This is a genomic window from Xanthomonas sp. LMG 12461 (assembly GCF_009192935.1).
GTDB lineage: Bacteria > Pseudomonadota > Gammaproteobacteria > Xanthomonadales > Xanthomonadaceae > Xanthomonas_A > Xanthomonas_A sontii.
On the sequence record NZ_NQYT01000039.1, the window covers coordinates 1 to 41,560 of the forward strand.

The window sequence follows — 41,560 nt, forward strand, 5'->3', positions numbered from 1 at the left end:
ACAACCTACTGAGAGATCACAACTAGTGCGCGCGAGCCGTCGACGCGGCGCAGCCAGTGTCGGGCGGAGAGCTGATCGAGCAGGGCGGCGCCCAGGGCGCCGGCGAGGTGGTGGCGGCGTTCGGTCCAGTCCAGGCAGCGCCGGGCCTGGGCGCGGCGGCCTTGGGCAAGCTGTGGCAGATCCACGCCCATGCGCGCGAACCATGCCGCGCCTTCGGAAGAGACGGCGTAGCGTGTGGTGTCGTCGTCGCCGGTCAGCCAGGCGCGCTGTTCCAGTGCCTCGGTGATCGCCACGCCGAGACGCCCGGCGAGGTGGTCGTAGCAGCAGCGTGCCAGGCGCAGCGATTGGGCGTCGCGATGCGGGTTGCGGCGGCGTGATGTCTGTGGTGGCGCGAGAGTGGCCAGCGTCTCGAGCACGGTGGCGACGTGCGCGTTGGCCAGGCGGTAGTAGCGGTGGCGGCCCTGGACCTCGACCGCCAGCAGGCCGCCGTCCAGCAGCTTTGCCAGGTGCGCGCTGGCGGTCTGCGGGGTGACGCCGCCGGCGAAGGCCAGTTCGCCGGCCGGCAGTGCGCGTCCATCGACCAGCGCCATCAGCATGGCGGCGCGGGCCGGGTCGGCGATCAGGAACGCGGTCACTGCCAGCTTAGGGTGTTCCAGATGCATCGTCACGCTCCCGATGGACGTGGTGATCATAGGACTGGCCGCGCCGCGACGTTTCGATGCGCGCCGAAACGATGTGCCTGGCGGATTCCTAGACTGCGCGGATTCCCATCGGAGCCTGCCGATGCAGACGAACGAAACGTCGCCGAACCCCACCGAGCGCGATGCGCACCTCGTGTTCGAACATTGGCATCGGCATGTGGTCGCGCGCGATCTGCCGGAGTTGATGGAGTTGTATGCGCCGGATGCGCGGTTGGAATCGCCCTTGGCCTATGTGGCGTCGGCGACGCGCCAGGACGGGCGGTTGCAGGGCCGCGATGCCATCGCCGCGTTCTTCGCCGCGTCCTTCGCCCAGCCCGAGAACGGCCTGGGCCGCTGGTACCGCAGCGGCCGCCGGCATGTGTCGGGGCGGCAATTGGTCTGGGAGTATCCGCGCGAAACCCCGCAGGGCGACCAGGTCGATCTGGTGGAGGTGATGGATCTGGACGCTGCCGGATTGATCGCCTGCCACCGCGTGTACTGGGGCTGGAAAGGCGTGCAGACGTTGCTAGCGGCGTTGGGCAAGCAGTCCTGAGCTTGCAGGTAGTCCTATCGCGCGGCAGCGAGTGGTTGCGCGTGCGCCGGCGTCGCCTCGATCTGGCACGCAACGCGGTGCCGCGTCAGTGGAAATCCCGGCTGCGGATATCCAGGCCGAGCAGCATGGGCGTCAGGTCTTCCAGGTGGGCGGCGATCAGGTGGCGGACCTTGCCTTCGGTCTCGACGCGACCGCGTACCAGCAGCAGCCGGGATTCGAGCAGGGCCTGGCGCTGGCGTTCGGCCAGGCGTCGCCACACCACCACGTTGACCAGGCCGTGCTCGTCCTCGAGGGTGACGAAGGTGACGCCGCTGGCGGTCTGCGGGCGCTGGCGCATGGTCACCAGGCCGGCGATGGCGACGGCGCTGGCATGCGGCAGTGCGTGCAGTTCGCCGGAGTGGCGGTAGCGGCGCGCGCGCAGTTGCGCGCGCAGCAGGCTCAGCGGATGCTTGCCCAGGGTAGTGCCGAGCGTCGCGTAGTCGGCGCGGATGTCTTCGCCCTGGCTGGGCAGCGGCAGCGCGACCTGTTGCTCGGGCGTCGCTGCGAGCGCTTCGAACAGGGGGCGCTGCGCTTCGACGCCGGCCACGGCCCAGCGAGCACGATGGCGATGGCCGGCCAGCGCTTTCAACGCGCCGGCGTCGGCGAGCGCGGCGCGCGCCTTGTCGTCGAGCGCGGCGCGGTGGCACAGGTCGGCGAGGTCGTGGAACGGGGCCTGCGCGCGCGCCTGCTGCAGACGCAGTGCGGCGTCCTCGGCCAGGCCGCGGACCAGACGCAGGCCCAGGCGGATCGCCGGCTGCACCTGCGGGTCGGGACTATGCGCTTCCAGGCTGCAATCCCAATCGCTGTAGCGTACGTCCACCGGCCGCACCTGCAGGCCGTGGCGGCGTGCGTCCTGCAGCAACTGGTCGGGGCTGTAGAAGCCCATCGGCCAGCTGTTGATCAGCGCGCAGGTGAACGCGGCCGGTTCGTGGCACTTGAGCCAGCAACTGGCGTAGGTGAGCAGGGCGAAACTGGCGGCGTGGCTTTCGGGAAAGCCGTAGCTGCCGAAGCCCTTGATCTGCTCGAAGATGCGTCCGGCGAATTCGGCGGTGTAGTTCCTCTCCAGCATGCCCTGCAACAACTTGTCGCGATGCGGTTCCAGCCCGCCGTGGCGTTTCCAGGCCGCCATCGAACGGCGCAACTGATCGGCCTGGCCCGGCGTGTAGCCGGCGGCGACCACCGCGAGTTGCATCACCTGTTCCTGGAATAGCGGCACGCCAAGCGTGCGTTTGAAGACCTCGCGCAACTCGTCTGGCAGATCGTCGGTGGCCTCCTCGCCGCTGCGCCGGCGCAGATACGGATGCACCATGCCGCCCTGGATCGGGCCGGGGCGCACGATCGCCACCTGGATGACCAGGTCATAGAACTCTTTCGGCTGCAGCCGCGGCAGCATCGCCATCTGCGCGCGCGATTCGATCTGGAACACGCCGATGGTGTCGGCGCGTTGGATCATCGCGTAGGTCTGCGGGTCTTCGGCAGGGATGGTGGCGAGCGTGTAGTCGCAGCCGCGGTGTGCGCGCAGCAGGTCCAGGGTGCGCCGCAGCGCGCTGAGCATGCCCAGCGCGAGCACGTCGACCTTCATCAGCCCGACCAGTTCCAGGTCGTCCTTGTCCCACTGGATCACCGTGCGCTCGGCCATGGTCGCGTTCTCCACCGGCACCAGGGTGTGCAGCGCATGCTCGGAGATGACGAAGCCGCCGGGATGCTGCGAAAGGTGACGCGGGAAGCCGATCAGTTGGCCGGCGAGCACCAGCAGCCGGCGCATCACCGGCGTGTCCGGGTCGAAGCCGCGTTCGCGCAGCAGTTCCTGTGCCGACTCCACCGGATCGCGCTGGCCCAGCGCGGACGACAGCGCGTCGACGGTGTCGCTGGGCAGGCCCAGTGCGCGCGCCACGTCGCGCACCGCGCTGCGCGTGTGGTAGCTGATCGCCACCGCGGCCAGTGCGGCGCGCTCGCGGCCGTAGTGGCGGAAGATGTACTGGATCACTTCCTCGCGGCGCTCGTGCTCGAAATCGATGTCGATGTCCGGCCGCTCCTTGCGTTCCTCGGAGATGAAACGCTCGAACAACATGCCGATGCGGTCCGGATCGATCGCGGTGATGCCCAGCGCGTAGCACACCGCCGAGTTCGCCGCCGAGCCGCGGCCCTGGCACAGGATGTCCTTGGAGCGCGCGAAGCGCACCAGGTCGTAGACGGTGAGGAAGTAGGACTCGTACTTCAGCCGCTCGATCACGCCGAGTTCGTGTTCGATCAGGCGCCGCGCCTTGTCCGGCACGCCGTGCGGCCAGCGCTCGGCCGCGCCGCGTTCGGTGAGGATGCGCAGCCATTGCGTGGGCGTGTGCCCGGGGGGCACCAGTTCGTGCGGGTATTCGTACTGCAGTTGGCCGAGGTCGAACGTGCAGCGCTGGGCAATGCGCACGGTTTCGGCGAGCAGTTCCGGCGGATACAGCGTCGCCAGCGTGGCGCGCGGGCGCAGGTGGCGTTCGCCGTTGGGATACAGGTGGGCGCCGGCTTCGTGCAGCGGCAGGCGCTGGCGGATCGCGGTCAAGGTGTCCTGCAACGCGCGGCGGCCGCGCGCATGCATGTGCACGTCGCCACTGGCCACGGCCGGTAGCTGCAGCGCATGCGCCAACTGCAGGCGCGCCTGCAGCAGCGCGGCGTCGTCGGGACCGCGCAGCAGTTCCACCGCCAGCCAGAGCCGCTGCGGGAAGCGCGCCTGCAGCCAGACACCGTCCGCGGCGTCGTCGCCATCGCCGCGCGGCAGCCACAGGCACAGCAGGCCGGCGCCGTCGTCCGCGCTGGCCAGATCCTCGCGCAGCGCGCGGTAGCTGCCTTTGTCGGCGCGGCGCCGGGCCAGGGTGATCAGCCGGCACAGCCGCTGGTAGCCGTGCAGGGTCTCGGCCAGCAGCACCAGCTTGGGGCCGTGCTCGAATTGGATCTCGCTGCCGACGATGAGGTGCAGGCCCATGTCCCGGGCCGCCTGCCACGCGCGCACGATGCCGGCCAGGCTGCATTCGTCGGTGATCGCCAGGGCGCGGTAGCCATGGTGCAGCGCGCGTTCGCACAGTTCCCAGGGGTGCGAGGCGCCGCGCTGGAAGCTGAAGTTGGACAGGCAATGCAGTTCGGCGTAGTCGGGCAGGGTGGAGTCCGCTGGCGTGCGCGGCACGTTGGCGGCGGGTGCACTGGTTGGCGCAGGGGCAGGCGTCGGCAGCAGCCGCAGGCGCGGCGGCATGCGTGGATGCGGCGGGGTGTGGCTCATGCGAACCAGCCGTGCAGCATCAGTGCGTCCGGCGCGTCGGCCGGGGCGAAGGCCCAGGCGCGTTGGCCCTGGCGGGTGCGCACGACGTAGTAGTCGCGGCGCACGTCGCCGTCATCCCACCAGCCGCTCTCGATGCGTTCCGGCCCGGCCAGTCGCTCGGGCGCGCGTTCGCGCAGCGGCACTGGCCGCGCCAGCAGCCAGCCGGGGCGTGGCGGTGCGGCGGTGGCGGGTGTGGCCGTGCTGCGCGCCGTGCTGGATTCGGCGCGCCAGGCCAGTTCCGGGCGATGGTCGGCATGCGCGCGCAGGCCGTGCACGGCGTCGTCGCCCAGGCGCGCACGCAGGCGTTCGCGCAGTTGCTCCCACGGCAGCGCCTGTTGCGCGCGCTCGTCGAACAGTTCGCGCGCGGCCGGCACGAACGGCGGCAGTTCGTCGGCACACAGGCGGAGTGCCTGCACCGATGCCGGCACGCTGGCCTGCTGCAGGCGCCCGCGCGCCAGTTCGAACAGCATCGCCGCATCGCGCTCGGCGGCGAGCAGGCCCACCGGCACCACGCTGGGCTCCAGGTCCTCGTGTTCCAGCAGCAGGCGGAAGCGCTGCACGCCGCCGTCGCGCCCGGCCAGGAACGCGGCCAGGTCCTGGGTCAGGCGACGCAGCGGGAACAGCAGCGCCTGGTTGGATTCGGTGGCATAGCCCAGTTCCACGCGCGCATCGAAGCGGTCCGGCGGCAGGTAGTACTGCAGCGGCAGCGGCGCCTGCCCGCGCAACGCGTCCAGGTGCTGCAGCAGGGCCGGCGGATAGCGCCGCGCCAGCGCGGTGCGCGGCAGTGCGAACAGCTGCTGCAGGCGGCGCAGGCCCATCCGCGCGAAGCCCTCGGCCAGGGCCGGCGACAACCCGGCGCGGGCGATCGGCAACTGCCCCAGCGCGCGCTGCAGCGCGGCGTTGTCGAGCAGGGCGATGCCGTCGTGGGCATTGACCAGCGCGCGCGCGGCCAGCGGGTGCGGCGCGACCACGATGCGGTGGCGGAAGCCCAGCGCAGTCAGTTCCTCGCGCAGCCGTGCCTCGAAGCGCGGCCAGGGCCCGAACAGGCCGAGGCTGGCCTCGATCTCCAGTAGCAGCGCGCCGGGGTAGTCGGTGCTGACCAGCGAACTGAAGCGGTACGCCCACGCCGCAAGGAACTGCTGGCTGCGGCGGCTTTCTTCGGCATCGTGCAGGGCGGTGGCGAAGCGATCGCACAGGGCCTGCGCGGTGACCAGCGATTGTCCGGGGCGCAGGCCGCGGGCGCGCGCGGCGGCGTTGACCGCCTTCAGCGTGCGCCGCTGCGGCGGACCGTCGAGCAGCGCCAGCGGTTCGTCCGGTGATGGCCAGCGGCGCAGGACGGTGTCCAGCGCCAGTTGCGGCAACAGGATGCAGGCCCAGCGCACGGCAGCGGCCTCACCCGGTCGCCAGGGCGGACAGCGCGATCGGCTGCGCCGGCGGCAGCCCGCCGCGGCACTTGAGCACGCGCAGTTGCGCCGGCGCGGCGTCGATGGCGATGCGCAGCGCGGCCGGCGACGGATTGGCGGCGGCCTTCAGCGGCCGGTAGGCGAAGCCCAGGGTGCGCCCGGTCTCGGCGGCCACCTGCAGCCGGCGCAGGGTCTTGTCGCCGGCCAGCCCCGGCCAGCACAGCACCGCCGCGCAACTGCCGGCGCGCAGGCACTGTTCGGCGGCCCAGGCCGCGTCGGCGCCGGCACGGACGATCTGCACCTGCGCCAGCGCCACGCCGGCCTGGGCCCAGGCAGCGGGGTAGGGCAGGTACGGCGGATCGACCAGCACGATGCGGCCGCCGCCCTGCGACAGCCGCGCCAGCGTCGGCCACAGCAGCTGCAGTTCGCCGATGCCGTCGGCGGCGTGCAGCAGTTCGGTCAGCGCCATCTCCGGCCAGCCGCGCGCGGGCAGCACCGCGTCCAGCGCGGCGTGCCCGGTGGGCTGCGCGCTGGGCGGCAGCGCCGTCGGCTGGCCGCGCCAGACCCGGCGTTCGGCCAGCAGGCGGTCGAGGGGGACGACGGCGGCCATCAGCCGGGCCGGATCAGGCCGCAGTAATGCCCTTCGATGGCGAAGTCCTGCCCGGGAGCGACCACGATCGGCGCATAGGCGGGATTGCGCGGCAGCAGCGCGATGCCGTTGCCATCGGCGCGGTAGCGCTTGATGGTGAGCTCGCCGTCCAGCCTTGCCACCACGATCTGGCCGTTGTGCGCATCGGCGGCGCGGCGCACCCCGACCAGGTCGCCGTCGAGGATGCCGTCGTCGATCATCGAATCGCCCTGCACCCGCAGCAGGTAGTCCGGGCGCAGCGCGAACACCGCGCGGTCCAGGCGCAACTGCTGGTCCAGGCCGATGTCGGCACCGATCGGCGCGCCGGCGGCGACCCGACCCAGCACCGGCAGTTGCAGCAGTTCGCTGCGCGCGCCGGCCTGCGCCGGGCGCAGGCTGCGCGCCTGCTGCGGCACCTGCTCCAGCAGTCCGGCCTCGACCAGCGCCTGCACATGCTTGCGCGCGGCATTGCGCGAGGCGAAGCCGAAGCGTTCGGCGATCTCGGCCAGGCTCGGCGGCCGCCCGTCCTGCTCGGCGCAGGCGTGGACGTAGGCGAGGATGGCGGCGCGCTGCGGGGACAGAGTGGTCATGGTGTACATTTGTACACCGAGGGCGCGGCCTTGGCGAGATGGGGCGCTGAACGCGTTCGGCGTCTCTCGGCGGTGTCAGCCGCGCCCAGCGCCATCCTCCGGCATCGCCCCGGTGTAGCGCGCCCGTGGCCGGATCAGCTTGCCCAGGGCCTGCTGCTCCAGGGCGTGGGCCAGCCAGCCGGCCTGGCGGGCGGCGGCGAACAGCACCAGGGCGTGCGCCGCCGGCAGGTCGTGGACGAAGCAGAGCGCGGCGAGCAGGCAGTCGATGTTCGGGCGCTGGCCGCTGCAGTCCTGGGCGGCGGCGATTACCGAATCCACGTGCTGCATGCGTGCGCTGCCGCCGCTGCGTTCGCGCAGCAGGCGCAGCACTTCGGCTGCGCGCGGGTCGCCGTCGGGGTACAGGGCGTGGTGGAAGCCGGGCAGGTCGTCGCCGCGCTGCCAGCGTTCGGCGATCAGGGCGGCGGCGCTGGGCGCGTCCTGGGCGTCGCGCAGCAGGGCGTGGGCGCGGGCGGTGGCGCCGCCGTGGCGCGGGCCGGACAGCGCGGCCAGGCCGGCGCTGACGGTGGCATGCAGCGGCGCGCCGGTGGAGGCGACCACGCGGGCGGCGAAGGCGGAGACGTTGAGTTCGTGGTCGGCGCACAGCAGCAGCGCGGCGCGCACCAGTTCGGCGAAGTCGGCATCGCCGGGACGCCAGTGGTCGGCGATCAGGCGATGCAGCGGGCGCGCGTCCGGCGCGGTGCCGACCAGCAGCGCGGCGTTCTGCCGCAGCAGGGTGGCGGCGATCTCGCGGCGCACGCCGGGGGCGGCGTTGAGCGACTGGCGCAGGTCCAGGGCCAGCAGCGGGATGCAGGCCATGGCGCGTTCCAGCGGCGGCAGCGCGGCATGGCCGGCCAGCGGCGCCACTACCTCCGGCCAGGGCGCGACCGGGGCGCTGGCGAACGGGTCTTCGCCCTCCGGGCAGTCCCACAGCAGCCGCGCGACGTCCTCCAGGCTGGCGCCGGCGCGCACCATGGCCACCGCCGAACGCCCGCGATAGTAGGGGCCGTCGGGGCGGATCAGCGAGATCCGCGTCTCCAGCACCGGCAGGCCGCGGTCCAGGCTCTGCGCGGCACCGCGCGCGGCGCCGCGGCCGGCGCGCTTGCGCTGCGCCAGCCGCTCCACTTCGGCGCGCAGGTAGGCGCGGCTGCGGTGGTCGGGACCGGCGCGCGAGCTGAGCAGGCCGCGGCTGACGTAGGCGTACAGGGTGGCGCTGCTGATGCCGAGCAGGGCGCAGGCCTGCGCGGCGGAGATCAGGTTGCGGTCGGGGCTGTCGGACATGAAGGGACGATAGGTTGATTCATTGAATCAAGATTGATCCATGCCGGCGAGAGTGCCAGATTGGCGCCCATCGCGGAACGCCCGGCGGGGCGCCACCGCCTCTTCGTCAGGAGCCGTCCATGTCCCTCGTTTCCCCCGGCGCCGGTTTCCGCGCCGCCCTGGCCGCCGAAGCGCCGCTGCAGGTGATCGGCGCGATCAACGCCAATCATGCGCTGCTGGCGCAGCGCGCCGGCTACAAGGCCATCTACCTGTCCGGCGGCGGCGTTGCCGCCGGCTCGCTGGGCCTGCCGGACCTGGGCATCAACACACTTGAAGACGTGCTGATCGACGTGCGTCGCATCACCGACGTGTGCCCGCTGCCGCTGCTGGTGGACATCGACACCGGCTTCGGGCCGAGCGCGTTCAACATCGAGCGCACCATCAAGGCGTTGATCAAGGCCGGCGCGGCGGCCTGCCACATCGAGGACCAGGTCGGCGCCAAGCGCTGCGGCCACCGTCCCGGCAAGGAGATCGTCAGCCAGGGCGAGATGGTGGACCGGGTCAAGGCCGCGGCCGATGCCAAGACCGATCCGGACTTCTTCCTGATCGCGCGCACCGACGCGATCCAGACCGAGGGCGTGGACGCGGCGATCGAACGCGCCATCGCCTGCGTGGAGGCCGGCGCCGACGGCATCTTCGCCGAGGCCGCGTACGACCTGGACACCTACCGCCGTTTCGTCGACGCGGTGAAGGTGCCGGTGCTGGCCAACATCACCGAGTTCGGCAAGACCCCGCTGTTCACCCGCGACGAACTGGCGTCGGCCGGCGTGGCGATCCAGTTGTTCCCGCTGTCGGCGTTCCGCGCCGCCAACAAGGCCGCCGAGGACGTGTACACCGCGATCCGCCGCGACGGCCATCAGCAGGGAGTGCTGGAGCGCATGCAGACCCGCGAGGAGCTGTACGAGCGCATCGGCTACCACGCCTTCGAGCAGCGCCTGGATGCGCTGTTCGCCGGCAAGGGCGCATGATCGGCGGCGATTTTCCTGCCCGGGCCTGCCCATGAATACCCACGCCAGCGCTGCCTCGTTCCTGCGCAGCCGCATCGACCGCCGCCAGACCGCGCGGCAGCTGCTGCAGACCGAACTGGACAAGCTGTCCGAGGCCGAGCGCGAGGTGGTGGAGCGCTTCATCGCCAAGCGCCACGTGGCCCGCGACATCGTCACGCAGGCCGACCGCGACCGCTCGCTGGGCGAGCGCGTCGCCGACCGCGTCGCCGCGATCGGCGGCAGCTGGACGTTCATCATCGGCTTCTGCGTGGTGCTGCTGGGCTGGATCGTGCTCAACAGCCTGGTGCTGGCGCACGCCTTCGATCCGTATCCCTACATCCTGCTCAACCTGTGCCTGTCGTGCCTGGCCGCGATCCAGGCGCCGGTGATCATGATGAGCCAGAACCGCCAGGCGGCGGTGGACCGCCTGCATGCGCAGAACGACTACGAAGTGAACATCAAGGCCGAGCTGGAGATCCTGCAGGTGCACGAGAAGCTCAACCAGCTGCGCGAGCAGGACTGGGCGACGCTGGTGGATCAGCAGAACCGCCAGATCGCCATGCTGCAGCAACTGCTCGAGCGCGCCGGGGCCTGGCCACCGGCGCCGCACGCCCCCTGATCCACTGCGTCCATCCGACCGCAACACCGGGAGATTCGCCATGAACGACACCGCTCCGCAGACCGCCCCTACCTTCAAGCCGAAGAAATCGGTGGCCCTGTCCGGCACCGCCGCCGGCAACACCGCGCTGTGCACGGTGGGCCGCAGCGGCAACGACCTGCACTACCGCGGCTACGACATCCTGGACCTGGCGCGCACCAGCCAGTTCGAGGAGATCGCCTACCTGCTGGTGCACGGCAAGCTGCCCAGCAACAGCGAGCTGCGCGGCTACAAGGCCAAGCTGCGCTCGCTGCGCGGCATCCCGGCCGCGGTCAAGGCCGCGCTGGAGCAGTTGCCGCCGTCGGCGCATCCGATGGACGTGATGCGCACCGGCGTGTCGGTGCTGGGCTGCGTGCAGCCGGAGAAGGACGACCACAACCATCCCGGCGCGCGCGACATCGCCGACAAGCTGATGGCCAGCCTCGGCTCGATGCTGCTGTACTGGTACCACTACAGCCACAACGGCCGGCGCATCGAGGTGGAGACCGACGACGATTCGATCGGCGGGCATTTCCTGCGCCTGCTGCACGGCTTCAAGCCACACGAGGAATGGGTGCAGGCGATGCACACCAGCCTGATCCTGTACGCCGAACACGAGTTCAACGCGTCCACCTTCGCCTGCCGGGTCATCGCCGGCACCGGCAGCGACATGTACAGCGCCATCGCCGGCGGCATCGGCGCGCTGCGCGGGCCCAAGCACGGCGGCGCCAACGAGGTCGCCTTCGAGGTGCAGAAGCGCTACGACACGCCGGACGAGGCCGAGGCCGACATCCGCGCGCGGGTCGAGCGCAAGGAAGTCATCATCGGCTTCGGCCACCCGGTGTACACGGTGTCCGATCCGCGCAACCAGGTCATCAAGGACGTGGCGCGCGAACTGTCCGAGGCGCAGGGCAGCCGCAAGATGTACGACATCGCCGAGCGCCTGGAGACGGTGATGTGGGACATCAAGAAGATGTTCCCGAACCTGGACTGGTTCAGCGCGGTCAGCTACCACATGATGGGCGTGCCGACGGCGATGTTCACCCCGCTGTTCGTGATCGCCCGCACCGCCGGCTGGAGCGCGCACATCATCGAGCAGCGCATCGACGGCAAGATCATCCGCCCCAGCGCGCACTACGTGGGGCCGGAGGATCAGGCGTTCGTGCCGATCGATCAGCGCAAGTGATGCGCCTGTACGCCTCGACCCCGCGTGACACTCCCCTCTCCCATCGGGAGAGGGGTTGGGGGTGAGGGTACGGGCGCAGCCTCGTGGTGTTGGGTTGCATTGAGCTTCGCCCGTACCCTCATCCGCCCGCATGAGGAATCGGGTTGCACCAGGCTTCGCCCCGTACCCTCATCCGCCCCTTCGGGGCATCTTCCCCCAAGAAGGGGGCCAAGGTCCCGAAGGGAGAAGGGGTCCTGTCTTCGTTTTTTCTACTGTAGCCAGCCATGAACAGCCACTACCGTAAATCCATTCCCGGCACCGCGTTGGACTACTTCGATGCGCAGGCCGCAGTCGATGCGATCAGCCCGGGCGCCTATGCCGGCCTGCCCTATGTGTCGCGGGTGTTCGCCGAGAACCTGGTGCGCCGCTGCGATCCGGACCTGCTGCAGGATGCCTTGCTGCAGTTGATCGAGCGCCGCCGCGACCTGGATTTTCCGTGGTTTCCGGCGCGGGTGGTATGCCACGACATCCTCGGCCAGACCGCGCTGGTCGACCTGGCCGGGCTGCGCGATGCCATCGCCGAGCAGGGCGGCGACCCGGCCAAGGTCAATCCGGTGGTGCCGGTGCAGTTGATCGTCGATCACTCGCTGGCGGTGGAGTGCGGCGGCGACGATCCGCAGGCCTTCGCCAAGAACCGCGCGATCGAGGATCGCCGCAACGAGGACCGCTTCCACTTCATCGACTGGAGCAAGCGCGCGTTCCGCAACGTGGACGTGATCCCGCCGGGCAACGGCATCATGCATCAGATCAATCTGGAGAAGATGTCGCCGGTGATCTACGTGCACGACGGCGTCGCCTTCCCCGATACCTGCGTGGGCACCGACAGCCACACCCCGCACGTGGATGCGCTGGGCGTGATCGCGATCGGCGTCGGCGGGCTGGAAGCGGAGAGCGTGATGCTCGGCCGCGCCTCGTGGATGCGCCTGCCGGACATCGTCGGCGTGGAGCTGAGCGGCCGGCCGCAGCCCGGCATCACCGCCACCGACGTGGTGCTGGCGTTGACCGAGTTCCTGCGCCAGGAGCGTGTCGTCGGCGCCTATCTGGAATTCTTCGGCGAAGGCGCCGCCGCGCTGACCATCGGCGACCGCGCCACCATCTCCAACATGTGCCCGGAATACGGCGCCACCGCGGCGATGTTCTACATCGACCAGCAGACGCTCGACTACCTGCGCCTGACCGGGCGCGAGGAAGCGCAGGTGGCGCTGGTGGAACAGTACGCGCGCACCACCGGACTGTGGGCCGATGCGCTGGCCACCGCGCAGTACGAGCGCGTGCTGCGCTTCGACCTGTCGCAGGTCGTGCGCAACATGGCCGGCCCCAGCAACCCGCACAAGCGCGTGGCGACCACCGAACTGGCCGCGCGCGGCATCGCCGACGCCACCAAGCTGGCCGCCGGCCAGGCCGAGCAGGCGCAGGGGCGCATGCCCGACGGCGCGGTGATCATCGCCGCCATCACCAGTTGCACCAACACCTCCAACCCGCGCAACGTCATCGCCGCCGGCCTGCTGGCGCGCAATGCGCGCGTGCGCGGCCTGGCCCGCAAGCCGTGGGTGAAGACCTCGCTGGCGCCGGGTTCCAAGGCGGTGCAGCTGTACCTGGAAGAGGCCGGCCTGCTGCCGGACCTGGAGGCGCTGGGCTTCGGCATCGTCGCCTTCGCCTGCACCACCTGCAACGGCATGAGCGGCGCGCTGGATCCGCGCATCCAGCAGGAGATCGTGGAGCGCGACCTGTACGCCACCGCGGTGCTGTCGGGCAACCGCAACTTCGACGGGCGCATCCATCCCTACGCCAAGCAGGCGTTCCTGGCCTCGCCGCCGCTGGTGATCGCCTACGCCATCGCCGGCACGGTGCGCTTCGACATCGAGAAGGACGTGCTGGGCACCGACGCCGACGGCCGCGCGGTGCGGCTGAAGGACATCTGGCCCAGCGACGCCGAGATCGATGCGGCGGTGCGGGCGGCGGTGAAGCCGGAGCAGTTCCGCCGCGTCTATGCGTCGATGTTCAACGTGCGCGTGGAGCAGGGCGCGCCGGTGGCGCCGCTGTACGCCTGGCGCCCGCGCAGCACCTACATCCGACGCCCGCCGTACTGGGAAGGCGCGCTGGCCGGCGAACGCACGCTGCGCGGCATGCGCGCGCTGGCGGTGCTCGGCGACAACATCACCACCGACCACCTGTCGCCGTCCAACGCGATCCTGGCCGACAGCGCCGCCGGCGAATACCTGGCGCACATGGGCGTGCCGGAGGAGGACTTCAATTCCTACGCCACCCATCGCGGCGACCACCTCACCGCGCAGCGCGCCACCTTCGCCAACCCGAAGCTGATCAACGAAATGGCGGTGGTCGATGGCAAGGTGCAGCAGGGCTCGCTGACCCGGCTGGAGCCGGACGGGCAGGTGCTGCGCATGTGGGAGGCGATCGAGACCTACATGGCGCGCAAGCAGCCGCTGATCGTGATCGCCGGCGCCGACTACGGCCAGGGCTCCTCGCGCGACTGGGCGGCCAAGGGCGTGCGCCTGGCCGGGGTCGAGGCGATCGTCGCCGAGGGCTTCGAGCGCATCCACCGCACCAACCTGATCGGCATGGGCGTGCTGCCGCTGCAGTTCCTGCCGGGCACCACACGCACGACCCTGGGCATCGACGGCAGCGAGACCTTCGACGTGGTCGGCGCGCGCACCCCGGGCGCCACGCTGACGCTGCGTATCGTGCGCAAGGACGGCGCCGTGGTGGAGGTGCCGGTGCTGTGCCGCCTGGACAGCAACGAGGAAGTGTCCATCTACGAGGCTGGCGGCGTGCTGCAGCGCTTCGCCCAGGATTTCCTCGAGGACGCCCGCAGCGCCTGAGCCGGCTGCCGCTGTCATCGGGCGCGTGCCATGCTGGCCGCGCCCGCCACCGCCGAGGAGACCGCCATGACCACGTCCGCCGCCACCACCGGGACCGTCCACCTGCATCGCGTGCTGCGCGCGCCGGCCGAGCGCGTCTACCGCGCCTTCCTGGAGCCGGCGGCGCTGGTCAAATGGCTGCCGCCGCATGGCTTCGTCGCCACCGTGCATGCGCTGGACGCGCGGGTGGGCGGCAGCTACCGGATGAGCTTCACCAACCTCGGCACCGGCACCAGCAGCGCTTTCGGCGGCACCTACCTGGAACTGGTGCCCGGCCAGCTGATCCGTCACACCGACCGCTTCGACAACCCGGACCTGCCCGGCGAGATGATCGTGACCGTGCGGCTGCGACCGGTGGCCTGCGGTACCGCGCTGGAGATCGTGCAGGAGGGCATCCCGCCGCAGATCCCGGTGGAGTTCTGCCACCTCGGCTGGCAGGAGTCGCTGACCCTGCTGACGCAACTGGTCGAGCCCGAGATTCCCGATTCGCCCTGATCCGCCGTCTCTTCTTTTCGTACGCACTCCGGAACCGCCATGGCCCACGCTCCGCAACTCCGCATCCCCGCCACTTACATGCGCGGCGGCACCTCCAAGGGCGTGTTCTTCCGCCTGCAGGATCTGCCCGCGGCGGCGCAGACGCCGGGCCCGGCGCGCGATGCGCTGCTGCAACGGGTGATCGGCAGCCCCGATCCCTATGCCAAGCAGATCGACGGCATGGGCGGGGCCACCTCCAGCACCAGCAAGACCGTGATCGTGGCGCCGAGCACGCGCCCGGACCACGACGTGGATTATCTGTTCGGCCAGGTGGCGATCGAGCGCGCCTTCGTGGACTGGAGCGGCAACTGCGGCAATCTGTCGGCGGCGGTGGGGCCGTTCGCGATCGCCGCTGGGCTGGTGGATCCGGCGCGGATTCCGCGCGATGGCGTGGCCACGGTGCGGATCTGGCAGGCCAACATCGGCAAGACCATCGTCGCGCAGGTGCCGATGACCGATGGCGCGGTGCAGGAAACCGGCGATTTCGAGCTGGACGGGGTGACCTTCCCGGCGGCGGAGATCGCGCTGGAATTCCTCGACCCGGCCGCCGACGAGGACGGCGCCGGCGGCGCCATGTTCCCCACCGGCAACCTGGTCGACACGCTGGAAGTACCCGGCGTCGGCAGCTTCCAGGCGACCCTGATCAACGCGGGTATCCCCACGATCTTTCTCGAGGCGCAGGCGCTGGGTTACCAGGGCACCGAACTGCAGGACGCTATCAACGGCGATGCGCAGGCGCTGCAGCGCTTCGAGACCATCCGCGCGCACGGTGCGCTGCGCATGGGCCTGATCGCCACGCTGGAAGACGCGGCGACGCGCCAGCACACGCCCAAGGTCGCCTTCGTCGCGCCGCCGGCGGACTACACCGCCTCCAGCGGCAAGCCGGTGGCGGCCGCCGACATCGACCTGCTGGTGCGGGCGATGTCGATGGGCAAGCTGCACCACGCGATGATGGGCACCGCGGCGGTGGCGATCGGCACCGCCGCGGCGATCCCCGGCACCCTGGTCAACCGCGCCGCCGGCGGCGGCGAACGCACCGCGGTGCGCTTCGGTCACCCCTCGGGCACCTTGCGGGTCGGCGCCGAGGCGCGCCAGGTGGACGGCCAGTGGGCCGTCACCAAGGCCCTGATGAGCCGCAGCGCGCGCGTGCTGATGGAAGGCTGGGTGCGGGTGCCGGAGACGCCGGCCGGTTGAGCCGGCAGGCCGTGCGGAGGCGCCAGCGCCGCACGGCGCAATTAACGGTGGCGGGACCGCTCAACTGCAGTCCGCGTTGAGCGACGGGTAGGCCGTGTTGAGCAGCCACTTGCCGTTCGTGGTCCTCGAATTGGCGTACCAGAAGCAGACCTTGACCGGCTTGAACTTGCGCCAGTTGGTGCAGATGCCGTCCCCGTCGGCGGAGGTGCAGGCCCATCCCGCGGTGATGCCGACACTGGCCGCATCGACGATGTCCTTCGCGCCGCCACCGGTGCCGCAGTCGACGTGCTTGCCGGTCTTGGCCGCTGCCCAGTTGTTGAAGGCGCCCTGGAACGTCGCCCAGTTGGCGAACGCCGATTTTCCGAGCTGACTCTGCGCGCCGCTGGGTGGTAGCGGCGTCGTGGCGTTCTGCATGTGCAGGCCGACGTGCCCGCCAATGCCACCAGCGGCGCGATTGGCGGTGTCCGACGCGGTGCTGGCCACGATGTTGTCGACCGCGGTGCAGGTCTTGGCCTGAGCGGAACAGGTGAGCAGCGTCGCGCAGAACGCGGCGACGAGGGACAGGGATCGGGGTGTGAACATCGAGTCTCTCCAAAGGCAGCGCGGATGCGCGCTCTTCAGACGTCAGTGGCGGTCGCTATGTGAAGCGGCGCGCGGTATGCGATGCGATTTCGTGCGGCCCGGTTGGGCTTGCGGCAGCGGGATGGCCGTCTGCGCTGTTTGCTTTTCGGCCGAGGGCGACGAACGTGCGGTTTGGCGTGGGCTTTTGGGAAAGTGGCGTGCCATGGATCGAGCATCGTCGCGGCGGGTTGGTGCCACCGGTGCGCCAAAGCGGTCTGGAGCCTGAGGACTTCGCGCGTCGGGACTGAAGTCCCTCCCACAGGGCATCTCGCGGTTCCATGCTCCGCCGCCACCGCCACCGCCACCGCCACCGCCACCGGCGACTGCGACTGCGACTGCGCGCTGTGCATGCCCTTGTGGGAGGGACTTCAGTCCCGACGCGACCCAAAGCGGCTGCGGCCATCCGAGAAGGGAAGCCGGCCCGGGCCGGCAGGCGAGCAGCCCCGCAACGGCCCCGCTTTTGCCAATCCCGACTCCCCAATCCCAAATCCTCGCCTCACCCAGGTGACGCCGGCCGCCGCAGGTTGTATATTTTGTGTTAATTATGCTGCGGCGCGGCAAGGACTCGGCGCGCTCCCGATTACGCCCACCCATCCCGGAGTTCCCATGTCTGCCAGTTGGTCGCTGCGCGCCAGTGCGCTTGCCGTTGCCGTCGTTTCCGCGCTTTCGTTCCCCGCCGTCGCCCAGCAGGCGGACAGCACCGACGGGGTCGCCCGTCTGGACACGATCAAGGTCACCGCCGAGCGCCGCGCCGAGGACTCCAAGGACGTGCCGGTGTCGGCCAGCGTGCTGCGCCCGGAATACCTGGACGCCATCGCCACCAGCGGCTCGGACGTGCGCGTGCTGGCCGGCAAGGCGCCCAGCCTCAACGTCGAGTCGTCCAACGGCCGCGTGTTCCCGCGCTTCTACATCCGCGGCTACGGCAACACCGACTTCAACACCTACGCCTCGCAGCCTGTGTCGCTGATCTATGACGACGTGGTCGCCGAGAACGCGTTCCTGAAGGGCTTCCCGATCTTCGACCTGCAGAGCCTGGAAGTGCTGCGCGGTCCGCAGGGCACGCTGTTCGGCCGCAACACCCCCGCTGGCGTGGTCAAGTTCAACTCGGTCAAGCCGACCATCGGCGCCAACGACGGCTACGCCAGCCTGTCCTACGGCACCTACGGCACCATGACCATGGAAACCGGCCTGAGCGTGGCGATGGGCGACAAGTGGGCCGCGCGCCTGTCGGCGCTGGGCCAGCGCCGCGGCGACTGGGTCGACAACACCATCGACAACCGCTCCTTCGAAGGCTACATGGACTCGGCGGTGCGCCTGCAGGTGCTGTTCCAGCCGGGCGAGGACTTCAGCGCGCTGTTCAACGCGCACGCGCGCCACCTCGACGGCACCGCGCGGCTGTTCCGCGCCAACATCTTCCAGCCGGGCACCAACCAGCTGGTCGCCGGCTTCGATCCGGACAAGGTGTCCATCGACGGCAAGAACACCCAGGAACTGCAGACCTACGGCGGCAGCGCCAACCTGACCTGGGACCTGGGCGACATCGTGCTGCACTCGATCACCGGCTACGAGGGCATCGGCAAGTACTACAGCCGCGGCGACATCGACGGCGGCTACGGCGCGGTGTTCGCGCCGCCGTCCGGCCCCGGGGTGATCCCGTTCCCGGTGGAGACCGCCGGCGGCATCAAGAACCTGGACCAGTACTCGCAGGAGCTGCGCGCCGAGTCGCAGTACACCGGACCGCTGAACTGGCAGGCCGGTCTGTACTACTTCCACGATTCGGTGGAAGGCGAGAACTACACCTACAACACCCTGGCCGGCGGCACCCTGTCCAGCTATCAGCTGACCCGCCAGCGCAACACCTCGTGGGCGGCGTTCGGCTCGCTGAACTACGCGGCCACCGAGCGCCTGAACCTGCGCGCCGGTATCCGCTACACCTACGACAAGAAGACCTTCGACGTGCTCGCGCTGGACCGCGTGACCCTGCAGCAGCCCTCCAGCGGCAGCACCGACAATTCCAAGGTCACCGGCGATCTCAGCGCCACCTACACCATCAACGACGACGTCAACGTCTATGCGCGCGCCGCCCGCGGCTTCCGCGGCGCCAGCTTCGGCGTGCCGTCGGCCACCGCGCCGCTGACCGTGGCCGCACCGGAGACCGTGGACTCCTACGAGATCGGCATCAAGTCCGACCTGTTCGACAAGCGTGCGCGCCTGAGCTTCGACGTCTACGACTTCAAGGTGAAGAACCAGCAGCTGACCGCGGTCGGCGGCGCCTCCAACGACGTGCGCCTGCTCAACGCCAAGGCCTCCAAGGCGCGCGGCGCCGAGTTCGACTTCGAAGCGCTGCTGACCCAGAACCTGCGCATGACCCTGGGCGGCGCCTACAACTGGACCCGCATCGAGGACCCGACCCTGTCTGTGGGCGTGTGCCGCACCTGCACCGTGACCGATCCGATCAACGCCTCCGGCCGCGCGCTGATCGACGGCAACGTGCTGCCGCAGGCGGCCAAGTGGATGGGCAACGCGACCCTGCGCTACGGCATCCCGGTCGGCGACGATGCCGAGTTCTTCTTCTTCACCGACTGGTCCTACCGCAGCGAGATCAACTTCTTCCTGTACGACTCGCGCGAGTTCGTCGGCCAGCCGCTGCTCGAGGGCGGTGCCAAGATCGGCTACAACTGGGGCGCCGGTGCGTATGAAGTCTCGGTGTTCTGCCGCAACTGCACCAACCAGATCCGCGCCACCGGTGCGATCGACTTCAACAACCTCACCGGCTTCATCAACGATCCGCGCATCGTCGGCGCGCAGTTCCGCGCCAACTTCTGATCCGCGGCCTCGCCGTTGCAACACCGACCGCCGGCTATCATGCCGGCGGTTCTTTTTTGGGAGACGCGCATGCGCGTGCTGAAGCAATGGGCGGCGTCGGCGCTGCTGATCGCGGCCGTGTGGGTGAACGATGCGACGGCGGCCACGGCGCCAGCAACGGCCGTGTCGCTGCAGAAGGTGGTGGTGTCCACCGACATCGGCGACGACATCGACGATGCGTTCGCACTGGCGCTGCTGTTGCGCAGCCCGGAGCTGCAGGTGCTGGGCATCGCCTCGGCCTGGGGCGATACCGGCCTGCGCGCGCAACTGCTGCAGCGGCTGCTGCAGCAGGCCGGTCGCAACGACATCCCGCTGGCGATCGGGGAGCGCACCGACAGCACGATTCCCTTCAGCCAGGCACGCTGGGCAGCCAAGGGCACGCTGCCGCGCAAGGCGCCGGATGCGGCGCAGTTCATCCTGGACCAGGCGCGGCGGCATCCCGGCGAGGTCACTCTGCTGGTGCTCGGCCCGCTGACCGACGCGGCGCGCGCGCAGCAGCGCGACCCGGCCGGTTTCGCGCAACTCAAGCAGATGGTGTTGATGGGCGGCTCGGTACGCGTGGGCTACGGCAAGTCGCGCTACCGCCCGCCGAGTCCGCCGGCGGCCGAGTACAACATCGCCGCCGACATTCCCGCCGCGCAGCGCGTGTTCGGCGCCGGCGTGCCGATCGTGATGCTGCCGCTGGACGCCACCCAGGTGACCCTGGAGGAGCCGGAGCGGGTGGCGCTGTTCGCCCATGGCGAGCCGCTGACCGATGCGCTGGCGCAGCTCTACTACCAATGGCGCGACACCGACCAGCCCTGGGCCAGCGCCACCCCGACCCTGTTCGATGTGGTGCCGGTGGCGCAGTTGCTGGATCCCGGCCTGTGCCCCACCGTGCCGCTGCGCATCGTGGTCGACGACAAGGGCTACACCCGCGAGACGCCGACGGCGGACGCGCCGGGCGCCGCGGCCAACGCGCAGGTGTGTCTGGCGCTGGACCGGCCGCGGCTGATCGCGCTGTACATGCAGCGGCTGCTGCGCTGACGTGTGGTCGCGACAAGTGGGGCAGTGGGCCGATCCGTTGCACTGCAGTCGGGACTGAAGTCCCTCCCACAAGAGGTCTCGTGCCGCCGGTGCTGTGGGTGTCGGCATGGCGCATGGGATTGCCCGCTGTGGAAGCAGCTTCATCGCGACAAGCGGAGCCACTGGCCGATCCGTTGTTCCGCAGTCGGGACTGAAGTCCCTCCCACAAGAGGCTCGCGCCGCCGGTGCTGTGGATGTCGGCATGGCGCATGGGATTGCCCGCTGTGGAAGCAGCTTCATCGCGACAAGCGCAGCCACTGGCCGATCCGTTGCTTTGCAGTCGGGACTGAAGTCCCTCCCACATGAGGCGCGCGCCGTGGGTGCTGTCGGCATGGGCGATCGGATTGACTCCCCTGTGGGAGGGACTTCAGTCCCGACGAGTGGAGCCATCGGCGCCTCCACTGCCGCCGCGCCGGCACCGAAGTCCCTCCCACAATGACTTCGAACGAAGGTGCGCGGATACTCAGGGTAAGAGCGGCTTCAGCCACGACGGGCGTTCCCGGGGATATCTGTTGCGGCTGATGGCCCGAGGCCATGTAGAGCCGTGCCGACGAGATCCACGCGGCGGCCGGTGGCGCGGTGGCGGGATGTGCTTCCGCGCCGACGGCGGCCTGCCGCGCACACGCCGACGGATGGCGCACCTTCGCCCCTCCAGCCGTCGCGCCGGCGCTTTATACTCGCGCCACATTCACGGAGCGAACGCATGCACACGGATTCGAAGCGGCGCTGGGCGGGCCTGCGCGCAGGGTTGATGGGGACGTTCTTGCTGCTGGGCCTGGCGTTGGCGCTGGGCGGCTGCAAGCGCAACGAATCCGGGCAGTTGCCCGAGGCCAGCGGCGAGCCGGTGAAGGGGCATAAGGAAGCGATGAAGGGCTTCGGCCTGGTCCGCGCCTATCCCGACCAGAAGAGCGACGGGCTGTCGCTGGCGCTGGAGTTCTCGCGGCCGCTGGTCGGCACCCAGGATTTCGACAAGCTGCTGCGCTTCGAGGAGAAGGTCGGCACCGACGAGAGCGCCTGGTCGCTGTCCGACGACGGCAAGACCCTGCGCTATCCCTACGTGGAGGCGGCCAAGGACTACACGGTGGTGATCTCGGCCGACCTGCTGGCCGCCGACGGCAGCCGCCTGGGCAAGCCGCTCAAGCAGAAGGTTTACACCGGCGAACTGACCCCGGCGGTCGGCTTCGCCTCGCAGGGCAGCGTGCTGCCGGCGCGCGAGAGCCGCGGGCTGCCGGTGGTCTCGCTCAACGTGCCGGAAGTGGACGTGGAGTTCATGCGGGTCAAGGAGGGCGCGCTGCCGACGTTCTTCGCCCAGTACCAGCGCGGCGGCCGCCGCGGCACCTGGGAACTGGACAGCGAATATGGCGAGCACACCCCGATCTCGCAGATGGCCGACTCGGTCTACGTCAACCGCTTCGTGCTCGGCGGCGACAAGAACGAGCGCGCGCTGACCTACCTGCCGATCCAGGAAATCAAGGAACTGCAGGCGCCGGGCCTGTACTTCGCGGTGCTGCGCCGCCCCGGCAAGTTCGACAACGAGTACGACACCGCCTTCTTCACCGTCAGCGACATCGGCCTGCACGCGCGCGCCTACAAGGACAAGCTGTTCGTGCACACCGCCTCGCTGCAGAGCGGCGAGCCGCTGAAGAAGGTGGAGCTGCGCGTGCTCGGCGCCGACGGCGAGCTGTTCCTCAAGGGCCAGACCGACGACAACGGCAACGCGCTGCTGAACTACACGCTCGACGCCGGCCAGGTGCTGGTGGCGCGCAGCGGCACCGACCTGTCGATGCTGCCGTTCAACCAGCCGGCGCTGGACCTGAGCGAGTTCGCGGTGGCCGGGCGCGAGAACGCCTGGTTCGACGTGTTCGCCTGGTCCGGCCGCGACCTGTACCGCCCCGGCGAGACCGTGCGGGTGTCGGCGCTGCTGCGCGACAACGACGGCAAGCCGGTGCCGACCACCGGCAAGGGCGCACAGCCGGTGTTCCTGCGGCTTAAGCAGCCCGACGGCAAGATCTTCCGCGAGACCCGGCTGCAGCCGGGCGAGCAGGGCTACTTCAGTTTTGAGCAGCTGATCCCCGCCGATGCGCCGACCGGGCGCTGGCAGGTGGAGTTCCGCACCGACCCGACCAGCAAGGAAGCGGTGCAGGGCATGACCCTGCGCATCGAGGAGTTCCTGCCCGAGCGCATGAAGCTGGACCTGGACAGCGCGCAGAAGACGCTCAAGCCGGGCGAGCCGTTCAAGCTGCAGGCCACCGCCGCCTACCTGTACGGCGCGCCGGCGGCGGGCAACCGCTTCACCGCCAAGCTGGCGGTGGCGGTCGAGCAGCATCCGGTGGAGGCGCTGCCGGGCTACTTCTTCGGCGACCCGACGCTGCAGTTGCCGCGCGAGGCCAAGGACGTGGTCGATACCGAGTTCGGCGCCGACGGCAAGCTCAGCGAGGACCTGGCGCTGCCCGACGAGGCCAAGCCGACCAGCACCATCGCCGCGCTGGTCTCGGCCAGCGTGTACGAGACCGGCGGCCGCACCGTCACCCGCACGCTCAAGCGCGTGCTGTGGCCGGCGCCGGCGCTGGTCGGCGTGCGCCCGCTGTTCGACGACAAGGACGGTGCCGACGCCAACGCCAATGCGCGCTTCGAACTGATGCGGGTGGATGCGCAGGGCAAGCCGCAGCCGGCCAAGGGCCTGAAGGTGACCCTGGTGCGCGAGCTGCGCGACTACCATTGGGCGTTCGCCGACAACCGTTGGGACTACGACTTCACCCGTCGCTTCGAGAACAAGCAGACGCTCACCGTCGATGCCGGCGCCAGCGCCGCCAAGTTCGATTTCCCGGTGGAGTGGGGCGAGTACCGGGTGGACGTGTTCGACCCGGCCACCGGCCTGACAACGCGCTATCCGTTCCATGCCGGCTGGAGCTGGAACGACGAGAACCGCGGCCTCGATGCGCGTCCGGACAAGGTCAAGCTGGCGCTGGACAAGACCGGCTACAAGGCCGGCGACACGCTCAAGGTCACCCTGACCCCGCCGCATGCCGGCCCCGGCCTGCTGATGGTCGAGAGCGACCGCATGCTGTACGTGCAGGACATCGACGTGAAGCCGGGCAGCACGTTTGAGATCCCGGTGACCAAGGACTGGGAGCGCCACGACGTCTATGTCACCGCGCTGGTGTTCCGCGGCGGCTCGGCGCCGAGCAAGATCACCCCGGCGCGCGCGGTCGGCGTGGCCTACGTGCCGATGGACCGCAAGGCCCGGCGCGTGGCGGTGGGCCTGGTCGCGCCCAAGCAGATGCGCCCGGAGCAGCCGCTGCCGGTGACGGTGAGCGTGCCGGAACTGGCCGGCAAGCAGGCGCACGTGACCATCTCCGCGGTGGACGTGGGCATCCTCAACATCACCCGCTTCCCGGTGCCCGACGCCAATGCGCAGTTCTTCGCGCAGCGGCGCTTGGGCGTGGATGCGTACGACATCTACGGCCGGGTCATCGAGAGCTTCGAGGGCGGCACCGGCAAGCTACGCTTCGGCGGCGACATGGCGCTGGCGGCGTTGCCGCAGGCCAAGCGGCCGACCGCGCGGGTGCAGACCGTGGACCTGTTCTCCGGCCCGGTGCAACTGGACGCCAAGGGCAACGCCCGCGTGCAGCTGCCGGTGCCGGACTTCAACGGCACCCTGCGCGTGTCGGCGCTGGTCTATTCGGACGAGCGCTACGGCAACCGCGACGTGGAGACCCTGGTGCGCGCGCCGATCGTGGCCGAGGCCAGCATGCCGCGGGTGATGGCGCCGGGCGACCGCAGCACCGTGACCCTGGACGTGCAGAACTTCACCGGCCAGCCGGGCGAGTTCAAGGTGCGGGTGGATGGCGAAGGCCCGCTGGCGATCGCCGACAACGCACGCAGCGCCAAGCTGGGCAAGGACGGCAAGGCCACGCTGAGCTTCCCGCTGGTGGCGCAGGAGGGCTACACGGTGGCCAAGGTGCGGGTGCGGGTGGAAGGCAATGGCTATGCCGCCGACCGCCGCTACGACCTGCCGGTACGCGCGGCGTGGCCGTCGGTGCTGCGCGCGCAGACCCGCGTGCTGGACACGCTGGCGCCGGTGACGCTGGGCGCCAGCGATGCCGAAGGCCTGATGGCCGGCTCGGTCAACGCACGCATGCTGGTCAGCGCATTGCCGCCGATCCCGTTCGCCAGCGCCCTGCAGGGCGCGCTGGAATACCCCTACGGCTGCGCCGAGCAGACCACCAGCAAGGGCTACGCCGCGCTGCTGCTCGACGACGCCACCGCGCGCCTGCTCGGGGTCAAGGGCCTGGATGCGGCCACGCGCCGCGCGCGCATGGAAGGCGCGTTCGGGCGGCTGGCCTCGATGCAGGTCTCCAGCGGTCACTTCTCGATGTGGGGCGACGACGGCTACGTCAATCCGGGGCTGACCCCGTACATCGCCGAGTTCCTGCTCGACGCCAAGGACGCCGGTTTCGCGGTGCCCGACAACGTGCTGCAGAAGGCGTTGAACCGGCTCAGCGAGGACCTGCTGTCCGGCGGCAACAACTTCTACGGCCAGGACCGCCGCGAGAACCTGAAGTTCGCCAACCAGGCCTGGTCCGGCTACGTGCTGGCGCGGGTCAACCGCGCGCCGCTGGGCACGCTGCGCGCGCTGTACGACAACGACCGCGGCAAGGCGCTGACCGGCCTGTCGCTGGTGCACCTGGGCGTGGCGCTGTCGCTGCAGGGCGACAAGAGGCGCGGCGAGGCGGCGATCGCCGCCGGTTTCGCCAAGGACAGCGCCGACCGGCCGCGCTACTTCGGCGACTACGGCAGCGTGGTCCGCGACGACGCGCTGATGATCGCGCTGCTGCACGAGCGCGGCCTGGCCAAGCCCGAGTACGACGCGCGGGTGATGGCGCTGGGCCGCGAGCTGGACGCGCGCCGCCGCGGCGGCTGGCTGTGGCTGAGCACGCAGGAGCAAGTGGCGCTGGCGCGCATGGGCAAGGCCTTGCTCAACAGCCAGACCGCGCAGGTGTCCGGGCAGTTGAGCATCGGCGACAGCAGCGAGGCGATCGCCCCGGCCAAGGCCTTCGGCCGCCAGTTCGGCGAGGCCGAGCTGGCGCGCGGCGTGCACTTCGTGCCGCAGGGCCAGCCGCCGCTGTACGCCAGCCTGGAGATCGCCGGCGTGCCGCGCACCCCGCCGGCGGCCGACGACAGCACGCTGAAGGTGGAGCGCAGCTTCTACGGCACCGACGGCAAGCCGTGGACGCCGCAGCCGCTGAAGGAGGGCGAGGCGCTGATCGTGCGCGTCACCATCACCTCCGACACCAGCATGCCCGACGCGTTGCTGACCGACCTGCTGCCGGCTGGCCTGGAGATCGAGAACTTCAACCTGGGCGACGCCAAGCAGTGGGCCGACGTGGTGGTGGACGGCATCGAGATCAGCGACCGCTCCAACGCCGCCGACGTCAAGCACGAGGAGTTCCGCGACGACCGCTACGTGGCCGCGCTGAGCCTGTCGGCGGGCAGCAAGGCGCAGGTGTTCTACCTGGTGCGCGCGGTGACCCCGGGCACCTACACGGTGCCGCCGTCGCTGGTCGAGGACATGTACCGTCCCGACCTGCGCGGGGTGGGGCGCAGCAACCCCGGCACGATCAACGTCGTGCAGCCCTGACGAAAGCCCCCCTCTCCCTGCGGGAGAGGGGCCGGGGGTGAGGGTACGACCGCAAGGGAAGCCGCCTGACTCCCCTCTCCCCCCGGGAGAGGGGCCGGGGGTGAGGGTCCGACCGCCAGAGAACCCCACCAGCAATCCCGCACCAACCCCCCAGGGGCCGGGGATGAAGGGACGCCGGCCAGCAATGTCAGCAGAAGGGACGGCTACCATGACCGCCGCACCCAGCGCGCCGCCGCCGGCGCACGCCTGGTCTGCCGCTGCGTCCACCCTCTCGTTCCTGGAGCCAGTCATGTCCCCCGCATCCTCGCCGTCCGCTGCACCCCACCTGGACACCGTGGTATTCGATCTCGGCGGTGTCCTGATCGACTGGAATCCGCGCCATCTGTACCGCCGTCTGTTCGACGACGAGGCAGCGATGGAAGCCTTCCTGCGCGAGGTGTGCAGTCCGCAGTGGAACGAGCGCCAGGACGCCGGGCGGCCATGGCAGGAGGCGGTGGCCGAACTCAGCGCGCTGCATCCGACGCATGCGCCGATGATCGCCGCCTACCACGCGCGCTGGCCGGAGATGCTCGGCGGGGCGCTGGACGCCACGGTGGCGGTGCTGGACGAACTGCGCGGGCAGGGCGTGCGGCTGTACGCGTTGACCAACTGGTCGCACGAGACCTTCCCGATCGCGCGCGAACGCTATCCGTTCCTGCAGTGGTTCGAAGGCGTGCTGGTGTCGGGCGAGGAGCGCCTGGTCAAACCGGACCCGGCGATCTTCGCGCTGCTGTGCGAACGCTATGCGATCGACCCGGCGCGGGCGGTGTTCATCGACGACGCACCGCGCAACGTGCACGCCGCCGCAGCCACCGGCATGCACGCGCTGCAGTTCCGCGACGCCGTCACCTTGCGCGAGGACCTGGTCGCGCTGGGCCTGCTGCCGCCGCGCGCGCCAGCGCCCTGATCCACGCCGCGCCGTCGCCAGCGCAGCGTCCTGGCGGTCACGGTGCGGCGCCTTGCGCCGACAGCGATGCCATGGGCCGTTCCACGCCCTGAGAGCGGCCGGCCGTTCGCCGATGCCGTACGAAACGTCGTGGCCAGTGCCGCACGGGCGCTGTCGCCAGGCTTTCCGCTGGCCGCCATCGCAGCGTCATATCCCTGGGATTAAATAACGAACTTTAAGTTACTTAATTCGGTCAACCAGGGGACATCGCCATGCAACCACTCACCCATCGGCGCCGCGCGCTGATCGTCTGCGCGCTCGCCGCCAGCTGCCAGGCCGCGCTCGCACAGGACGCCGCGTCCACCACGGCGACGCTCGCTGCCGACGCCAGTGCCGTCGCGGCCGCCACCGCACCGGCCGTCGGCGACGCCACGCCCGACACCACGCCCAACGCCGCCGCCAGCCACGACGGCACCACCACGCTGTCCAGCGTGATGGTCACCGGCGTGCGCAAGGCCAATGCCGCCGCGATCGAGAGCAAGCGCGCGGCCACCAACATCACCGACGTGGTCAGCTCCACCGACGTGCGTGCGCTGCCGGACACCACCATCGTCGAGGCGCTGCGCCGCATCCCCGGCCTGTCGGTGCTGCCGGCCACCGACAACGAACATCCGCGCGACGAAGCCGCCACTCCGGTGCTGCGCGGCCTCGGCCCGTCCTACAACAACGTCACCATCGACGGCCTGACCGTGGCCTCGCCGGGCACGCCCAACGGCACGCTGGGCTCGATCACCCGCGGCGTGCGCCTGGACATCCTGCCGGCCTCGATGGTCAGCGAACTGCAGGTCATCAAGACCTTCACCCCGGACCTGGACCCGAACGCCACCGGCGGTGCGATCAACCTCAAGACCCGCAGCGCGTTCGAGAACGGCGGCAAGCCGTTCTTCACCGCCGAGGCCTCGCTGGGCCACGCCAACGACGTCGGCAAGCCGCGCGACCAGGACGACCCGGGCTACCGCCTGCTCGCCACCGGCAGCCGCACCTTCGGCAGCGAAGGGCAGTACGGCCTGACCCTGTCCGGCAACTACCAGACGCTGAGCAGCTACACCGAAACCCACATGACCACCGACACGGTGCACTACGGGTTCTACGACAACAGCGGCGCACTGCAGAGCGGCACCAACCTGGGCAACGGCTGGGCCGTGCCGCAGCAGGACAAGTACTGGTACGTGATGGACAAGCGCGACCGCTACGGCCTCACCGGCAAGTTCGAGGCGCGGCTGAGCGAATCCCTGCAGGCCTACGCCATGGCCGGCTACTACTATTTCCGCGACAACATGGAGCGCAACGAGGTCATCCTCGATCCGCGCAACCGCAACCGCGTCTACAACCAGACCGCCACCAGCGGCACGTACCCGGTCGGCGACGTGGAAGTGGGCTACTCCAACCAGATCACCACCACCCGCACCAAGCTCGGCCAGACCGGTTTCGAATGGCGCCCGGACGACCGCCAGGTGCTGTCGGCGCGCGCGTCCTGGTCCGATGCCACCTATGCCGAACCGATCAAGATGATCAAGTACGTCACCGGCGCGCAGCGCCCGGCGGCGGTGCCCACCGGGCAGACCGGCCCCGGCGTCACCGTGGTGCCGACCGCGGCCTATGGCTTCAACTACGACACCTCCGCGCTGAACCAGCGTTTCCCGATGGCGGCGCAGGCGTACTACAACTACGACAACTACAGCCTGCTGTACTGGCGCCCGGACTACCAGCGCGACGCGCGCGACAAGGTGCTCACCGGGCGCCTGGACTACGCCTTCAACCGCGGCGAGATGGACCGCGGCTTCGGCTTCGGCAGCGGCCTGAGCTACACCCGCGACGAACCCGGCTTCGACATCTACCGCGTCGAATACCAGCCCAACCGCAGCGCGCCGCCGCTGAAGATCGCCGACGTGCTGGCGCCGTCCAATGCGCCGATGCGCTACCTGGGCCTGAACCTGATCGCGATCGATCCGGACAAGGCCAACCAGGTGCTGAGCGCCACGCCGCTGAGCGCGTTCAACCGCACCGACCAGAGCGCCTTCAGCAACCAGGACAACTTCAGCCATCGCGAGGAGATCTTCGGTGCCTACGGCCTGGTCGGCTATCGCGCCGACGATTTCGATGTGGAAGCCGGCCTGCACTACGACCATACCGACCAGTCCACGGTCGGCCGCCAGCGGCAACTGGATGCGGCCACCGGCAGCTACGTCTACGTCGATGCGCCGACCGAGTCGCGCTACGCCAAGGTGCTGCCGTCGGCGGTGATGACCTACCACGTCAACGACCGCCTCGACCTGCGCGCCGGCGCCAGCCGCACGCTCGGCCGCCCGCCCTACGACGCCTACGCCGCGCGCACCTCGATCGGCTTCGTCAACAGCAGCGACATGGGCAATCCCAACGCGCAGGGCGTGACCGTCACCATCGGCAATCCGGACATCAAGCCGCGCGTGTCCACCAACCTGGACCTGTCGCTGGAATGGCGCCTGCCCGACGATTTCGACGGCATGCTCGCCGCGGCGCTGTTCGACAAGCGCATCCAGGACGAGATCTTCACCCTCTCGCGCACCGACCAGTTCAGCTTCAACGGCACCACCTATTCCAACGTGCTGATCAGCACCCCGGCCAACGCCGCCAAGGCGCACGTGCGCGGCCTGGAGCTGAGCGCAGTGTTCAACACCCTGTTCCCGGGCGTGCCGGCGCTGTCCGGCCTGGGCGCCAGCGCCAACCTGGCGCTGCTCGATGGCGGCATGGACGTGCCGTTCACCAGCGGCAGCGCGCCCAACCTGGTGCAGAGCCAGCGCACCGTCGATCGCCTGGTCGGGCAGCCGGACTACACCGCCAACGCCTCGCTGTTCTACACCGTCGGCGGCGTCGAACTGCGTGCGGCCTACAACCGCCAGGGCAAGGCGCTGCGCGCCATCGTCAGCAACATCGCCTGGCAGGATCTGTATTGGGCGCCGCGTTCGCAGCTGGACCTGTCGGCGACCTGGGCGGTGAGCAAGCAGCTCAGCGTGGTCGGCCAGATCAGCAATGTCACCCACAGCCGCCTCACCAGCTTCACCGGCCCCGGCGAGAACCTGCTGAAGGACAGTTATTCGATGCCGACCACCTACTGGCTCGGCCTGCGCTTCACCCCGTCGCTGTGACCGTTGCCGGAGACCTTCCATGAACCTGCTTTTCTCGCGCGGCGCGATCATTGCCGCACTGCTGACCGCGACGGCCCCGGCCATCGCCGCCATCGCCCCGATCCAGGCGCGCCTGGCCGCACCCGACGGCGGCATCTTCGTCGTCGCCCACCGCGGCTGCCACAATCCCGCGCCCGCGCACGGCTTTCCCGGGCACGCACCGGAGAACTCGCTGCTGGGGCTGGAGCGCTGCGTGACGCTGGGCGTGGACATGCTGGAAACCGACATCCGCCGCGCCGGCGACGGCACCCTGGTGATGTTCCATGACGCCACCGTCGACCGCACCACCGACGGCACCGGCAAGGTCGCCGAACTGACCTGGCCGCAACTGTCGCGGTTGCGCCTGCGCGACGACGAGGGCGGCGCCGACGCGCCGCTCACCGACCAGCATCCAGTGACGCTGGCGCAGATGCTGGCCGCGGCCAAGGGCCGGATCATGCTCAACCTCGACGTCAAGGCGCCGATCTACGCCGAGGTGGTCGATGCGGTGCGCCGCGCCGGCATGGAGCGCCAGGTGGTGGTGAAGACCGAGGTCGGCGTCGCCAGCCAGGACCTGGCGTCGATGCCGCCGTTCGACCGGATCAACTTCACCCCGGTGCTGCTCAACCCGCCGGGAACCGACGACCTGGTGCAGACCGTGCGCACCCAGACCGATGGCAAGGTGCGGCCGGTGGCGATCGAATTGCCGCGGATGCGTCTGGCCCAGTTGCCGGCGGTGACGGCGCTGGCCAGGCAGCGACAGGTGCGGCTGCTGGTCAATACGCTGTGGGAGGGCTTCGTCGCCGACGTCGGCGGCGATGCCGATGCGGTGCGCGATCCGGATGCGGTGTGGGGGCGGCTGTACCGCGCCGGCATCGGCGCCTTCCAGACCGACGAACCGGAAGCGCTGCTGCGCTATCGCGCGTCGCTGGAAAAGCCCTGACCGGCGCATGGCCGTTCAACTGTCCGTAATCGGTCGCTGCGCGACCGCTTGCGGACGCCGCGACCGCGCGCGCCGCGGTCGCGGCGCAACGGATTCAATGGGTTAGCGCGGTTCGCCGATTGGCATGCGGCCTGCTGTACAGCAGGCATGGATATCGCGAAATCCCCGAACCGTTCGTTCTGGCACCACCGCCGCCGCTGGCTGGTGGCGGCCGCCATCGGCGTGGTGCTGTTGGGCATTGCGCTGCTCGGCAGCGGCCGCGCCGCACCAAGGGTGGCGCGCAGCGAAGTGTGGATCGATGCGGCCACGCGCGGCGAGATGCGTCGCGAGGTTCGCGCCAACGGCGTGCTGGTGCCGCGGCAGATCCGCTGGATCACCGCCGGGGCCCCGGCCACTGTGCAACAGCAACGGGTCGAGGCCGGCGCGCGCGTGCTGGCCGATACGCCGATCCTGCAACTGGTCAACCCGGAACTGGAGGCCGGCCTGGACCGCGCCCGCGCTGCGCTGGCCGGCGCCGATGCCGACCTGGCCGCACTGCACGCCGCGTTGGCCTCGCAACTGCTCGACCAGCAGGCGTTGCAGGCGCAGGCCGAGTCCGAGTTGCAGATCGCGCAGATCAAGGCCAAGGCCTACCGGCGCGGCCACGACGGCGGCGCGATCTCGGCGATCGACCTGACCCAGAGCCAGATCGTCGAGGCGCAGCAACGCGGCCGCGCCGACATCGAACGCAAACGCGTCGCCGCGTTTCGGCAGAACATGGCCGCGCAGCTGCGCGCGGCACAGGCACGGCGCGAGCAGGCCGCCAGTGCGCTGGCCATCGCCACGCAACAGGCCGATTCGCTGCAGGTACGTGCCGGCAGCGACGGCATCCTGCAGCAGGTGGACGTGGAGCCCGGCCAGCGCGTCGAGGCCGGCGCGAAGCTGGCGCGGGTGGCGCGCCCGGACGACCTGCTGGCACGCCTGCAGGTGCCCGAAGTCCTGGCCAAGGACGTGATCGAAGGCCTGCCGGTGGCGGTGGACACGCACAACGGCGTGGTCAGCGGGCAGGTGGCGCGGATCGATCCGGCGGTGCGCAGCGGCAGCGTGGCGGTCGACGTGCGGCTGACGCCGCCGTTGCCGCCTGGCGTGCGCCCGGACCTGTCGGTGGACGGTCGCATCGTGCTCGGCACGCTGCGCGACGTGGTCAGCATCCCGCGCCCGGCGCTGGCCGTGCCCAACGCCGCCGGCAGCCTGTTCGTGCTGCGCGACGGCGGCGACACCGCGCAGCGCATCCGCGTGCGCTTCGGCGCCGCCTCCAGCGACCGTATCGAAGTCCGCGCCGGCCTGCGCGCCGGCGACCGCGTCGTGCTGTCCGACACCAGCCAGTGGAATGCCGACGCCACCTTGCGCTTACGCTAGCCTCACCAGGAGAGATCCCGCATGACCGCAGTTCCCGCACCATCCGCCACGCCGCTGATCCACCTGCACGGGCTCAGCAAGGTGTTCCACACCGAGGAAGTGGAAACCCACGCCCTGGCCGAGATCGCACTGGACGTGGCGCCTGGCGATTTCGTCGCCATCACCGGCCCCTCCGGCTGCGGCAAGTCGACGCTGCTGTCGATCCTGGGCCTGCTCGATGCGCCCAGCGGCGGCACCTACCGGCTCAACGGCCGCAGCGTCGCCGAGCTGGATACCGTCGGCCGCGCGCGCATCCGCAACGCCGAGATCGGCTTCATCTTCCAGGCCTTCAACCTGATCGCCGATCTCACCGTGGAAGAGAACGTGGCGCTGCCGCTGACCTACCGCGAGGGCGCCCAGCGCAGCCAGATCCGCCAGCGCGTGCGCGAGGTGCTGGAACTGGTCGGCATGCAGCATCGCCACAAGCACTATCCGGGGCAGTTGTCCGGCGGCCAGCAGCAGCGCGTGGCGGTGGCGCGCGCACTGGCCGGCAACCCGGCGATCCTGCTCGCCGACGAACCCACCGGCAACCTGGACAGCCGCAACGGCGAGGCGGTGATGCAGTTGCTCGAACAACTGCACGACAACGGCACCACCTTGTGCATGGTCACCCACGATCCGGCGTTCGCGCGGCGCGCGCAGCGCATCGTGCACATGCTCGACGGCCGCATCGTCGACGAGGACACCTTCGAGCGGCTGCGCCACGAACAGGACGTGGCGTTGCCGGCGCGTGCCGCGGGGCAGGTACGATGAGCGCCGCCCTGCAGTGGACCGAGATGCGGCAATCCTGGCGCACGCTCGCGCGCAGGCCGGGCTATCTGCTGCTGGCGGTGCTGACCCTGGCCCTGGGCGTGGCCACCACCACCGCGGTTTCGCGCTGCTCGACCAGGCCTTGCTGAAGCCGCTGCCGTTCCCGCAGCCGGAGCGGCTGGTCACCCTCGGCCTGTCCAGCGACCCTGGCCGCAATGTCGCTGCGCCCGGCTACTACCCGGTGTTGCGGCGCATGTCGAGCCTGCAGTCCATCGGCATCGCGCGCGGGTTCCCGGTGCCAGCCAACGTCGCCCGCGGCGATGCCAGCGAGGTGGTCGCGTCGATCAGTGCCGATGCCGGCTTCCTGCGCACGCTCGGCCTGCCGATGGCGGCCGGGCGCAACTTCAACGATGAGGAAAGCCGGCCCGGCGGGCCGCAGGCGGTGATCCTCAGCCATCGTTTCTGGCAGCGCTATTTCGATGGCGACCGGTCCGCGGTGGGACGCACCCTGCAGGTGGAAGGCAAGCCGGTGCAGATCGTCGGCGTGCTGCCGGCGGAGTTCCCCTGGGCCGAGCCGTTCGACCTGATCCGCAACATGCAGCCGGACCTGGCCGCGACCAATCTGTCCACCAACGAGATCGTGGTGGCGCGGTTGCGGCCCGGCGTCAGCGTGGCCGCGGCGTCCGCGCAGACCGCGACGACGCTCCAGGCCCTGTTGCGTAACAGCCCGCACATGGACGCGTCGTGGTGGGCGTCGCTGCAGCGACGGCCGCCCAACGCGCTGCCGCTGCAGGACAGCCTGTACGACGCCAACAGCGGCAACACGCTGTGGCTGTTCTTCGCCGCGGCTGCCTGCGTGCTGCTGATCGCCGCGATCAACCTCACCAGCCTGATGCTGTTGCGCGCGCTCGGGCGCAGCCACGACAGCGCGGTGCGTGCCGCGCTGGGCGCCTCGTGGCTGCGCTTGAGCCTGCCGGCATTGGCTGAAGGCGTGCTGATCGGCGCGCTCGGCAGCCTGGCCGGCCTGGTGCTGGCCTGGCTGGGCCTGCGTCTGCTCGGCGGCTGGGTGCCGCTGATGTGGATGCGCGGCGAGGCGCCGCATCTGAGCGGCGCCAGCGTGCTGTTCGCGCTGCTCGCCGGCGGCGCGACGGCGCTGTTGGCCGCAGCGCTGGGCATCGTGCGCGGCCGCCGCCGCAATCTGGTGACGGAACTGGCTGGTGGTGGGCGCGGCGGCTGGAGCCTGCAGGCCGGCCGCCTCGGCCGTGTCCTGGTGATCGCGCAGGTGGCCATCGCCGTGGTGCTGCTGATCGGCGCGGCCCTGTTCACCCGCACCTTGCAGAAGCTGGCGGAGGTGCCGATGGGCTTCGAGAGCCACTCGGCGGTGGTGTTCACCCTGGCGCCGGTGAAGGAGCGCTACATCACCGCGGCCGATGCGGTGGAGCAGACCCGGCGTATCGTCGCGCGCTTGCAGCAGGTGCCTGGCATCGACCGCGTGGGGGTGTCGACCAATCCGCCGACGGCGACGCGGTTGAGCTGGAGCGTGGAGATCGATGGCGCGTCGTCCGTCGACAGCCAGTACCGGTTGGCCACGCCGCAGTTCCTGGAGGTCTTCCGCATTCCCTTGCTGGCCGGGCGCGGGATCGCCGACAGCGATGTGGCCGGAGGCGAGCGGGTCTGCGTGGTCAGCGCGAGCTTCGCTGCGCGTTACCTGCACGGGCAGGCGCTGGGCAAGATCGTCAGCTTGCCCGACGACGGCGGCGACCAGCGCGTGTCGATGCGCGTGGTCGGCGTGGTCGGCGACGTGCGCCACACCAGCCCGGCCGAGCCGCCGGAGCCGACCGTGTACCAGCCGCTGGCGCAGATGAGCGAGCCGATGTGGCAGATCCTCCGCGGCTTCGGCGCGCTGACCTATGCGGTGCATCTGCGGGCCGGCGCACTGGGTGCCGACGAGCGCGCGCTGCGTGCCGCCATCGAGGAAGTGGCGCCACAGCAGCCGATCGCCGAGCTGCAACCGATGCAGGCGCTGGTCGCCAGCACCACCGGCGAACAGAAGCTCAACCTGCTGCTGGTGGGGCTGTTCGCGGGACTGGCTTTGTTGCTGGCGGCTGTCGGCCTGTACGCGGTGATGGCGGTGGCGGTGGCCGCACGCCAGCACGAGTTCGGCGTGCGCGCCGCGCTCGGCGCACCGCCGGCGCGGCTGCGGCGGCAGGTGCTGGGCGAGGCCGGCGTGCAGATCGGCGTGGGCCTGCTGCTGGGCCTGGGCGTGGCGATGGCGCTGTCGCGGCTGCTGCAACGGTACTTGTTCGAGGTGCGCGTGGCCGACCCGCTGGCGATCGGCGCGGTGCTGCTGGTGCTGGCCGCCGCCGGCCTGCTCGCCGCGCTGGCACCGGCGCGGCGCGCGGCACGGGTGCCGCCGATGCAGGCTTTGCGCGCCGAATGATGCGCTTTGCGTTCCGATGCGGGTACGCCACCACAGGCGCCGTGGCGCCTGTCCGCCACGCCCGGCCGCTAGACTCTGCGCCATGACCGACGCCCGCACATCGCCCTTGCCGCGCATTCTCGTCGTCGACGACCAGGCCGACGTGCGCGAAGCCTTGCGCATGCTGCTCAAGAGCGCCGGCTACGGCATGGTCGGCGCCGAGTCGCCGGAGCTGGCGCTGGCCTGCCTGCGCGGCGACGCGTTCGCCGCGGTGCTGGTGGACATGAACTATGCGCGCGACACCACCTCCGGCGCCGAAGGCCTGGCCTTGATCGCGCAGATCGCCGCGCAATGGCCGGGGCTGCCGGTGATCGCGATGACCGCCTGGGCCAGCATCGAACTGGCGGTGGCGGCGATGCGCGAGGGCGCGGTGGATTTCATCGAAAAGCCCTGGCAGAACGCGCGGGTCCTGGCGGTGCTGGAGAGCCGCATCGCATTGGACCGCAGCCGCCGCGCCGCGCAACGTCTGGGCGAGGCGCAGGCGCTGTTGCTGCAGGACGGTGCCGCCGGCTTCGTCGCCGAATCGGCACCGATGCAGCGCCTGGTCGAGGACCTTCTGCGCATCGCCGGCAGCGGCGCCAACGTGCTGCTGCTGGGCGAGAACGGCACCGGCAAGAGCCTGCTGGCGCAGTTGCTGCACCAGTGGTCGCCGCGTCGCACGCAGGCCTTCGTCAAGGTCAACATCGGCGGCCTGGCGCCCACCCTGTTCGAGGCCGAACTGTTCGGTCACGTGCGCGGCGCCTACACCGACGCGCGCCAGGACCGCGCCGGCCGTTTCGAACTGGCCGATGGCGGCACCCTGTTCCTGGACGAGATCGGCAACCTGCCGCTGCAGCAGCAGCCCAAGCTGCTGCGCGCGATCGAGGACGGCGAGTTCGAGCGGCTCGGCTCCTCGCGCACGCAACGGGTGGACGTGCGCATCGTCGCGGCGACCAATGCCGATCTGGAGGCGGACGTGGCGGCCGGCCGCTTCCGCCAGGATCTGCTGTACCGGCTCAACACCTTCCAGGTACGCGTACCGCCGCTGCGCGAGCGCGGTGCCGACATCCTGCCGCTGGCGCGGCATTACCTGGCCGCCGCCTGCACCCGCTACCGGCGGCCGCTGCCGACGCTGGCGCGCGACGCCGAGCGCGCGCTGCTCGGTTACGCCTGGCCCGGCAATGTGCGTGAGCTGGCGCATGCGATGGAGCGTGCGGCGCTGCTGGCCGACGGCAGCACCCTGGGCAGCGACGACCTGCGCCTGCAGCCGGCGACGAATGCCGCGCCGGCACTGTCGACGCAACTCACCCTGGAAGAAGCCGAGGCGCTGCTGCTGAAGCAGGCGCTGGCGCAGCACCAAGGCAACCTGCAGCGCACCGCCGACCAGCTCGGCATCACCCGGCAGAGCCTGTACCGGCGCCTGGGCAAGCACGGGCTGCGCAGCGATGACGCCGGCTGAGCGACAGCGCTTCCGGCCGCTGTGGCTGGTGGCGCCGGCCTTGCTGGCCTTGGTGCTGGTGCTTGCCGCCGGCGCGCCGCGGTGGCCCGAGGCGATCGTGCTGCTGCTGTGCGTGCTGGTGCTGACCATGGCGCTGTGGCGCTGGCAGCAGCGCGATGCCGGGCAGCGCCTGCGCACCCTCGGTGGCCTGCTGGACGCGCTGCGCGAGGGCGACTACAGCGTGCGTGCGGCGCAGGACGCGCGCGATGCCGACGGCCTGCTGGCGCGGTTCAACGCCCTGGCGCAGCGCCTGCAGGACGAACAGCGCGATTCGCACGAAAGCCTGCAACTGCTGAGCAAGACCCTGGCGGCGCTGGACGGGGCGGTGTTTGCGTTCGAACAGGACCAGCGCCTGCGCCTGGTCAATCCGGCCGGCGAGCGCCTGCTCGGCGTCGCCGCCCAGCAGGCCATCGGGCAATCCGCGCAGGCGTTGGGACTGGCCGGCCTGTTCGACGTGCCGTCGGGCAGCATCCAGGCGCATGCGTTCGCCGGGCAGCAGGGGCGCTGGCAGATCGGCCACGCCGCCTTGCGCAGCCGCAGCCAGGCCGGCCGGCTGCTGCTGGTACAGCCGATGGAGCGCGCACTGCGCGAGGAGGAGGCGCAGGCCTTCCGCCGCCTGCTGCGCGTGCTCAGTCACGAGATCAACAACTCGCTGACGCCGATCGCCTCGATCGCCGACACCCTGGCGCGCCTGCTGGCGGCCGCGCCGCAGGCGCTCGACGCCGAACTGCAGGCCGATCTGCACAACGGGCTGGGCGTGATCGAACAGCGCAGCGCGGCGCTGCAGCGCTTCCTGGGCGGCTACGCGCGCCTGGCCAGGCTGCCCGCGCCGGTCCCGGCGCCAGTGGCGCTGGCACCGCTGTGCGCGCGCGTGCAGCGGCTGCTGGACGATGCACGAGTGCAGGTCGAGGTCGCGCCGTCGCTGCATGCGTGCGCCGACGCCGACCAGCTCGAACAGGTGCTGATCAACCTGCTGCGCAACGCGCTGGAAGCCGGCGGCAGCGCGCCGGTGACGCTGCGCGCGAGTGCCGACGGCGCCAGCGTGTCGATCGAGGTGTGCGACGGCGGTGCCGGCCTGCCGCCCAGCGACAATCTGTTCGTGCCGTTCTTCACCACCAAGCCCGGCGGTTCGGGTATCGGCCTGGTGCTATCGCGGCAGATCCTGGAAGCGCAGGGCGGCAGCCTGCGCCTGGAGGCCCGTACGGACGCGCAAGGCAGCGTGGCGACGCTGCGATTGCCGCTGGCGTAGTGGCAGAAGGAGCGCTTTGTTGCTGGTGCCCCGGAGCAGTTGGGCACCCATCGTCGGCGATACCGAACGGGCAGGGGATATCCCGCTCGCCGCGCCGTCGCCGCAACAGGCAAAATGGCCGCTTCCATCGGGAGCCCGCATGCCACTGGACGACACCGCCGCCTCGCACGTCGCGCGGCGCCCCCGGCGCTGGACGCGCCTGCTGCCGTGGCTGCGCTGGGGCACGGTGGCGCTGCTGTCGAGTCTGTTGTTGCTGGACCTGGCGTTTCCGCTGCCGCTGCCGAAGTCGCGCGACACCTCGACCCTGGTGGTGGCCGCCGACGGCACCCCGCTGCGTGCCTTCGCCGACAGCAACGGCGTCTGGCGTTATCCGGCCACCCCGGACAGCGTCTCGCCGCTGTATCTGCAGGCGCTGCTGAACTACGAGGACCGCTGGTTCTGGCGGCATCCCGGGGTCAATCCCTGGGCGCTGCTGCGCGCGGCCAAGCAGTGGCTGTTCTCGCGCCACATCGTCTCCGGTGGTTCCACCCTGACCATGCAGGTGGCGCGCATCCTGATGCCGCCCGAGGTCAGTACGCGCACGCCGTGGGGCAAGGCCCAGCAGGCGCTGCGTGCGCTGCAGCTGGAAGCGCACCTGAGCAAGCGGCAGATCCTGCAGCTGTACCTGGAGCGCGCGCCCTACGGCGGCACTATCGAAGGCGTGGAGGCGGCGAGCTGGGCCTACCTGGGCAAGCCGGCCGCACGCCTGTCGCAGGCCGAGGCGGCGCTGCTGGCGGTACTGCCGCAGGCACCGAGCCGGTTGCGCCCGGACCGGCATCCGGAGGCGGCGCGCGCGGCGCGCGACAAGGTGCTCGAACGCATGGTCGCGCTGCGCGTGTGGCCGCGCGCACAGGTCGACGATGCGCGCATCGAACCGGTGGTGGCGCGCTCGCTGCAGACGCCGCTGCACGCCGCGCTGCTGGCCGAGCGCCTGCGTCAGCAGCGCCCGCACGCCGCGCACATCGTCTCCACCCTCGACGCCGACCTGCAGCGCACGCTGGAGGACCGGGTCAGCGCCTACTTCTCGCAATTGCCCGAGCGCACCTCGGCGGCCTTGCTGGTGGTGGACAATCGCGACCTGCAGGCGCGCGCCTACATCGGCTCGGTGCAGTTCGGCGACCGCCGCCGGCTCGGCGACGTGGACATGGTGCAGGCCTGGCGCTCGCCCGGCTCCACGCTCAAGCCGTTCCTGTACGGCATGGCCCTGGACGATGGCCTGATCCACTCCGAAAGCCTGCTGGTCGACGCGCCGCAGAGTTTCGGCGACTACCGCCCGGGCAATTTCGACGAAGCCTTCAACGGCCCGATCGGCGCGGCCAGCGCCCTGCGTTTGTCGCTCAACGTGCCGGCGGTGGACCTGCTCGACCGGGTCGGCCCGGCGCGCTTCGCCGCGCGCCTGAGCAACGCCGGCATCGGCCTGAAGTTCCCGCGCGGCAGCACGCCCAACCTGGCGCTGATCCTCGGCGGCACCGGCGCCAAGCTGGAGGAACTGGTCGGCGCCTTCGCCGCGCTCAACCGCGACGGCATCGCCGGCCACGTGCGCTACAGCGCAACCGACAAGCGCATCGAACGGCGCCTGATGTCGCCCGGCGCGGCCTGGATCGTGCGCGAGATGCTCGAGGCCAATCCGCGTCCGGGCTACGGCGTCGGCACCTTCGACGTCGGGACGCGCCCGCGGGTAGCGTGGAAGACCGGCACCAGCTACGGCTACCGCGATGCCTGGGCGATCGGCAGCACCCGCCGCTACACCGTCGGCGTGTGGGTGGGCCGCCCCGACGGCACGCCGCTGCCCGGCCAATACGGCGCGGTGACCGCCTTGCCGCTGATGTTCGAGACTATCGACAGCCTGCCGCGCCTGCGCGGCGACAACGCGCCGCGGCCGATGCCGGCGACGGTGCAGCAGGTGGACGTATGCTGGCCGCTGGGCATCGCCGCCGAGCAGACCCCGCCGGCGTTGTGCCAACGGCGCTTCTCCGCCTATGCGCTGGATGGCGCGGTGCCACCGACCTTCGCCGAGCGCGACGCGCGGCTGTGGAGCGCCGGCCGAGAGACCGTGCAGGTGGACGCGCACAGCGGCCTGCGCCTGTCGCCGGACTGCGCGCAACCGCATGAGGCGGTCACCCGCGATTTGGCGCGCTGGCCGGCGCTGCTGACGCCTTGGCTGCACGCCAGCGAGCGCCAGGCCGGGCAATTGCCGGCGCTGTCACCGGACTGCCGCGACGACGGCCGCGGCCGCAGCGACGTATTGCGCATCGAAGGCCTCAACGACCGCGCCACCCTGGCACGCGCGCCGGGCAGCACCACGGTGCGTCTGCAGGTACGCGCGCTGGGCACGAGCACCCCGGTGGACTGGCTGCTGGACGGCCGCTGGATCGCCCGCACCGAGGGCGCACGCACCTTCCAGCGCGACTTCGCCGACGCCGGCGACCACACCCTGACCGCCCTGGCCAGCAACGGCGCCTGGACCCAGGTACGGTTCCGGGTGCTGCGTTGAGCCGCGGTGGCGCGCGCTCGTAGAAGCCAACTGTCACGCAACGACGACGATCAGCGTAGGCGGATGATCAGACCTCGGAAGCAGTCGGGACTGAAGTCCCTCCCACATCGCTCCCGGACACGAACAAGCGTGAGTCCGTGCGAGAGGCGCGGTCGCTTGGCTTTGGCTGGTTGCTGTTGCTGTTGCTCTTGACTTGCCGGGTTCCCTTCCGAAGCGGCGAACCAGGCGGGAAAAACCCGAAGGGCGGCGTACATGGATGTACGCCGTCCGCGGCAGGGGCAGGATGCCCCTTCCGCGGATCCCGCCTGGTTCGCGGACCCGGAGCGCGCAGCGCGGAGGGCGCGAAGGCAGGGCGCGCTTTCTTTTGGTT

Annotated in this window: 27 protein-coding genes; 20 read left to right on the top strand and 7 right to left on the bottom strand. The window is 70.6% G+C overall.

Going from position 1 to position 41,560, the window contains the following annotated elements; all coding sequences use genetic code 11:
* Positions 1-5: 5 nt before the first annotated feature.
* Positions 6-662 carry a helix-turn-helix transcriptional regulator gene (locus tag CEK68_RS10995; protein ID WP_152239380.1) on the bottom strand — a complete coding sequence of 219 codons (657 nt, stop codon included), beginning with the start codon at positions 660-662 and terminating at the stop codon, positions 6-8.
* Positions 663-675: 13 nt separating this feature from the next.
* On the opposite strand from CEK68_RS10995, the gene CEK68_RS11000 reads away from it, so the two are divergent.
* Positions 676-1,233 (top strand): nuclear transport factor 2 family protein, encoded by a 558-nt coding sequence (locus CEK68_RS11000; RefSeq protein WP_226977849.1) that lies wholly within the window; start codon positions 676-678, stop codon positions 1,231-1,233.
* Positions 1,234-1,318: 85 nt separating this feature from the next.
* On the opposite strand, the gene CEK68_RS11005 is transcribed toward CEK68_RS11000, so the two are convergent.
* The 5 genes from CEK68_RS11005 to CEK68_RS11025 all read right to left on the bottom strand — a co-directional run bounded on the left by CEK68_RS11005 (position 1,319) and on the right by CEK68_RS11025 (position 8,508).
* Positions 1,319-4,531, bottom strand: coding sequence for an error-prone DNA polymerase (locus CEK68_RS11005; RefSeq protein WP_152239382.1), 3,213 nt, complete (start codon positions 4,529-4,531; stop codon positions 1,319-1,321).
* Entirely contained in the window at positions 4,528-5,952 is a 1,425-nt protein-coding gene (locus CEK68_RS11010) for a DNA polymerase Y family protein (protein ID WP_152239383.1), read from the bottom strand. The genes CEK68_RS11005 and CEK68_RS11010 overlap by 4 nt, the downstream gene beginning before the upstream one ends.
* 10 nt (positions 5,953-5,962) lie before the next feature.
* Positions 5,963-6,583 carry a translesion DNA synthesis-associated protein ImuA gene (gene imuA, locus CEK68_RS11015; RefSeq protein WP_152239384.1) on the bottom strand — a complete coding sequence of 207 codons (621 nt, stop codon included), beginning with the start codon at positions 6,581-6,583 and terminating at the stop codon, positions 5,963-5,965.
* Positions 6,583-7,191, bottom strand: coding sequence for a transcriptional repressor LexA (lexA, locus tag CEK68_RS11020; protein ID WP_152239385.1), 609 nt, complete (start codon positions 7,189-7,191; stop codon positions 6,583-6,585). The genes imuA and lexA overlap by 1 nt, the downstream gene beginning before the upstream one ends.
* Before the next feature lie 75 nt (positions 7,192-7,266).
* Entirely contained in the window at positions 7,267-8,508 is a 1,242-nt protein-coding gene (locus tag CEK68_RS11025; protein WP_152239386.1) for a citrate synthase family protein, read from the bottom strand.
* A 119-nt stretch (positions 8,509-8,627) separates the two neighbouring features.
* Here CEK68_RS11025 and prpB point away from each other — a divergent pair, with 119 nt between their 5' ends.
* The 6 genes from prpB to prpF all read left to right on the top strand — a co-directional run bounded on the left by prpB (position 8,628) and on the right by prpF (position 16,002).
* The gene (gene prpB / locus CEK68_RS11030) at positions 8,628-9,515 is read left to right on the top strand and encodes a methylisocitrate lyase (RefSeq protein WP_010342451.1); all 888 of its coding nucleotides are present in this window, start codon (positions 8,628-8,630) and stop codon (positions 9,513-9,515) included.
* 31 nt (positions 9,516-9,546) lie between these two features.
* Positions 9,547-10,152, top strand: a complete 606-nt coding sequence (locus CEK68_RS11035; protein ID WP_152239387.1) for a DUF1003 domain-containing protein — start codon at positions 9,547-9,549, stop codon at positions 10,150-10,152.
* Positions 10,153-10,192: 40 nt separating this feature from the next.
* Entirely contained in the window at positions 10,193-11,356 is a 1,164-nt protein-coding gene (gene prpC / locus CEK68_RS11040; protein WP_150410527.1) for a 2-methylcitrate synthase, read from the top strand.
* A 263-nt stretch (positions 11,357-11,619) separates the two neighbouring features.
* Complete coding sequence (gene acnD / locus CEK68_RS11045) at positions 11,620-14,235, top strand: Fe/S-dependent 2-methylisocitrate dehydratase AcnD (RefSeq protein WP_152239388.1); 2,616 nt, start codon at positions 11,620-11,622, stop codon at positions 14,233-14,235.
* 30 nt (positions 14,236-14,265) lie between these two features.
* A complete protein-coding gene (locus CEK68_RS11050; protein ID WP_017910829.1) occupies positions 14,266-14,769 on the top strand; it encodes an SRPBCC family protein in 504 nt (167 codons plus the stop codon).
* A 39-nt stretch (positions 14,770-14,808) separates the two neighbouring features.
* Entirely contained in the window at positions 14,809-16,002 is a 1,194-nt protein-coding gene (gene prpF / locus CEK68_RS11055) for a 2-methylaconitate cis-trans isomerase PrpF (RefSeq protein WP_152239389.1), read from the top strand.
* A gap of 60 nt (positions 16,003-16,062) precedes the next feature.
* On the opposite strand, the gene CEK68_RS11060 is transcribed toward prpF, so the two are convergent.
* On the bottom strand, positions 16,063-16,584 hold the full coding sequence (locus tag CEK68_RS11060; protein WP_152239390.1) for a hypothetical protein: 522 nt from the start codon (positions 16,582-16,584) through the stop codon (positions 16,063-16,065).
* A 645-nt stretch (positions 16,585-17,229) separates the two neighbouring features.
* Here CEK68_RS11060 and CEK68_RS11065 point away from each other — a divergent pair.
* The 13 genes from CEK68_RS11065 (at position 17,230) to pbpC (ending at position 41,190) form a co-directional block, all read left to right on the top strand.
* The gene (locus tag CEK68_RS11065; RefSeq protein WP_152239391.1) at positions 17,230-19,449 is read left to right on the top strand and encodes a TonB-dependent receptor; all 2,220 of its coding nucleotides are present in this window, start codon (positions 17,230-17,232) and stop codon (positions 19,447-19,449) included.
* 69 nt (positions 19,450-19,518) lie between these two features.
* Positions 19,519-20,514, top strand: a complete 996-nt coding sequence (locus CEK68_RS11070) for a nucleoside hydrolase (protein ID WP_152239392.1) — start codon at positions 19,519-19,521, stop codon at positions 20,512-20,514.
* A gap of 790 nt (positions 20,515-21,304) precedes the next feature.
* On the top strand, positions 21,305-26,194 hold the full coding sequence (locus tag CEK68_RS11075) for an alpha-2-macroglobulin (protein ID WP_193314173.1): 4,890 nt from the start codon (positions 21,305-21,307) through the stop codon (positions 26,192-26,194).
* A gap of 289 nt (positions 26,195-26,483) precedes the next feature.
* Positions 26,484-27,140, top strand: a complete 657-nt coding sequence (locus tag CEK68_RS11080; protein ID WP_193314170.1) for an HAD family phosphatase — start codon at positions 26,484-26,486, stop codon at positions 27,138-27,140.
* Positions 27,141-27,391: 251 nt separating this feature from the next.
* On the top strand, positions 27,392-30,304 hold the full coding sequence (locus tag CEK68_RS11085; RefSeq protein ID WP_152239394.1) for a TonB-dependent receptor: 2,913 nt from the start codon (positions 27,392-27,394) through the stop codon (positions 30,302-30,304).
* A 19-nt stretch (positions 30,305-30,323) separates the two neighbouring features.
* Positions 30,324-31,265 (top strand): glycerophosphodiester phosphodiesterase family protein, encoded by a 942-nt coding sequence (locus CEK68_RS11090; protein ID WP_152239395.1) that lies wholly within the window; start codon positions 30,324-30,326, stop codon positions 31,263-31,265.
* A gap of 147 nt (positions 31,266-31,412) precedes the next feature.
* Positions 31,413-32,663, top strand: coding sequence for an efflux RND transporter periplasmic adaptor subunit (locus CEK68_RS11095; RefSeq protein ID WP_152239396.1), 1,251 nt, complete (start codon positions 31,413-31,415; stop codon positions 32,661-32,663).
* Between the two features lie 21 nt (positions 32,664-32,684).
* Positions 32,685-33,455, top strand: coding sequence for an ABC transporter ATP-binding protein (locus CEK68_RS11100; RefSeq protein ID WP_152239397.1), 771 nt, complete (start codon positions 32,685-32,687; stop codon positions 33,453-33,455).
* On the top strand, positions 33,452-33,601 hold the full coding sequence (locus CEK68_RS20985; RefSeq protein WP_193314171.1) for a hypothetical protein: 150 nt from the start codon (positions 33,452-33,454) through the stop codon (positions 33,599-33,601). The genes CEK68_RS11100 and CEK68_RS20985 overlap by 4 nt, the downstream gene beginning before the upstream one ends.
* Positions 33,595-35,892, top strand: coding sequence for an ABC transporter permease (locus CEK68_RS11105; RefSeq protein WP_152239398.1), 2,298 nt, complete (start codon positions 33,595-33,597; stop codon positions 35,890-35,892). Before CEK68_RS20985 ends, CEK68_RS11105 begins: the two co-directional genes overlap by 7 nt.
* An 82-nt stretch (positions 35,893-35,974) precedes the next feature.
* Entirely contained in the window at positions 35,975-37,369 is a 1,395-nt protein-coding gene (locus CEK68_RS11110; RefSeq protein ID WP_152239399.1) for a sigma-54 dependent transcriptional regulator, read from the top strand.
* Positions 37,370-38,168: 799 nt separating this feature from the next.
* Entirely contained in the window at positions 38,169-38,657 is a 489-nt protein-coding gene (locus CEK68_RS21230) for an ATP-binding protein (RefSeq protein ID WP_226977850.1), read from the top strand.
* 139 nt (positions 38,658-38,796) lie between these two features.
* Entirely contained in the window at positions 38,797-41,190 is a 2,394-nt protein-coding gene (gene pbpC, locus CEK68_RS11120) for a penicillin-binding protein 1C (RefSeq protein ID WP_152239401.1), read from the top strand.
* Positions 41,191-41,560: the final 370 nt, after the last annotated feature.

What these genes read in the sequence shown, in the direction of transcription:
- CEK68_RS11065 (WP_152239391.1), top strand. Translation starts at nt 17,230, where the DNA reads ATGTCTGCCAGTTGGTCGCTGCGCGCCAGTGCGCTTGCCGTTGCCGTC.
- pbpC (WP_152239401.1), top strand. Translation starts at nt 38,797, where the DNA reads ATGCCACTGGACGACACCGCCGCCTCGCACGTCGCGCGGCGCCCCCGG.
- CEK68_RS11035 (WP_152239387.1), top strand. Translation starts at nt 9,547, where the DNA reads ATGAATACCCACGCCAGCGCTGCCTCGTTCCTGCGCAGCCGCATCGAC.
- imuA (WP_152239384.1), bottom strand. Translation starts at nt 6,583, where the DNA reads ATGGCCGCCGTCGTCCCCCTCGACCGCCTGCTGGCCGAACGCCGGGTC.
- acnD (WP_152239388.1), top strand. Translation starts at nt 11,620, where the DNA reads ATGAACAGCCACTACCGTAAATCCATTCCCGGCACCGCGTTGGACTAC.
- lexA (WP_152239385.1), bottom strand. Translation starts at nt 7,191, where the DNA reads ATGACCACTCTGTCCCCGCAGCGCGCCGCCATCCTCGCCTACGTCCAC.
- prpF (WP_152239389.1), top strand. Translation starts at nt 14,809, where the DNA reads ATGGCCCACGCTCCGCAACTCCGCATCCCCGCCACTTACATGCGCGGC.
- CEK68_RS11090 (WP_152239395.1), top strand. Translation starts at nt 30,324, where the DNA reads ATGAACCTGCTTTTCTCGCGCGGCGCGATCATTGCCGCACTGCTGACC.
- prpC (WP_150410527.1), top strand. Translation starts at nt 10,193, where the DNA reads ATGAACGACACCGCTCCGCAGACCGCCCCTACCTTCAAGCCGAAGAAA.
- CEK68_RS11005 (WP_152239382.1), bottom strand. Translation starts at nt 4,531, where the DNA reads ATGAGCCACACCCCGCCGCATCCACGCATGCCGCCGCGCCTGCGGCTG.
- CEK68_RS11070 (WP_152239392.1), top strand. Translation starts at nt 19,519, where the DNA reads ATGCGCGTGCTGAAGCAATGGGCGGCGTCGGCGCTGCTGATCGCGGCC.
- CEK68_RS11000 (WP_226977849.1), top strand. Translation starts at nt 676, where the DNA reads ATGGACGTGGTGATCATAGGACTGGCCGCGCCGCGACGTTTCGATGCG.
- CEK68_RS11050 (WP_017910829.1), top strand. Translation starts at nt 14,266, where the DNA reads ATGCTGGCCGCGCCCGCCACCGCCGAGGAGACCGCCATGACCACGTCC.
- CEK68_RS10995 (WP_152239380.1), bottom strand. Translation starts at nt 662, where the DNA reads ATGCATCTGGAACACCCTAAGCTGGCAGTGACCGCGTTCCTGATCGCC.
- CEK68_RS11110 (WP_152239399.1), top strand. Translation starts at nt 35,975, where the DNA reads ATGACCGACGCCCGCACATCGCCCTTGCCGCGCATTCTCGTCGTCGAC.
- CEK68_RS11075 (WP_193314173.1), top strand. Translation starts at nt 21,305, where the DNA reads ATGGGGACGTTCTTGCTGCTGGGCCTGGCGTTGGCGCTGGGCGGCTGC.
- CEK68_RS11085 (WP_152239394.1), top strand. Translation starts at nt 27,392, where the DNA reads ATGCAACCACTCACCCATCGGCGCCGCGCGCTGATCGTCTGCGCGCTC.
- prpB (WP_010342451.1), top strand. Translation starts at nt 8,628, where the DNA reads ATGTCCCTCGTTTCCCCCGGCGCCGGTTTCCGCGCCGCCCTGGCCGCC.
- CEK68_RS20985 (WP_193314171.1), top strand. Translation starts at nt 33,452, where the DNA reads ATGAGCGCCGCCCTGCAGTGGACCGAGATGCGGCAATCCTGGCGCACG.
- CEK68_RS11025 (WP_152239386.1), bottom strand. Translation starts at nt 8,508, where the DNA reads ATGTCCGACAGCCCCGACCGCAACCTGATCTCCGCCGCGCAGGCCTGC.
- CEK68_RS11095 (WP_152239396.1), top strand. Translation starts at nt 31,413, where the DNA reads ATGGATATCGCGAAATCCCCGAACCGTTCGTTCTGGCACCACCGCCGC.
- CEK68_RS11100 (WP_152239397.1), top strand. Translation starts at nt 32,685, where the DNA reads ATGACCGCAGTTCCCGCACCATCCGCCACGCCGCTGATCCACCTGCAC.
- CEK68_RS11080 (WP_193314170.1), top strand. Translation starts at nt 26,484, where the DNA reads ATGTCCCCCGCATCCTCGCCGTCCGCTGCACCCCACCTGGACACCGTG.
- CEK68_RS11060 (WP_152239390.1), bottom strand. Translation starts at nt 16,584, where the DNA reads ATGTTCACACCCCGATCCCTGTCCCTCGTCGCCGCGTTCTGCGCGACG.